The organism is Arachidicoccus terrestris (assembly GCF_020042345.1).
GTDB classification, from domain to species: Bacteria; Bacteroidota; Bacteroidia; order Chitinophagales; family Chitinophagaceae; genus Arachidicoccus; species Arachidicoccus terrestris.
Map to the genome: position 1 here is coordinate 1,268,774 of NZ_CP083387.1, position 57,671 is coordinate 1,326,444.

Sequence of the window (57,671 nt, forward strand, 5' to 3'; positions counted from 1 at the left end):
GGATTAGTCGACCTTCTTGGGTTTACATTACTACGTGAGGGCCTTGAAGAGCGCTGCGTCGAATTCGACCGGTTCACATTGGACCTTGATCTAGTCGGCGTATTTGAGTTTCTCCTCACATTACCGCTACGTGTATTTGAACTACTTCCTCTAACAGAAGGGCGATACATGTGGAGTTCGTTATTTCTTAGACCAGTGCTCCTTGAATTCCTGGCACTCACAACCCTTGTTGTTCTCACTGCCCGTCCAGTGCTTCTGGACACTTCTCTTGGTGAAGGTCCCAGCGCATATCGTTCATTACGGGAATGACGGTAATTTCTGACGATATTAGAATGTCTGATGATCGTGCTGTAACGGCTACGAGGCACATAATAATTATGAATATTATGATATCCTAAATACCTTCTAGGCATGAACGTCCAGTAACTCACAGGGATTGATCCAAAACTGAAACTCACACCGATATTCATACCAGGTCCTAAGGGAGCCCACCCATACATGTCGGAAGAAGAACTCCAGCCGACCCATGCCGGTCCCCACTCATAACCAGGCACCCAGAACCAGCCATGTAAGCTGCTGTGTCCCCAACGGCCATAGTGAAACGGAGCCCATCCCCAGTTATAGTTTGACACCCAGGTCCAGCCATAATCAGTATAGGTCCAGTAACCATTGCTTGAATAGGGTTGAAAATTAGGTACATTAGCGATCCACACCCTACCATAGGAAGGATCTATGACCCAGCGTCCGTAAGGGGCTAACTGGTTATAAAAATCGTTAAAAGTGATTTGAACACCGCCGCCTCCATTACCATACTGGTCATAATTGTCGTCGTTATAATCATAGCTATTATCATAACCATTGTCATAGTTATTATCGTAGTTATTATCATAGCCATTATCATAATTACCATAATCCCCTTGAGCATAAGCGACTGAATTGCAACCTAATGCAATAACTCCCGCCGAAAAAAGGATTAATAGTGATGGAAGATACTTTTTCATGATATTATTTTAGGTAATTATTAAGTATTGTTTATGCAAGTTCAATACCAACTTGCCTAAATAAGACAGTCAATTATGGCCAATGTTTAATAAAGCCATAAATTTAACTACCAGGCATTAGTTTTCTGGCCCGTTCCAAATCGTCCGGCGTATCGATTTCCACCCCCATTTTAGACACCTGCACCATTCTAAGCGGCACGCCGTTTTCTAAATACCGGAGACATTCTATTTTTTCCGCCAGTTCAAGCGGCGTCATCTCCCATTTGGTAAACTGTAATAATGCCGCCTTTCTAAAAGCGTACACGCCTTTGTGTTCATAACAGGGGATATGAATATCCGTATTGCGGGGATAAGGAATTCTGGACCGGCTAAACAGCAGGGAATTATTTTTCTTGTCTACGACAACCTTAACACAATTCGGGTTAATCATTTGGCTTTCTTCTTCAAAGGGCTGCATCAGGCTGGCTACCTGCACTTCCTCATCCTCGAATGCAGCAATCAATCTGGTTAACACTTCCCGGTTGATAAAAGGGGTATCTCCCTGTACATTCAAAATAATGTCCACATCCATATCGGCAGCCACTTCAGCAATCCGGTCGCTACCGCTTTCATAATGACTCATGGTCATCCTGGCCTCTCCACCGTGGCTGGTTATTTCTTCAAATATGATATCGCTGTCGGTAGCCACCATTACCATATCAAATAAGCCGGTTGCCAGTGTTCTTTCATAAGTATGTCGAATGACAGTCTTCCCGGCTAAATCCTTCATGAGCTTCCCGGGAAAGCGCGATGCTTTATAACGGGCCGGTATCAGAGCAACAACTTTCATCATAGTGAAATTATTTGTGATTTCTATTTTGTTTCAACTAAAGGTCTTATCTCAGGGTTTCCCTGAATATTATGCATTTGTCTGAGTATCCAGGCCGATTTCCAGTTTACATACCGGCTTCGAGGCTTTACAGTAAACTTTTTAGGGTTAGGTAAACAGGCAATAATGGAAGCTGCCTCATTTCGGGTTAAGTCAGCCGCATCTTTTTGATAATAATTTTTCGCCGCGGCCTGGATTCCATAAATTCCTTTCCCCATTTCTATCACATTCAGATAGACTTCCAGTATCCTCTTTTTGCCCCAGATCCATTCAATAAGTTTAGTGTAGACAAACTCCGGCCCTTTCCTTAGGTATTTAGTAAATCCTGAACCCTGCCACAAAAATACGTTCTTTGCAGTTTGCTGGCTAATCGTACTGGCAGCGGAGCCCCTGGATCTTTTTCCCTTTTCATTGCTGAGACTTTCTTTAAGTGCAATCCAGTCAAAGCCTCCGTGCGTCGGAAATAACTGATCTTCACCCGCGATGGCTGCCAGCTTCACATTTGCGCTAATATCTTCCATAGACACATAATCTCTTTTCAACCCGTTGCCACCAATCAAACTGCCAATCTGTGTAAGGGTAACGGGCGGCATCACCCATTTACAGATGACCAAATACACAATGGACAGCGCAAATAGCTTTAAACATGTCTTTAATAACCAGATTACTGCTTTTTTCACGGGAGCAAAGATAACGGCAAATCGATAAGCAAAACAGATAGGTGCCGGAGATCTTCGTCGTGCTAGGCAAAAATAACCTTCTCTAACGAAGTTTGCCTGAACCCGCAATAGATTGAGGCGGCCACTTCAGCCATGGCTTGCATCTTTTTTTTCTCTGCAACTTTTATAGATTCAAAAGGCATTAATGTAATCTTGCATCCATGCTTCCCTTTGTCAACCTGCCATCCACCTATCACCCTTCCCTGCTTAATTATGGCTGGGCGAAACAATCCGTTTACGGTAATTATTTGGCTGTTATATTTTGTGGGGAGCATTCTAGACCGGTCCTTATAACTGATCAGATATTCATCAAAGGCAGGCAATAGCTGCAGTCCTGAATCGTTTTCTTCTTTGACAGCCCCGGTTTTGATGGCCGGGACCTGATAAAAAACGGAATCGCCCTGTTGCAGCCGCTCAATGGATTTACCTAACGCCGTAACTGCTTTTTTAATAACCGTCATCCCTAAACCGGACCACCAGGCAAAATCCTGTAAAGTAGCCGGCCCCCTTGTTGTAAAATATCTTTTTGCCAGCTCAATAACAGCTGCGTCCCCTTGTAACTTATCTTTCAGGAGAATGGCCTTTGCATAATGCTTACCTAAAACATTTTCTGCCAGCGCGTAAGTATGTTTATCATCCTTAACAGGCCCGCTGCATATAATGCCGTTCAATTCAGCATGCATGATATAATGATTACTCCGGTATTCATCCATGGCAAATCCATATTCAGAGAGCGCTGTGATAAGATCCCGCCTGTTCAGCGCTGGCTGATCTTCTAAGATCCTTTGAATAGCTTCATCCGACTTGACATATTCCTTTTCAACGATGCCCAGCTTTTTGTCCCTGGAGAACAAAGCCCCTTTGATAGCCGGTGCCGTTAACTGTAATGTCCAAAGTAAATCTTGTCCGGCTACGATATGCCAGGTAGGCCTCAAGACGTGCGTCCGTACAATCTCTCCTTTTTCCATCGCCTTATATATATCATTGATCGTCGGTGGGATCAGCTTCTGATTAGTGTTTGCAGGAGCATGGTCTGTACCGGAGCATCCGCACAGACGGGCCCCAATCGCCCATTTAGCCATGTCAAAATGCTGTGCCTGGATAGCCCCCATCTTCTGGACAATTGATAAAGGGGTTTGCATATTATGATCGGCCAGTAACTGACCATCCAGTCTCGCTGCCAGTAAATTACGATCGATTGAGACCTGATCTATTGATTTGGATGTAGCCATAAAACTGTAAGTGCTTGTTCAAGATCATTTTCTTTAATTCTGGCCTGTGCAAATAAATGTAGTTGCTCCACACATTTTTGGGTGCTTAACCCAGTGTTAAAGATAGCCATAATCTCCGGCAATTGAGCCATCGCTGCTATCTGTTTTTCTGATGGCAGCCGTTCCATATTACCTAACCTGCCCAGGTCGTTGCCGGTGAGAATACTGGATTGACGCGCATGGGACGGCAGCGCGTCCACTCCGATTCCCATGCTGCGAAGCGGCTTCTCCACTTCAAACAGATTATCGTTGGTAACCCTGCAATACCAGTTCGCACCGAGTCTTGCGACCAGATCCATTTTCGCCTGATCGATATGGCCGTTTTGATCCAGCACCTCCTCCCTGATATGAATCCTGACCACTTCCGCAAATACCAGATTACCGGCGCCGGGGCCTTCTCCCAAAGGCTTTATCTCCGTCACTTTACACTCCAGTTGCATGGGAGATTCCAGTACCCTGGGTGGCCTTACCAGTTCCGAAGCTTCCATCGTAAAGCCTGCTTTCTCAAACTCATTTATACCCCTTGGATATTCCGTACTGGACAGGCTGACCTGTTGAACCATATTGTAGTTAACAACATTGATCACCGCTTCAGGCACCTCCAGTACATTTTCGAGCGAATGCTTAATCGTATTATCCCTCACTCTTCTGGACGGGGAGAATATGCAGACGGGCGGCATAGTCGAAAACATATTAAAGAAACTAAAAGGGCTAAGATTAACGGCGCCCGTTTTACTGATCGTAGATACAAAACAAATCGGTCTCGGGGCAATGCCATGCTGCAAACAAGACTGCAGATCCGGTATTGACATCAATTGGGGGTCCAGACTTCGTATCAGTGCCATAGAATACTTTTAGAGCAGTAATGCTATAAAAAATTAGAGGTTCTTTTTGAGGGCCAATAAGGAGAAGCTGCTCATTTCCGGCTGCATCACATTTTGCAGGCTGCCCAGTCCGGTAATCTCTAGTTCCACCTGATCCTTCGGTTGTAACCACTGCACCGGGTAGTCGGGGTTGTTTAGTAAGCCTGTACCATTTAGTTCCAAAAAACAACCAGTTCCAACGGTACCGGAGCCTATTACATCGCCCGGCAGAATATCCGCGCCATAGGCACATCTTTCAATAATCTCTGCAAAAGTCCAGTCCATATCTTTCATGTTACCTTCCGATACCTGCCTACCATTGACCCGGCAGGTCATTTTAAGATCGTAGGTCTTTCCGGTATGCCCTTCTTTCGATTCAGTAAGATAAGGCGCCAGTTCATCGGGTGTTACCAGCCAGGGGCCGATCGCCGTGGCAAAGTCTTTTCCTTTGGCGGGTCCCAGATTGAGTTTCATCTCTTCCATCTGCAGGGTACGCGCACTCAGGTCATTCATAATGGTATAGCCCGCAATATAATCATCCGCCTCTGCTGCTGTGATATTGCGGCCTTTTCTGCCAATCACGACTGCTACCTCCAGCTCAAAGTCCAGTTTCTGAAAATGATCCGGCATAAGCCTAACGTCTCCGGGTCCCACAATCGCGTTATGATTGGTAAAATAAAAAATGGGATATTGATCAAACTCCGGGATCATCTCTACATGCCGGTTTCTTCGGGCAGTAGCTACATGTTGCCTGAATGCATAACCATCCCTGCAGGAGGTAGGATGCGGGACAGGCGCAATCAATTCATAGAACACCTCTTCTTTAAAAGTTTTACCCTCCTCCAACTGCTGCTGCACGGCGCCTGCCCTTTTCATCAGCGGGGCCTCGCCTGCCAAAAAGGCTTGCATATTATCCGGTATCCGCTTATCGCAGCTATTCAGATTGTAGATATGCCCCTTATAATAAATGCCGAGATGCTCATTATTTTCCGTTTTGTAAGAGACCAGTTTCATAGTATAAGTCTTTTTTGTTTTGTGGATAAGGCTGCTATGCTCAACATCAGCCATAACCGGTCCACTGGGATCGATTCTGACTGAATTTATGGGCGAAGCTATTAAAAATTAACTTAAAAACTAACAATTGTTATAAAAGTTGTATAAATTCGCAGCCGTTACGTTTTTATCCGTAAGAAGCTGTAACTTAGTTATCCTATAATTGTAGTACACAAATAATTATGCAAGGGGCAGGATATTATATCATAAAAACATACAGCTCCCTCGAATTCAGAGCGCGCTTCCAGCACCAACTGGTAGCAAAACTGGTATTTGCCCAATATTGATCACGGCTCGTCTGCGCATTAAAGAGAGTCATTCTAATCCGTCGATTTTCGTTATCTCTGCATGTGTATTAAGTTCTTCTAATTACCGGTTAATAATTGATTAGAATTAGCTAGTTCCCTTCCTTTCAATTTTTCTTCCATGACATAAAAGTGCAGAAAAATAGAAAGTGCGAGGCGTACACGCAGAAAAACCGGATAAGTACAATCATTCCAGATCAAACGTTTCCTCACCTCAAAATTTTTCAATTATGCCTTTTTATCACAAATCGGGTAAAGTGCCGCCTAAAAGACATACGCAGTTCCGCAAACCGGATGGAAGCCTTTATGCCGAAGAGCTGGTGTCTACAGAAGGCTTTTCCAGTGTTTATTCACTGGTTTATCACACCCATCCCCCAACTTTGGTAAAAAAACTGGGAACACCATATGAAGTAGCTCCTATTATCGCCAGGGAGAAACACCTGAAGCATACCAGCTTAAAAGGATTCCAGATCAAGCCGGAGGATGATTATCTGGATAGTAGAAAACCGGTATTGGTCAATGATGACCTGCATATTATCCTGGCAGCGCCGAGAAAGTCTATGGAAGATTATTTTTTTAAAAATAGCCAGGCAGATGAGATGATCTTTATCCATAAGGGAAAAGGCCTGTTGAAAACCGGCTACGGTGAGATCTCTTTTGATTATGGAGACTATCTGATGATCCCCAGAGGCACTATCTACCAGATGCATTTTCAAGATAGCGACAACAGGCTTTTTATCGTTGAAAGCTTCAGCCCGCTCAGAGTTCCGGGCAAATACCTGAACAAAGCGGGCCAGCTCATGGAACATGCGCCCTATTGCGAAAGAGACATCAGAATTCCGGAAAATCTGAAAACCTATGACCAGGCCGGAGACTTCAAGATTCTAATCAAGAAGCAGGGGCTGATCTATCCCTACGTATATGGCACACATCCATTTGACTATATCGGTTGGGACGGATGTCATTACCCTTGGGCGTTTTCAATCCATGATTTCGAACCGATTACAGGCCGCTTGCATCAGCCGCCACCTGTGCATCAGACATTTGAAGGCCATAACTTTGTCGTATGTTCTTTTGTTCCCCGTAAGTATGATTACCATCCCCTTTCCATTCCTGCTCCTTATAACCATTCCAATGTAGATAGTGACGAGGTGCTCTATTATGTAGATGGCGATTTTATGAGTCGCAAAAGCGTGGAAAAAGGACAGATTACCCTTCATCCGGGAGGCATCCCACATGGCCCACACCCAGGCACTGTAGAAAAATCCATTGGAAAAGAAAGTACGGAAGAATTAGCGGTCATGATAGATCCTTTCCGGCCACTTAAATTGACCAAATACGCTTTGGATATCGAAGACGGCGACTATTATAAAAGCTGGCAGTCGGAATAGAACGTTTTTTATTATTAAAGATTTAATAATGACATTTAAAATTTATCCATGCAAGAGAATACGGATGTAAATGCAGTATGCAATCACCAAAGATTGCTGCGGGCAGTGGATATGGCCATGTGGTCATTGCTATGTAATAGAGTGTACAGCAAAGATGGATAGCAGTTTAGTACCGCTTAGATTCAGTCATAACCGCTTAAACGAGCATTTCAATTTAGAAGATAATTATGAATACAAATTCAAATACAACCTCAAATTCATTGACCTTTGCACAAAAGATAGCACAGGCAGAGAATTTCCTGCCCATTAATGGAACAGACTATATTGAGTTCTATGTGGGCAATGCGAAACAGGCAGCCCACTATTACCAAAGTGCTTTTGGTTTCCAGCCACTGGCTTATGCCGGTCCCGAGACCGGCATAAGAGAGTATGCTTCCTATGTTTTACAACAGGGTAAGATCAGATTGGTATTAACAACAGCCCTCCATTCCGATTCTCCTATAGCAGACCATGTCAAAAAACATGGCGACGGCGTTAAAATCCTGGCGCTCTGGGTAGATGATGCCCGTTCTGCCTTTGAAGAAACTTGTAAAAGGGGCGCAAAGCCTTACCTGGAACCTGAACGGTTGGAAGATAAAAATGGGGAGGTCTGGAAATCTGGCATATATACCTACGGGGAGACCGTTCATATGTTTGTCGAGCGCAGAAATTATCAGGGCGATTTTTTGCCCGGATATGAAAAATGGACGCCGGAATATCATCCTGAACCGGTAGGTTTACTCTATGTGGATCATTGCGTAGGTAATGTCGGCTGGAACAGAATGCTGCCAACCGTCAAGTGGTATGAAGATGTCATGGGTTTTGTGAACATTCTTTCATTTGACGACAAACAGATCAATACAGAATATTCTGCTCTCATGAGTAAGGTGATGAGTAATGGTAACGGCTACGCCAAATTCCCCATTAACGAACCGGCTGAGGGTCAGAAAAAATCGCAGATCGAAGAATACCTGGAATTCTATGAAGGCGAAGGTGTACAGCATATTGCTGTTGCCACTCATGACATTGTCGCCACCGTACGGGCACTCAGGGCCAGAGGTGTTGAATTCCTCAGCGCTCCGCCAACTGCTTATTACGAAGATCTGACAGAAAGAGTGGGTGAAATACAGGAGGATATCGCACCGTTAAAAGAATTAGGTATTCTGGTAGATAGTGATGAAGAAGGTTACCTGTTGCAGATTTTCACCAAGCCGGTCGAAGATCGCCCGACACTCTTTTTTGAAATCATCCAACGCAGGGGTGCACAGAGTTTTGGAGCAGGCAATTTCAAAGCTTTGTTTGAAGCCATTGAAAAAGAACAGCAGCGCAGAGGCAATCTCTAAATCTCTCAAATTAAAAATCCCCAGTCAACATTCTTCTTCTCAGTTGAATGTAGCCGGGGATTTTATCTTCACCTAAAAAACCATGCTAGCCTTCTAAGTCACTACGCTGTCTGTTATTCGCGTAGCTCAACTTTTATCTTTTTACGTTTGGAAAGTTTGGTGATCAGTACAAACCAAACAGGAACAATAAATATTGCCAGTGAAGTCGCCGCGAGCATCCCTCCCATTACCGTCCAGCCGATTGTCTGCCTGGAAACCGAAGCGGCACCTGAGGCAAAGGCCAGTGGCATTACACCTAAAATAAAGGCCAGAGAAGTCATGATAATCGGCCTAAGACGTACCTGAACGGCATGCAGGGTCGCCTCAACAATATCGCGGCCTTGCTGTACACCTTCATTGGCGAACTCCACAATCAAAATGGCGTTCTTGGCCGCGAGCCCAATTAGGGTGATCATACCGATCTGTGCATAGATATTATTAGTCAGGCTCGGTATAAAATATAAGGTCAGCATAGAGCCAAATAAACCGACAGGTACCGCAAAGAGGACAGCGAACGGAACGCTCCAACTCTCATACAAGGCTGCCAGAAACAGGAATACAAAGATAATAGAAGCGGCAAATACCAGGGCAGTACTCTGACCAGCCTTAATTTCCTCTCTGGACATACCTGAAAATTCATAACCGTATCCAGCTGGCAGCACCTGATCTGCCACTTCTCTGAGCGCGTCGATAGCCTGGCCACTACTATATCCCGGTTTGGGTGCACCTGAAATCTCTATGGAACGGTAGATATTGTAGTGGGAAATCACTGCAGGATTCTCTATCGTCTGAACGGAATCAATTAGTGACCCGATTGGGATCATGTTCCCTTCTATATTTCTGACATAATAATCATTCAGGTCCGATGGTGTAGCCCTGAAAGTACTATCCGCCATGGCAACCACCCTAAAATTACGTCCATACAGGTTAAAGTCATTAATATAGGCGCTACCTAAAAGTGTCGACATGGTACTATACACATCAGAAACCTGTACACCCAGTTTACGTGCCTTATCCCTGTTGACATTGATCTGGTAAGCAGGTGTTTTTGTGTTGAAGAAAGTATAGGCCATAGCGATCTCCGGGCGTTGAAAAAGTGCGCCGATAAAACGTTGGCCAACCTTCTCAAATTCCTGAATGTTATCTGTACTTCCACGCTGCTGGAGCTCAAAAGTAAAACCTGCAGTCGCACCCAGGCCCGGAATGGCCGGTGGACCGATAGCCATCACATTCGCTTCTTTAAATCCGGCAGTTTTACGTTGAATCTCTGCAAGTACACCATTCAAACGGTCTCTTTCATCTGTTCTCTCATCCCAGGGCTTTAAGCTGACGAATAAGGTACCGGAATTGGATTTGAAGGAAAAATTGGCAATATTCAGACCTGCCAGACCTCCGACCACATCGACGGCAGGAATGCTGCGCACAGAATCCATAATCTGGTGAATCATCGCAATGCTGCGTGTTGTAGACGTTCCTTCAGGCATTTGGTAGGTCACATACAAACGGCCTTCATCCTCCTGAGGAATAAACCCGGTGGGCTTAGACTTAAATAAGAAGATCAGTGCGACGACCAGCACGACCAATAACCCGATTACCAGCGGCGTATGCTTGATCCATTTAGCCACCGCCCTGGTATAGGCATTGGTAAATTTCTCAAACCATCTGTTGAAAGCCGCAAAAAAACGGGCGGCACCACGGGGATGCGCTTCCTTTTCTTTATGTGGGCGTAACATAAGTGAGCAAAGAGCCGGCGTCAGTGACAGGGCAACAAAGGCGGAAATGATCACAGACACGGCGATTGTAATGGCGAACTGCTGATATAGCTGGCCAGAAATACCTGGAACAAAGCTCACCGGAACAAATACCGCGGCCAGGATCAGGGCAATAGCGACCACTGGTCCTGATATATCGCCCATCGCTTTTTTTGTCGCCTCTTTGGGGGAAATTTTTTCCGAATCGATATAATGTTGTACTGCTTCCACCACCACAATCGCATCATCCACAACAATACCGATGGCTAATACAAAGGCAAAGAGCGTCAGCGTATTGATCGTAAAACCAAGTGGTATAAAGAAGATAAATGTACCGATCAGCGAAACCGGAATGGCTAATAACGGTATGATCGTTGCCCGTATATTCTGAAGGAATAAAAATACAACGAGTACAACCAAAATCAACGCTTCTATAAAGGTATGCAATACTTCATTGATAGACACTTTTACAACAGTCGCTGTTTCAGACGGAACTGCATAATCAATATCCTTAGGAAAGGTTTTCTTCATCGTCTCCAGTGTCTTCATGATACCGTCATAGGTCTCCAGTACATTGGCCCCGGGTGCCTGGTAGATCAACATAAATGCTGCCTTATGTCCATTTACATAAGGGTTTTTACCATAATCGAAATGTCCTAACTCCACATTAGCCACATCCCCTAACCGCACCAATGTTCCTGTGCTGGGATCAGCTCGTACGATAATATCTTTAAAATCTTCTACTGTATTCAGGCGGCTGTTCGTCAGCACAGAGTACTCAAATGCCTGATCAGCTGGCTGTGGATTACCACCAATCGTACCGGCCGCTACCTGCAAGTTCTGACCTGCAATAGCGGTTGTCACATCACCGGGGGTCAGTTTTAACGCAGCGAGTTTCTCAGGATTCAGCCATATACGCATACTAAAATCATCCCCTACCGCAAATACGTCACCTACACCTGGTACACGCAAAATGGCGTCTTTCAGATAGATATTGGCATAGTTGCCCAAAAATTCTGAATTGTGGGTGCCCTTGGGAGAGTATAACCCCAATACCATCATCATATCAGGATTTCTTTTTCTGACCGTCACGCCAATACGCTTAACCGCGTCAGGTAAGATCGGCTCGGCGACGCTTACTCTGTTTTGCACGTCCAGGGTAGCAATGTCGATATCTGTTCCTATCTCGAAGTTGACGGTAATGCTGGCCTGACCACTACTCGTACTATTACTGGTCATATAGGTCATGCCCGGCGTACCGTTGACCTGCGTCTCAATAGGAGTAGTCGTTGTCTGCTCAATGGTCGCCGCATCCGCACCGGTAAATGTCCCGGAAATAGACACCGTAGGGGGCGTTATACTGGGATACTGAGATATAGGTAAGATAAATATGGAAATCAGCCCTACAAGCACGATCACAATGGAAACGACAATGGCTGTGACCGGCCTTTTTATAAAAGTATCTGCTATCATTACTGTTTTTTTTCTGCTCTAATTAAAATTGGCTGTTCTTTTTGAGACTGAATTACAAACTATTTCTTCGCGGCCGCAGCTCCAGGTGCACCGGTGGACGGAGCCCCGATTGTTACCTTAGCTCCTTCAGCTAATTTTTGCTGCCCTTCTGTTACAATCACCTGTCCGGCTTCTAAGCCGTCCGTGACGATAATATCCGAGCCGATCGGCTGACCCAGCTTGATTTTAGTCTGGGTGACAGTGCTGCTATCGGTCACACGGTAAACAAAGTACTCGCCGAGCTGCTCGATAATTGCCTTATGAGGAATCAGAATTGCTTTAGCCTGATTTTCACTTTTGACCTTGACAGAAGTCGTCATTCCGGCTTTCAGCATGTTTTTATCATTGTCAAATGATAATCTGATTTTCACCGTGCCTGTTTGCGGGTCAACTGCTCGGTCGATCAGATTAATACTGCCATAACCAGGATATTCACTTGCGCCGAAAGTAAGAGAGAATATCTTATTTTTTACAGAAGTCCCTTCATTTTTGAGCTGCTCAAACCGGTAGAGCTCTTCCTGTGGAACATTGAAGTCAACGGCCATTGGATTATCTGTAGAAATCTCATTTAAAAGAGTTTGACCAGCTACGACAGAAGTACCGACCCGCACCTTAGAAATCCCGATCGTACCACTAAAGGGTGCATAAATAGTAGTGAACTTAAGGTTTGCGGTAATGGCATTCAGATTTGCTTTAGCAGCCGCTACCTGTCTTTCAGCGGTCGCCAGGGCGGCATCTGCATAATCGACCTGTTGTTTGGCAATGGCGTCTTGTTCATCTAACTGATGGTAACGGGCCGCATCTTTTTGCGCCTTGACCAAACCGGCTTTCTGCACTTCGAGTTGTGCCTTTGCATTTTGGACATTGGCATTGTACACCTGCGCATCAATGGAATATAATTTCTGGCCTTGGGAGACATGCTGCCCATCTTTAAAATAGATGCCTGTCACATATCCGCTGACCTGGGAAAGCAATGTCACTTCTTTAAGGGCCGTTACCGTGCCTGGATACTGAATATAATAAACAGCATCTCCCGGCGCAACCGTATCAACGGCTACTGGAACAGCAGGTGGAGCGCCTGCGCCCGCCTGGGCAGCTTGTTTGTTGGAAGACTTACAGGAGACCGCCAGTGTCAGTATGGCTGTACCGGCAAGGATGGAGAATTTTCTAAAGGACATCTTATGAGCGATTTAATAGTTTTTTTAATGGAATTAATATTGGATCTGACCTAATGCCTGTTCAACGTCCAGCTTATCACTTAAGAGCTGATAGAGCGCATTAGAAAAATTAACCTGAGCGGTCCGCAGGTCTGTTTCTGCAGTAATTACATCCAGGTATATCTTAATACCTGCTTTATATTGTAATGAAATTGTTTTGTAGACGTCGCTGGCGAGTTGAAGATTTTCCTTCAGCGCCAGATAAGTATTCAGATCACTTTTATAAACGGCCATGGCAGATTCATATTGCGTATTGGCGGCATTCAGAAAGTTTTCCTTGCTCAGTCTGACCATGTCAATCTGCAAACTGGCCTGACGGATATTTTCCTTTCGCTTCCCCCCCTGGAAAATCGGCACGCCCAATTGTAACCCTACAAAAGAATTTGGATAATTATGATTAAAGAGCTTATCAAAATCGTCATTCATATAATTCAGGTTATAGTTGGCAAAGGCAGAAAGTGTCGGGATAAAACTCCACTTTTCATACTTAAGATTGGCCATCTGCAACTGCTCCTGTGTTTGCAGTTGCTGATATTCAATACGATCTTTGTAATCAGCTGTCTGCGTCGTATCTATCATTGCCAGATTTTCCAGACTGCTGCTATCGGTATGCAGACTGAGCGGCTGATCTTTCGGATACCCCATCAGTTCTTTCAGGCTCGCATATTTAGCTTTCAACAACTCTGCTGTACTGCGGCGTTGTGCCACAACATTATTCAATGAGATGGTTGCCCGCTTATAGTCAATATTATCTACGATCCCTCCTTTATACTGATTGGTAGCATCCTTTAAGCTGGTCTTAAGGCGAATGATATCTTCATCTAAAATCAAAAGCTGTTTCTCTGTCAACAAAACATCATAGAAAGATTTGCTGACGTTCACCGCCACATCAATTTTAGTTTGTTCAATATCCTGTTCAGTGCTTTTTTTAACCAACCCTTTTGTGGAAGAGGCTAACAGGGCGTCCCGGTTAAAAATATTCTGTGTCAGCCCGAACTGCAGACCCGACGTATTTTTGACACCGGATTTCATGGGTGATCCCTGAAATAGTGCCGTCGGTAATTGAAAATTATATTGATAAGATCCATCTAGCCTGATCTGAGGATACCAATCAGCCAGCTTCCCTTTGATCTGACTATTGGTAATCTCTTGTTGTACATAGCTTTGCTTCAACAAAGGATAATGTTCCATAGCATATTGAACGCAATTCTCTACAGTGGCGCTATCCAGAACGGCAGGCTGCTGTTGTGCTTTTAGCTGAGTGCTGAGCCCCGCCAGCAGGCTTAAAAAACAAATGTATTTTCTCATTATAAAATTTTCTATTGCGAATTTTAGTTATTGCTATTCATTCGGGAAAACCGCGCGTTCAATCTGAAAATTTAGGCCTTGATGACGTCATGTACCAATCGGTAATCAAATTTAAGCCTTTTGAGCCGGTTTTCTTCTCGCAGATGCCTATTGTTTAATGCTTTTCAACATGAACGTTTAAACAACGTTTTTAGAAAGAGCAAAAGTAAACTTATTGCCCAGAAAAATCAAACAACTGTTTAACTTTTGAATTCTAAAAACACATTTTAACATATAATAGGGAAGATTCAAGGCCCTAGGAAAAGCATTTTAGCTATTGTATATCAAATCATAAGAGCTATCCCTGCGCTACTGCCTTCGGTAAGATTTTCGGCGAGTAACGGTAAGCCCGGACAGCAATGTTCAGAAAATTAGCCTGATTTTGCCAAAAAACATGTGCATAAACAAAGCGCACAATCTTGTTCTCATGGACAACTCGATTGTGCGCTTGTTGATGTCATTAAAGTATGAGCTTACCGGTTAATTTCGCGGATCCCTCTTATACTCGATCTTAAATTCTTTAGGAGGTTGTTTACCTGCCAGATTGCGGACAAAGTAATCCCACCGGCGACGCATCATATAATTACTATAAACGCCATATCCGTGCCGGCTGTTCGGAAAGACAATCAGGTCGAAATCCTTACCAGCCTTTTCCAGGGCCTCTACCACGAGCATGGTATTGGAGGGTGGGACATTATCATCCATCAGGCCATGAACCAATAAAAGCTTTCCTTTTAGCTGGCTGGCATAGCGTTCGTTCGCCTGAGCCGCATAATCTGAATGGCTGACCAGTCCATTATACCTTTCTCCCCAGTCAGCCTCGTAATTTCTGTTATCATGATTACCGGACTCTGCAATACCGACTTTGAAGAAATCCGGATATTTAAACATGGCTGCCGCCGTGGCAAAGCCTCCGCCGGAGTGCCCCCAGATACCGACTTCATTCGTATCAATATATGGCCTTTCAGCAGCCAATTGACGGATAGCCGCGATTTGGTCCGGTAAGGTATTGGTTGCCATGTGGCCATAACTCATATCATGAAAACTTTTTGTGCGAAGCGGGTTACTGGACCCTTCCAGTTGCAAGACAATAAAACCTAATTCCGCCAGGGACTGATGATCGCCTCTGGAAGGTGTAAACGACCAGCTACCGACGCTGCCTCCCTGTGGGCCGGGATAAATATAATCGATGATCGGATATTTTTTATTGGGATCCAGATGAGTTGGCAAATATAACAGGCCATATAAATCCGTCTTACCATCAGCCGCCTTCACTGTAACAGGGGTAACAGGTTGCCAACCGGTCGCTTTTAATCTTTCTATGTTAGCTGCTTCCAGCGGGGTCGTTTTTTTGCCGTCCAGCGATCTCAGCAAAGTTACCGGGGCAATATCGGGCTGCGAGTAAGCGTCCACAAAATAATGTCCATCCGGGCTCAGTGTAATGGTATGATTGCCGGTCTCCGGGGTCAGCACTTTAAAGTCACTGCCGTCCATTTTTATGGAACACAGTTGTGCGAAATATGGATTTTTCTTCTCCAGACCGCAAGCCATGAAATAAAGTGTCCTGTTTTTGTTGTCAACTTTAAGCAATTCCGTCACCACATAGCTGCCCTTAGTGATCTGATTTTTTAATTTCCCGTCTGTGGCGTCATATAAATACAGATGCCCATAATTGTCTCTTTCCGAAAACCAGACAATTTCTTTCGTCTTGTCTAAATAGCGCCAGTTAACCGCATCCCATCCAGATTCAAACTGAGTAGGTACGGTCTCCTGAAAGACCTCTCTGACGGCTCCGGTGGCAGCGTCGGCCATTCTGACCTTTTCTATCTTATGATCCCTGGAAGTAGACACAAAAGCCAGGCGGCTGCCGTCTTCACTCCAGTATACGTCGTTCATCCTGCCACGATCGCTTATGTTATCGCTCAGTGTGGACCGTCTGGGATCAGCCGGCACCTGCAGCATAACGACCTTCGGCTGATCTACATATACAATGCAGCGATGAATCTTGAAAATAGCCGTATCACCCGGAAGCTCATATTTCCAGGACTGCAGTTTCGGCGCGCCTACATTGGTGGACACCAGATACATGTCATTGACGTTACGTTGGTCCTGTTTGTAGGTGGCGATCTTTTTGGAGTCCGGCGACCAGGCCAGTATCGCACGGTCACTGTGCACCCAGCCGGCATTGTCGGTACTATAGCCAAAATCTTTGATACCGTCGAAGGTGAGCTGGGTTTCCCTGCCGTCTACCCGGCTTCTGATCCACAGATTATAGTCTCTGATAAATGCCTCCTTGGTTTTATCCGGAGAAAGAACACCCGGTTCCTTTTGGCCAACCTTTCTGCTTGCATTTTGCCCTTTGAGCATGGGTATCGCCCTGCTGCCAAGCTGACTGTTTTTAATATCATACCTCCAATCCTGCCCATTATATATAAAAGAGAGCATCTTTTTATCCTCAGAAAAGTGAATCTGCCTGAAAGGCAGGTTATCCCCATCGATTGCCGCACCGGTCTGTTTAGACAGGGCCTGTGCCAGTTTTTCCTGATCGAATGCTGGCCGGCGCTTCCCTTCTTTCGCCTCAACAAGAACATACTCACTTCCTTTTTCCGTTAAGACGCGATACCAGAAATCAGAACCATCTATCCAGTTGGGGCGAACAAAGGACCTATCTATATATTTACTGAGGTTAGGGCCTAAAAAACTTGCTGCTTTTGAATAATCCTGATCTGTCAAGGACGATTGAGCCTGCTGCCCATTCGCTACTAAACTGCCCAAAAGCAGGATAGCCAATATTGGTTTTAGCATAATTAAAGTTATTACATGAAATTTTGTGCCGCTAAGATAACCAAAATTCAATGTCCTCCAAGACACCGCCACCTGCGTACGCACCTACCAGTGCTTATGGAAAATCTGCTGCATAACAGCACTGCTTTTATCCGAATCGTCACCTACCAGGTGCTTTTGCTCCAGCAACTCTTGCTTCAGATGCCTGATAATGCCTTGATATCTGGGATCATGATAAGCGTTGTGCAACTCCTGGGGGTCAATATCCAAGTTATAAAACTCCCAGCCAGGTATGGTAGTTTTTTTGGATGCACCGTTGATCCCCAGTGGTTGGCCATAATAAAAGACCAGTTTATATTTTTTGGTCCGTATACCGAAATGTCCCGGGTATTTAGGTGCATGTTCCCAATAACGGTAATACATACTGGTCCTCCAATCCGGCGGCGTATTACCTTTCAGATTATCTCTAAAGCTTTTACCCTGGATAAAAGCTGGTTTTTCAATACCTGCGTAATCAGCAAACAAAGCTGCAAAATCCGTATTCAGGACAAAATCTTCCAATCTGGACCCACCTTTAATTTCTTTGGGATATACAATGACAAAAGGCATATGAAGGGCCTCTTCCATCATCACGCGCTTATCGAAAAAGCCATGTTCACCCAGAAAATAACCCTGATCCGAAGTATAGATAATAATCGTATTCCTGGATAATCCTTTTTGATCTAGATAGTCCAACAGCCTGCCCAGGTTCTCATCATTGGCGGCTCCGCAACGCAGGTAGTCTTTGATAAACTTTTCATAGGTCTTGATTCTCGCCTCAACGCTATCCAGGCCATCCAGACTGAAGGGCATCCCGGGGTACGTTGTCCAATAATGAGCGGGATCTTTCTGGTAGGTCATCCATCTGCCTGCCAGGTCACTAAGCGGCTGACCGTCAAACACTCTGCCGGTGGTCTGTTTTCCATAGTCAAACAGCGATGGCGGATAAGGGATATCGACATCCTTATATAAATCTTTCAGGCGGTCCGGATACTCCCAGGGTTCATGCGTCCCTTTAAAATGCACCATCGCAAAAAAAGGTTTATCCGGATCAATATTGCTTAACCAGTCCAACGCAAAATCCGTCACCAGGTCGGTATTATATCCCTTGTATTTTTTCCCGGTAACGCCCTGACCATCATCTTTCCAATTGTCTTCGGATTTGAATACCGGATCAAAATAAATACCCTGGCCATTCATGACCATAAAATGGTCAAAGCCCGAAGGGCGCTTTTTGAGTCCCCATTTTCCGAAAATAGCTGTTTGATAGCCCGCTTTATGTAATTCTTTTGCAATATTGTCACGGGCCGGGTTCAGAGCGTCATCCAGCGCATATACGCCATTTTTATGACTGTATTGCCCTGTAAGGATGGTCGCACGACTAGGCGTACACAGAGAGTTGACGTCAAAACAATTGTCCAGGACAGCACCCCGGCTGGCCATTCTTTTAATATTGGTATTCTGTACATATTTCCCGAGAATGCCCCCATAGATGCCCCAGGCCTGACTGGTATGGTCATCAGCCATGACAAAGAGAATATTGGGTCTTGAATCTGCTGACTGGGCATGGCTGAGTAAAGGCCAGCATAGATTCAGCATGGTGACCAATAGTAACTTTACGTTCAATCGTATTCGTGGGGTCATTGTTTACCTTTTGCAGTCAAATTTATGTTATTTCGATGGAACTACTTCCACTCAAACTGTTCAATATATCAACAGCAGGCGGTTTATAATTTCACAATTTTCCCCTATATTTACGGATGCCAGAGACGCAGGTTCATACGGACTTTGCGACTAAACCTATAATATTAAAATGATTATGCCATTCATGGAAACAGGGAACTCCAATTGTGTCAATATCCAATTTTCAACCGGCAAGCAGTCGTTCAAGTTCAGTTTTGTATTCAATAATGGCCGGGGTAGCTACGCAACTGAAGCAGAACTTGCACTGGGATTACTGCCCTCCATGCTGCATAGGCAATCCATAGACATGTCAGGCAAATTGGTGGACGGCTTATTTTTAAATGCCCTGACAGACATACAGCATATCTTTCACCATTGGGATAAAGACTATAAGATCATAAAAATCAACAATGCCAAAACCATCGACCCGGGCCATGACCCGCACGCAGTGCCTAAAAAACGGGTGGGTATGTTTTTCAGCGGCGGCGTTGACTCCTTTTATACTTTACTAAAACATAAAGCAGAAATTACTGACATAATATTTGTTCACGGTATGGATATTCCGTTGAACAAAACAAGACTGAGATCCAAGACAGTTGAAGCCCTTAAGTCTGTTGCGAGCGCCTTTCACATTAATTTAATAGAAGTAGAGTCGAATATAAGGGAACAGCTGGACCCATATGCGGACTGGGGCCTTATGCTCCATGGAGTAGCCATGACAAGTGTCGGCCTTTTGCTACAGGACGATTTCTCAAAGATCTACATTTCCTCCTCCCGGGAATATTCGAATCTGTTCCCCTTAGCCAGCCATCCGATGCTGGACCATTTATGGAGCACCAACAGGATTCGATTTATTCATGATGGTGCAGAGGCTACCCGAATAGAAAAAGTACGACTTGTTTCCACATCAACAATTGCCCTGCAACACCTGAGAGTTTGCTGGAAAAACACGGATGGGGCCTATAACTGTTCCAAATGTGAGAAATGCCTCAGAACAATGATCAGCCTCTATAGCTTTGACAAGCTTGAACAATGCCCGACATTTACAGAGCCTTTAAACGCCAAAAGGGTCGCCGGCATGAAATTAAAGGGTGCAAAGAAAAGGAGCTTTGCCAGAGAGAACCTTGCCAGCTTACAGCAGATGAAAAACAGCAGCAAACTCCAACATGCACTTCAAAGCGCATTAAGGCGGGCCATAACAATAAGCCTGTTCAAAAAATTCATTAAAAAATCTTATCACTAGTATTTTGCCTGGCGCCATTTTGGCTTAGCTTATGACAGGCTCAGGGATCGCCGGCAGCCGGCTGACATCTACATAAATTTATGATTATCAGAAGCGTACAATCAAACATATCCTGCAATTCAAAGTGGCATATAATCTGCAATAACAAATCCGGCAATTAAGTTGCGAAGATAAAAACCTTCCAATATATTTGCTTTATTATTTATATTACATTTTATGTCCGCCTGCAGTTTGGTTATTTCAACATATAATTGGCCTTCAGCTTTAAACTTATGCTTGCAAAGCCTTTTACAATTATCTCCGTTACCGGATGAGGTCATTATCGCTGATGATGGTTCCGGCCAGGGGACCCGGGAATTAATTGCAAAATATACGGCAATGTGCCCTGTACCAATAATACATGTATGGCACGAAGATGACGGGTTTAGACTATCAAAAATCAGAAACCGCGCTATCGCCCTGGCCAAAGGTGACTATATCGTACAAATCGATGGAGATGTGATTATGGAGCCTCATTTTATCCAGGATCATCTGAGACTCAGCAAAAAAAATCATTTTGTCATTGGCAGCCGTGGTTCTTTAAACCGGAAATTCTCAGAGTCTATCTTAGTTTCTCAGAAAATCCCCCCGATCAACTTGCTCAGAAAAAACTCGACAGGCGTCATGAACACTTATAGGAATGAGTTTTTATCTAACTTCCTGTCCCATAGGTACAAGGTCAAAGGCAAATACAAATTCTATTCAAAAGGCTGCAATATGGCATTTTGGAGAAAAGATTTCCTTGAAGTGAATGGTTATAACGAAACAATGGTTGGTTGGGGTCGAGAGGACGAAGAACTTGTCAGCCGTCTGTTCATTTTGGGCAGACACAAGCAGTTTCTGAAAATGGGCGGTGTCGTCTTTCATATTTGGCATAAAAAAGCCGCCCACCAAAATGAGCCGGCCAATCTGGAAATCCTTTATGCAACGAGATCATCTTCCAATTATAGATGCGCGCTCGGAGTGGATCAGTATATCTGACGATCTCAAAAATGAAGATTGTCCAATGCCTCTATCCTATTAAATAACAATCTTCAAAATCCTTCAGCCAGCAATTAAAGAATTCGCTGTTTTTCCCATACGAATTGTCTATAACATAAATGGTTTTGCCCAGTAAGATTGACAAAATAGCCCCGTGCAATCTCGTTGAATAAATAGCATCATACTGATTAATAAATTGGCAGCCCTTTTCCAGTTGCCGGCGGCTCTCGAATAAGTGCAGGACGCCAAAATCAAGATCTATTCCCTTTGGTGGAAGCACAAGAAGACTGAGCCGGGTCAGATATCGGTTGGCCCTGTCGCGACGTTCCCATTTCTTTTTTTCCCGCGGGGTATACTCGATGCCGGGCCAATCCGCAATCTCAACTTGCTTTAACTGATCCGCTGAAGTCAGGTTTTGCCTCAGATCAAACTGATTTTCGGGCACCTCTTTATCGACCCTTTTCAGCAATAACACCTTACCGGTCGTTTCAATTTTAACGAACCTGTTCAGGTCCAGATAAAATGCCATGTCCGGTACCAGCAGGATGTTATTTTTATAAAAATGCTTTTTTAAAAGATCATAGGATCTATGATCCCTTGCGCAGATCGTTAAATCCGGATGGCTGTTAAAGACTTCAGCGTCCCTCAACAAATTCTCCTGATTGGCATAATATACCGTTTGGGGAAAAACGACAATGCGTTGTTGCGGCCGCTCTCGAATAATTTTAAGCCTGAAATTTTGATATACCCTCCAAAGATCGCCAAAATTGCCTCCTCCATGCATAAGTATAATACCCTTCTTAGGAATTCTCTTCAAACTGGCAAACTTCCGGTTGGCGGAAAACAGTCTTTTCGCCGGCAGGCCGCTAAGAAAACTAAGCTCACCTTCGTAGATCAGACTATCCCCGATATTATTATGATAGGGGGTATCCAATAATGAATAATCATCATCAATCAAAGGAGAAAGCGCTGCTGAAATTTTATGTTTAAGCGCCGCGATGTGCTTATTATTTGACAATTGAATCAGAGGTTTAAGTAAATAGTAAGGATGATCAAAACGTTCAGACCGGCACAAAACTACTCTTTAAACCTAAATATATAAAATCCTGCTCATGAATAAATTCATAGTGTTCCCATCGGCCTCCCAGGCCCCGTAAACCCCTATATTTGAATATTTAACTATTTATATCCAAAAAAATTGTAATTTTACCGTCCTGCTCAAAAAAAGAGGGGGAACTGGAGTTTGTATTGGCAAGCTTCGAAACCAACTGGCCAGAGCATATCCGGCCTTTATTCTTTAACAGATAAGTACTTGCGGATGGATTATAAATTTTTAATTTATACGTCTTACAGTTACGCCATTCCCATTGGCCGGCCGCTGGAACAGGAAATTCTGAAAAGAGGGTTTCAGGTGCGTTGGTTTACCTATATCCCCGAAACAAAGGCCTATATACCTGAAGGCAGCCAGCTGCTGGAAACCATTCAGGAAGTGGTTGATTATGACCCGGATATCATCCTTTCTGTCACAGACTATGTTCCGGATTTTCTCTCCGGCCTCAAAGTGCAGGTTTTTCATGGGTTTAACCCCGCAAAAAGGAGTGAAGACGACCATTTTAATATCCGTGGTTTTTATGACCTGTATTGCACGCAAGGGCCTTCTACCACCGGGAGATTCCTGGAAAAACAAAAGGAAGACCCCCATTTTGAAGTCATAGAAACCGGTTGGTCTAAAATGGATCCCTTATTTACACAAGAAAATAAAAAAACCTGCTCCTTACCGGTTATCCTGATCACTTCCACCTTTAGCCACCGGCTCAGTCTGGCCCTCCGGGAGGATGTTCTTCAGGAGATTAAAAGACTGTCTGCCAAGGGTAAGTATCGGTTTATTACTGTATTGCACCCCAAACTACCACAAGACATTGTTGAAAAATGGAAAACGCTTAATGGCCCTCATTTCACCTATCTGGACACAACAGATTTAGTTCCCTTGTACAAGCAGGCCGATATTATGTTGTCAGATACGACTTCTGCCATTCAGGAGTTTATGCTGGCCGAAAAGCCAATTGTAACCTTTCGCCACCGCAAGCCAAACGCCTGTGTCATTAATGTTGAGCAGGCAAATGAACTGGAAGCAGCGCTGGATCAGGCCTTATTACGTCCGGAGGCCCAGATTGACGCTATCAGAAAAGAGGCCAATTTCAATCATCCCTACAAAGACGGCAAGAGCAGTGCAAGAGTAATAGATGCCTGTATTGAATCTTTGCATAAGGACAAATCCCATTTAAAAAATAAATCGTTTAATATCATCCGTAAATATAAGATTCGCAAATTATTACAATATTACCCATTAAAAACATATCGTAAACCAGCCTATAGGCCAAAATATTAAGACATGGCTCACCTGCTGGAACGATAATTTCATCATTCAAAAAACCGCCAGGTATGGAACTGTCCGTTATTATTAGCAGTAGCAACCACGACTCCAACTGTCTAAATAAGGTATTAACAGGATTTGCCATGCAGCGTTTTAGAGATTTTGAGATCATTATAACCGGCACGGAACCTGCTGATGAACGCTTGAGGCTCATGCAGCCGTTTCAAAAAGAGTTTAAGTCGCTCACTTATCTGGAAAATAGTACCGAACCAAATAAGGCCACGCTTTTGAATAAAGCGATTCAGGCAAGCAAATCTGAATACCTGGTTTTTACTGAATCAAATTGTATTCCCAGAAAGGATTTTTTAGAGATCCATCACCAACGTAGAGAAGAGACCTTTTTTCTTTCCGGGGGACAATTTAAACTGGCTCCGCATATTCATCAGGGCATGCAGGAAAAACATATACAGGAACAGATTTGTTTTGAGTGCAGTTGGCTCCGGCGACAGGGGCTTAAGTTTTCCCTTAAAAACCAACAGCTTTCCCGAAACAGGATAAAAGCAAATATTATGAATGCCCTTTTGCCGGGTAAAGCATCATGGAATCGCCATAATGTGTCCTGTTGGAAAAAAGATCTGTTAGATATCAACGGGTTTGATGAACATATCGCGCAGATAGACCAGGCACGTGATCTCTGTCAGCGGCTTCACAATAACGATATACGGGGAATTAAAGTGCATTTTAATGCCATTTGCCTTCACCTCAACCGGCAAGCAGCAGAGAAACAAATGCACTCATCACTCCGGCCTACAGCGCTGAAGCCTATCCGGTCCGGGAATCCCGTCTGGACACAATACGGCATATATAAAGGCCGTACGGTCCCGGTACCTTACACTGAAGTAGACAAGGGATGATTAAAACCTTTTTTACAAGGCATTCTTTCTTTTGGCCATTTTAAGCACAGACCGCATGGAAGGCATTAGCATTTGCTTTAGGTGAATTTTGAGAATCTTACCCATTGTTTTAGCTTTGATAAAGCGAAAATTATGATAATGATTGCCCAGCTCAAATTTGAGTTGTTCGATTTTCTCAGGCGAAGAAAGTTCCTCCGGCAACATTGTATCCATTAATTCCCTGACCCGGTACCTTTCCGTCGCGATTCTATAGGCCATACGAGAGCGCTCTTCTGCCTGATATTGTTTAATAGATTCACTGTCCAGATGTTTGACCACTTCTTTCACCACGGGATAGTTTTCTTTTGCAAACTGCGGCATATAAAGGCGCATCCTTCCCTCATAGCACTGCTGGTCGAAGTCTATCGCCCGGATATTATACTGAGTGCCTTCTATATCTGGAGTGATATCCACCACAAAGTTATAGGAACGCATATCCCCTAACAGCCGGATAAAACAAGATTCATTAAACTTGACAAACGTCTTCAACAAGCGCACCTTATTGGTCTCTGGGCTATTGAGATAGTCCCGTATAAAAATATCACCCGGAATACCCGCAATATGCTCTTCGATCAGGGTCTGACGATAGGTAAAAAAAGTCACCCTCGATGTGGACAACAGATGCTCCCACTCTAAACCATAAACCCGGTTCGCATCCGCCTTTTTGATATAAAAATGATCATAATTGCCGTTATTGACATTCACTATCCGGATCCTAAAGGGCTGGCTATTGCCAAAACTGCAAAAATCAATCCTTTCCACATTTAAGTTGGCAGCAAAACTATAATCTCCTTCGGTTTTTAGGATTGCATACACTTTTAACAGCCCCTCTTTCAGAAATTCCCATTCCCGCATATCATAGCTCACCTGTTCCCAGGCGGTCTCCTCTCCTGCCTCATTGATCAGCGGACGGGCATAGGTAAAATGCAGCAGATCCTGATACTGGACCGGCAGATTGATCTCGCGTCCGTAATTTCTCAGATAGACGCGTAACGGTTCACTTACAGGATAAATAGGTTTTTTCCTGGAAGGAGGTGCGGCTTTCTGGGGTTCATATTTCATGATAAACAGGTCAACAGTCTTAACAAAATCCTTGCTCGCATAAAAGTACAATATAATTCCCAGAGCGTTCTTTCTGATCAATATGCTAGGAAGTCGGGATTACGGCCAGCCTGCACCATTTATCCTACTACTGACAGCCAGGCAATGAAGCAATAAATACTCGCTGAACCGGTTAAAACTAATATCCAGCCAGGCTGTCGTCTCCTCTGATATCCGCTGCTGCCTGCATACCGTTCTTGTTTCCCTGATCGAAAAGGATGATCTCTGTTCTGCCAATACCACTCGTTTTCTTAATAGAATATCCCATATGGTTCAGGCTATCGGTTACGCTGCGCGCAAAACCCGCTTCCATCAGGATTTGATCCGGCAGCCACTGGTGATGAAACTTAGGGGCTTCAGTCGCTTCCCTGGGCGTCTTACCATAATCAATAATATCAACAATTGTCTGGAAAACGGAGGTAGGAATGGTTGTTCCACCCGGTGTTCCGACCACCATATAGGGTTTATTTTCTTTGAGCACCAGGGTCGGACACATTGAACTCAGCATTCTTTTACCAGGTTCAATAGCATTGGCTACGCCCCCTACGGCACCAAACATATTGGGAACACCCGGTTTGGCGCTAAAATCGTCCATCTCATCATTCAATAAAAAACCGGCTCCCTTTACAACTACCCTGCTTCCAAAATTTCCATTTAAAGTAGTCGTAATCGATACCAGATTCCCTTCCCTGTCAGCAACACAGATATGGGTCGTCTCATTGCTCTCGTAAAGATTGCCGGCACCTACTGTACTTGATGGCGTCGCTCTTTGAGGATCGAAATCGGCCATTCTTGTACGCAGATAGGCTCCGTCCATCAGTAAGCTATCCGGCACCTGAAAGTAATCCGGATCGCCCATATACTTCGCTCTGTCTGCATAAGCCCGTCTTTCGGCTTCTGTCATAATATGAATCGCCTTGGCAGATAAGAATCCCATCGTATCGATATTAAACGGTGCGATCATACCCATCATCTGAGCCAGCAATAAGCCGCCGCTGCTGGGCGGGGGGAAGCTGATAATCTGATAACCATGATACTTAAATTCAATAGGTTTTCTGACCTTCGCTTCGTAGCGGGCAAGATCCTCCGTACTGATAATTCCGCTGCCACGCTGCATTTCAGCTACAATAAGCGCTGCTGTCTTACCTTTATAAAATCCCGCGGCTCCCTTGTCACGAATCCGCTTTAGTGTCCCAGCCAATTCTTTTTGCACTAACAGATCACCTGCTTTCCAGGGGCTGTCTTTGACAAAAGCAACAGGCCCCCTGTTATATTTTTGAAAGTCCGCTTTGAATCTGTTCAGTAACCTGGCTTCACTTTCTGTCAGTTTACAGCCTTTTTCTGCAAGCCTAATAGCAGGATCAATTAATTGCTTAAATGGCAACCGGGCAAACTTATACATAGAAAATATGCCGGCAACGGAGCCGGGTACACCCACCGAAAGATGCCCGTCCTGGGATTTATGAAGATTGGCATTTCCATCGGCATCCAGATACATGTCCGTTGTTGCAAGTAGCGGCGCCATCTCCCTAAAATCCAGCGCATGTAACGCCCCCTGACTGTTTCTTGCGACCATAAAACCGCCACCTCCGATATTGCCTGCTTGTGGATAGACGACTGCCAGTGCCAACTGTGTCGCGATAGCTGCATCGTAGGCGTTACCGCCCTGCTTTAATATAGATGCACCGATCTCAGCTGCGTAAGCAGAAGCACATACGACGACCCCGTTTTGAAAATGGCCGTTTTTAACAGCAGCAGGTTGAGCATCAAGGATCGTCGAGACGATAAAAGCCATGGCAATAAGGAAGAGGAAACGCCTGATCATATTGATAATTTAAGAAGGGTCAGAATAAAGCTAAATGGTTAATCTATCATAAAATTACACAATCACGCCGGAAAATTTATCACTACTTTTGTACCATTTTCTAAAATAGAGCAAAACGCTGTAAGGCGGTAATATTTTAGAAAAATTTTCAATGTATTTACGAAGGAATAGTTTAACTTTCGGCAAGGATTTGGAAAGAGTTTATCATTATAGCAAAAATTTGAATCTATGATAGTCGATGAAAAAGAAGCAAAAGAAGGATTTGTAAAATCAGAGGTGCATAATCATATATCTACCATTTTATTTTATCATCCCAAAGGCAATGCGTTGCCAACGAAACTTTTAAAAAAATTAAAAGAAGAGATAGACCATGCGTCCCATGATGACAATATCAAAGTCATTTTATTAAGGTCCGTCCAACATGACGTTTTCTGTTCGGGCGCTTACTTTAATGAGCTCCTGGAAATCAAGGACCCTCAAGAGGCGCAAAAATTCTTCATGGGTTTTGCCCAGGTCGTCAATTCCATGCGTAAATGTGCTAAGTTGATCGTTGCACGTGTTCATGGTAAGGTGGTTGGCGGCGGCCTTGGTCTGGTGGCGGCGGCCGATTACGCTATCGCGCTTGAGGGGGCCGATGTCAGGCTCAGCGAGCTTAGTATTGGTATTGGACCGTATGTAATCGCACCGGCCATGATCCGTAAAATGGGTGTTTCCTCCTTTAGCCAACTGGCTATTGATGCACATCTATGGCGAAACAGTGACTGGGCGCGCAGAAAAGGACTCTATGCAGAACTCCATCCCAATAAAGCTTCCATGGAAGAGTCCATTGAACGGCTGACCAGTTCCCTGGCCAAAAATTCACTGGCAGCAAACACCAATCTGAAACGAATGCTCTGGGAAGGTACAGATGACTGGGACGCCTTATTACCGGAACGTGCTGCCAAAACCGCAGAATTACTCCTTCAGGACCAAGCCCAGCAGTTTTTAGCGCAATTCAATAAAAGTGTAATATTTTAAAGAACATTTACAGAGTCATGAAAAGAGCCCCGGCCTTACGGTACGGGGCTCTTTTTCTTATGCTAAGAGTGAACTACCCACCACGCTAAAGCGATGAATGGGCTTCGTGCTTCACAGCGACTTGCTTACTGCCCAAATGGGTTAGAAGTCTTATTATCGCTCCACACGTGTACTCGCAAGTCCCTTACGAGGTTTTTAAGTCTTTTACTGACAAAACGAAGGTAAATGTACTTTGTAAAACAGCCAAATACTTTTGTGCCTTACATCCCACCTACACTACGTGATGAATGGGTCTTACGGCACGTTCTATAAAATGGCGCCTTAAGCCGCCAGTACTGTAATCAGGCTTTTGATAATTGCGCCTAATTTAACGGCTTCGAACACCTTTATTTCCGGCGTTCCTTCTGCGATCAGTTTGGACTCATGGGCGTTTACACAGAGTTCACACCCATTCACTGCGGATACCACAAGGCTGATCAGTTCAAAAGCCTCTTTACCTATTACCGGGTTCATCATGATAGACATCTTAATGCCGGCAGGCTGTGTGTTGTAAAACTCTTTATTGGCAAAATGGCGGAAACGGTAAAATATGTTATTGACATTCATTAAAGAGGTCAGTGAAACGATTTCTGCCAGCTCTTCTTTAGTGGCACCGGCCTGTTCAGCCGCTGCCTTAAAGGCTTTTTTCAGGGGAATAAACTTTTCGTTGACAGCCACGCTATAGGCAATCAGATAGGCTTCTTTCTGGGAAAGGTTCTGAGCATTTTTAAGCGCATTACTGACATTGATCTTCAGATCCTTGATATAACGGGCATTCGTCTCTAATAATAATTCTGCTTCAGCAGAGGGCGTATAGTCTTCCACCTGTAAGAAATTCAACAGGTTATTATACGTTTCATTTTCTATTGTTGGAATCATTTGATTACTTTTTAATTAACGGTTAAGGAAGGATGTTAAAAAAGGCAGGCACTGCACGCGCCCGCCCTTCTTTTTTCCTAGTTGTTACTATTTTCAGCAGCAGGAACTAGTTCAATTCTGCATTTAACTGAGCGGTCAGGGTCTCTTCCCCTTTATTCCAGTTACAAGGGCAAAGTTCATCTGTCTGTAACCCATCCAATACACGTAATACTTCTTGTACATTACGTCCTACATTCAAGTCGTTGATGCTTACCCAGCGAATAACACCTTCCTGATCGATGATAAAAGTAGCACGATAAGCGACTTTCTCATTTTCTTCCAAAATACCTAATTCTTCAGCCAGGGATTTAGACGTATCGGCTAACATAGGGAATTTAAGGTCCTTTAAATCTTTATGATCTCTTCTCCAGGCCACATGTACAAACTCGGAATCGGTAGAAGCACCGATCAAGGTCGCATCACGGTCTGTAAATTCCTCATAATTTCTGTTAAACTCGGCTATTTCAGTGGGGCACACAAAAGTAAAATCTTTTGGCCACCAGAACAGTACGGTCCATTTACCCTTCAGATCTTCACTGCTCAAATCAATAAACTCTTTTCCTTTTTCAGTTGATACGGCTGCTTTCTTGGTAAATGCTGGGAACTGACTTCCGATGGATAAAATTCTGTTGCTCATTTTGAATCCTTTTTATTTATGTGATTGATAATTAATTATTACGCCGCAAAATTAAGTCAATACATGATAGCTAAAAATTGTTATTAGCTATCATGATATAGATAAAATCTATTAGCAAAAAGGATTTTGCAACCAAGTCCCAATATAGCGAGAGATTCAGCGATTTTATCTATAAACTTTCCTACTTTTAAAGCCAAAAATTTACCTAAATGAAGCGAATCAAATATCTGATTATTTGGTGTTTTGCCTGTGTATGGACCGTTGTCCAGGCACAGCCTTATGTTACCAAATATAAGTGGTCCAAGGACGGCAACCAGTACTATACTATTCAGTCTGGAGAAATCGTCCGGGTAAATATGCCGGACCAGACCACGACTACCCTGCTGACTAAAGCGGACCTTACGACTCAGAGTATGCACAGGCAAGTGCAGCCGGAAGACTTTTCTATCAGTGAGGATGGCAATAAGGTACTTATCTACACGAATACGAAAAAGGTATGGCGTTATCATACCCGTGGAGATTACTGGGTGTACGATATCAGCTCCAAAGCATTGACACAGCTGGGCAAAGGGCTCCCAGAATCTTCGCTGATGTTTGCCAAGTTCTCGCCGGATGGCAAAAAAGCAGCTTATAGCAGCGGCCATAATCTTTATGTAGAGGATCTAACTTCTCATAAGATCACTCCATTAACCAAAGACGGAACGGATAGAATTATCAACGGCACTTTTGACTGGGTATACGAAGAAGAATTTGGCGCAAGAGACGGCTTCAGATGGTCAGCTGATAGCAAGAAGATCGCTTTCTGGCAGGTAGATGCCAGAAATATCCGCAATTTTTTGATGATCAATAACACCGATTCTATTTACCCCTTTACCGTTCCGGTTGAATATCCGGTTGTAGGGCAGACACCCTCTGCCGTCAAGATCGGTGTTGTAGATATTGATAATGGTAAAATAAACTGGATGCAAATTCCCGGAGATAGCAAGGAGCATTACCTGCCCCGCATGGAATGGGCCAGCAACGACCAGATCGTCGTGCAACAGCTGGACCGTAAACAACAGGTCAGCACGCTGTATCTGGCAAATGCCTCCAACGGAGTTGCTCACTCCTTCTATAAAGAACAGAGCGACACTTGGATCGATATTAAATCCCGCTGGCACGGAGACAATCCTATCGGATGGGATTTTATAGAGCAGGGAAAAGCGTTTTTATGGGTAACTGAAAAAGATGGCTGGAGGCATATCTATAGAGTAGACATGGAAGGTCATGAAAAACTGGTAACCAAAGGTGATTACGACATACTGGATCTGTTGACTGTTAATGAACAGGAAGGGTATGTTTATTTTATGGCTTCTCCTGATAATGCCACTCAAAAATACTTATACAGAACCAAACTCGATGGCTCAGGCAGGGCCGAAAGAATCTCTCCTATGAATGAGCAGGGAACACACGCTTACAATATATCACCCAACGGTAAATACGCTGAACATAGCTTTTCGAATGCCAACACCTTTCCGATCAAAGATTGGGTTGCTTTGCCCTCTAATAAGGTGATCGGCAATAAAGCGATCGCCCGGACGTTGCCCCCTGACTTTCCAAAAGTAAAATACATCAAGATCACAACAGACGAGGGCGTAACGATGGATGCTTCACTTACGCTTCCTACGGGGTTTGACTCAACTAAAAAATATCCGGTTGTCTTTTATGTCTACACAGAGCCAGGCAGCTGTACCGTAAAAGACAGCTGGGGCAATGGGCGCAACTTTCTGTATCAGGGCGATATGCAAAAAGATGGTTATATCTATATCAGTATTGACGGCAGGGGCACACCGGCTCCAAAAGGCGCCAGGTGGAGACATAGCATTTATAAAAAAGTCGGCATTCTGAATATCCATGACCAGTATGAAGCTGCTAAAAAAGTCGTACAGTGGCCCTTTGTTGACAAAGACCGTGTTGCTGTATGGGGCTGGAGCGGTGGCGGTTCTACCACGCTGAATCTCATGTTCCAGCATCCGGATGTCTATAAGACGGGCATCGCCGTGGCGGCCGTGGCCAACTTCCTGACCTATGACAATGTATATCAGGAGCGCTATATGGGTTTACCCAGTGATCCGGATAACACCTACAAATCTGCCTCGCCGCTGAGTCATGCAGACGGCCTGCAGGGTAACCTGCTGTTGATCCACGGTTCGGGAGACGATAATGTGCATTACCAGAATGCAGAAATGCTGATTAACGAACTGATCAAGCACGACAAAATTTTCAGTTTTATGGAATTTCCCAACAGGACCCATAGCATCTCTGAAGGAGAAGGAACTTCCAAGTTCCTGTCGCACTTATATACCCATTACCTGCAGGAACATTGCCCTCCCGGTGCTAAATAAGCCTGGGTGTGTAAGAACGACCACTGCAGAAAACAAAAATGGCGATCGGAATGCTGATCGCCATTTTTGCTTCTATAAAGTCATCTACGGAACATTGATATATTTATGGACCTGTATACAGAGCCCCCACTTCGGATTTGCTTTTACATAATCGATCATCAAAGGAAGCATCTGTTTTTCTTTCGACCATTCGGGTTGCAGGTAAAGGCGGCAATGACTGCTAACCTGGGAGGCATGATCTTCGCCCCATTTAAAATCAGATTTATGATATACCACGACCTTCAGCTCCTGTGCCTTTTCGAGGACGGCGGGTAGGGGCGCTTTGAACTTTTTAGGCGAGACACAGATCCAGTCGAGGTCCCCGGAAAGCGGATAGGCTCCGGAAGTTTCGATATGCACCCTGAACCCGGCCTGGTGTAAGGCTTCGGTTAATGGCTCAAGATTATACATCAGCGGTTCTCCGCCGGTAATAACAGCGATAATATTAGAAAGATCAGGGCCCTGCCCGATTTCTGCAATCGCTTCTTTTATAATTTCCTGTACTGACTTTAGGGGATGTGCGTCCCCGTCCCAACTGTCCTTTACATCACACCAGACACATCCTACATCACAGCCACCCAGGCGTATAAAATAGGCGGCTTTCCCCTGATAGTTTCCTTCGCCCTGCAATGTATAGAACGCCTCCATCACCGGCAACAATTCGCCGGTTACTACTTGCGGGTTTTCTGTAATTGTTTGTGTTTGTGCTTCCATCTTCACAGCTCCTGTCTTCGTCACTCTACGATTTTTACCTTCTTAAGTCTTCCTGTCGATTTTCATAGGCCACCAGGGTATTTTTCAACAACCCGGCAATTGTCATAAGTCCAACACCGCCCGGCACAGGAGTAATATAAGAGGACTTGGGAGCGACAGCTTCAAAGTCAACATCCCCTTTAATACGGTATCCTTTCTTGGCAGTTGCATCTTCCACTCTGGTGATCCCCACATCAATGATGATGGCTCCGTCTTTAACCATTTCCGGCTGAACAAAGCCCGGACGCCCCAGCGCCGCCACAATGATGTCTGCCTGAAGGCAGATATCCTGAAGGTTAGGCGTGTGAGAATGACAAAGGGTAACCGTACAGTTTCCGTAAGGGTTATTGCCGCTTAACAGGATGCTCATGGGGCGCCCTACAATATTACTTCTGCCGATCACCACCGCATGTTTTCCCTTCGTTGGTATCTGATAGTGCTCCAACATCAGCATGATGCCATAAGGTGTGGCCGGAATAAAGGTGGGCATACCCAGGGTCAGGTTACCGGCGCTTACCGGGTGAAAGCCATCCACATCCTTTGTCGGATCAATCGCGGCGATTACTTTTTGTTCACTGATATGTTTGGGCAAAGGTAACTGTACTAAAATACCGTCTACTGATTGGTCCTTGTTTAATTTTTGGATTTCCGCCAGCAAATCTGCTTCAGTGATATCCAGATCGCGCCTGACCATAGTGGACTGATAACCGATTTCTGCGCAGGTTTTAACTTTACTGGCTACATAGGTCTCGGAGGCACCGTTATTGCCCACCAGAATGACCGCCAGGTGGGGTGCACGGGCACCAGTAGCGACAATTTTCTCAACTTCTGCCTTCAGTTGTTCTTTGACCGCCTTGGAGGCGACTCTACCATCTAATAATTGCATGCCGCAAAGATAATTTTTAAGATTGAATTTTCTAGGTTTAAAGCTATATTACCTTTTTATTCCTTTCGAAAGCACTGGTTGCAGCATAAGGTCTGACCATATAGTATAATCCATAACATGGGGCATTAAAGCTATTTTCAGTATCAAACCCTAAGCACCTTGAAAATCTGAGGTAGCTTTTTCAGATATAACATATACGCACGCCGTTAATCTTCGCAAAATATACGTACGTTAACGGCATTATTCGCTGCAGAACAATTTTACGTATGCCGCTATCAAACTCCAATATCGCCAAAATACAATCATATATTATTATCAATCAACAATTTAAACAAATACCGAAGTCGATTTTTTCCAGCAGTGACACGCTATTTTTCCTTATTTTTGAAAAAAAATTTGCCAGTTTAAAAAACAGTATTAATTTTGCTAACGGTGTTAACTTAATTTGATCATGGGAATAACAGAAAGAAAAGCACGACAAAAAGAAAATGTCCGCAGTCAGATCCTGGACATGGCCTGGCAAATTGTCAAGGATGAAGGCTGGCAAGCATTGTCCATTCGCAAAATTGCAGATGGGATCGAATACAGCGTGCCTGTTATTTATGATCACTTCGCCAACAAGGAAGCGATCTTATATGAGCTGTCTTTACATGGTTTTGGCTTACTCAAACAAGAGCTGGATAAAAATCTGCAAAACGCAGCAGGCCCAGAAGCATTATTAAGAGCCCATGTGGACAGTTACTGGAATTTTGCTTTCAGAAATAAGGAATATTATCAGCTGATGTATGGACTGGGTATGCCTTGCTGTGGTGCCGGCAAGATGAACTCCCAGGTGAACATCTTCCGCGATTATTCCCTGAACGCTATCGAGCAGATCATGAAAGAGCGTGGTTCCGATCCAAGTCAGCTTTGTTTTAAATCCTATGCTTTGTGGTCGATTATCCATGGATTGATCTCTATTATGCAGATGCGTGTCTCGGATATTGATGATACTCTTAATAAGCAAGTGCTCACAGAATCCCTTGAATCATTTATTCAAAATCTCTAAATCACGTAATTTTTTTTCTTATCTAAATAACACCGTTACATTTAATAACACTGTTACAAACTTGAAATCATGACCGCAAAATCACTTTTTAAACACAAAAGAGCGCATCTGCTCCTCATCGGAGCCCTGTCATTAATGGCTGCGACACTTTTATACAGATGCACCGAACCGACCGCTGCTGCCGCGGTTGGCGTGACGGCTCCCACACTGCCTGTGATTCAGGTACAAGAAGAACCCGTTAGTACATTCAGAGACTTCACCGCTACGGTAGAAGGCGCCAAAGACATAGAAATTCGTCCACAGGTAAAAGGTATTCTCAGCCGCATTTATGTTGACGAAGGTGCCTATGTTGAGAAAGGGCAGGTTTTATTTCAGATAGACAAGCGCCCCTATCAGCAATCCTATCATCAGGCGACCGCAAGACTGGCTTCTGCCGAGGCCTCTTTAAAGGTAGCCCGGATCAATGTAGACAGATTAGAACCGCTGGTCCAGAGAAAAGTCGTCTCTGATGTAGAACTACAGACCGCTCAGGCCACCTATGAACAGGCAAAAGCAGCCGTTGCTGAAGCTAAATCCCAACAGGCCATTGCCAATATCAATCTGGATTTTACCCGGATTACCGCACCAGAATCCGGATATATCAGTTCTATCCCTTATAAGACAGGTAGTCTTGTAAGTGATAGTGATCCAGAAGCGCTGACTGTTCTGTCTGAAACAAAACAGATGCATGTCTATTTCTCCATGAGTGAGAAAGATTTCATGGATTTCAAATCGGAGTATCCCGGGGCTACCATGGAAGAAAAGGTGGCTGGGGTTCCTCCGGTCGAGCTAATCCTGGCAGACGGTACAACATATGATCAAAAGGGAAAGGTAGAACTGGTAGAAGGTTCCTTTAATAAGGAAGCCGGCGCCATTAGTTTCAGGGCCTCATTTCCCAATGAACATGGTTTGTTGCGTTCAGGCAATACGGGAAAAATTCGCTTATCCGGTCAGGCGGTTCATGGCGTATTGATCCCCCAGGGAGCCACTTTCGAAATCCAGAATAAGACTTTTGCCTTCCAGCTGGCAGACAGCAACAAGGTAAAAAGCGTACCTATTCAGATCGCCGTTAAAAAAGGAAATTATTATGTACTGAAAGGAGGACTTAAGCCGGGAGACAAAATTGTCCTTCAGGGTCTGGACCGTTTAAAAAACGGCATGCAGATCGCACCGGAGGCTGTTTCAATGGATAGCCTTACCAAGGCAAATCCCTATTAATTTCCTTTAATTTCAAAATTCTCTATTCTTTCTATTAAAAAATTATAAGGACTTCTGGATTAATATCACTTAACTGCAGCAGATTAAAGCTTGTTCAGGTTCAGGGCTAAGGCCATGAAGCCTGTAAAACCTGAACAAGCCCCCGCTGCAAATCAATGCACCTGGATTCAATTTAACCACCGGAAAAATTATAAACGTCGGTGGATCAGGGAAATTATTGCCTGACATTAATTGACTTTCGGGAAACTTGAATCATGAAGTCTGTAATCCTGCATTACCATGTTAAAAAAATTCATTGAAAGACCTGTATTATCTACGGTAATATCCATATTACTGGTCTTAGTGGGCCTGATTGCCCTCTTTACACTACCGATTACGCAGTTTCCGGATATCGCACCACCTACTGTTCAGGTGACTGCCAGTTATCCTGGCGCTAATGCGGAAGTCGTCGCACGGTCTGTTGCTACACCTATAGAAGAAGCCGTCAACGGAGTGGAAAATATGACCTATATGACTTCCAACTCCTCTAATGACGGTACCATGACCCTGAATGTCTACTTTAAACAGGGAACTGATCCTGATATCGCCGCTGTCAACGTCCAGAACAGGGTATCAAAAGCGACCAGCCAGGTTCCACAGGAAGTCATTCAGGCCGGCATCTCTACGCAAAAACAACAAAACAGTATCATTATGTTCCTTGCCCTCAGCAGTAAGGATAGCAGTTATGACGAGGCGTTTTTGCAGAACTACATTAAGATCAATTTAATTCCACAACTTCAGCGTATCCCCGGCGTCGCACAGGCACAGCCTTTTGGCAGCAGGGATTACTCCATGCGGATCTGGCTGAAACCTGACCGGTTAACGTCCTACGGGCTTTCTCCGGAGGATGTCACAAAAGCCATTCAAAACCAGAGTCAGGAAGCAGCTCCGGGAAGACTGGGTCAAAGCTCTGATGAAGTATTTGAATATGTTTTAAAATATCGGGGAAAACTCAACCAGGCTGCCGACTACGAAAACATTATCGTAAAAGCGGGGGCAGACGGTGCACTCATCCGGTTAAAAGATGTAGCCCGGGTTGAATTAGGATCATTTACTTATTCTTCCAATAGCCAGCTAAACGGCCACCCCACTTCCGGTATCGCAATCTATCAGACAGCGGGCTCTAACGCCAATGATATCCTGACGGAGATAGAAAGGCAATCTAAGGAATTTTCGAAAGACCTGCCGGAAGGCATTTCTATCACCACGATGTATAATTCTAAGGAATTTCTGGATAGCTCTATTCATCAGGTGGTAGAAACTTTGGTGGAAGCGTTCATCCTGGTTTTTATCGTGGTATTTGTCTTTCTGCAAGACCTGCGCTCGACGCTGATTCCGGCTATTGCGGTGCCAGTGGCTATTATCGGCACCTTCTTCTTCATGAAGCTCTTCGGTTTCAGTATAAACTTATTAACCTTATTTGCACTGGTGCTGGCCATCGGTATTGTAGTGGATGATGCCATTGTGGTGGTAGAAGCTGTCCATGCCAAAATGGAAACGACCAGTCTTACAGCCAGAAATGCCACCCTTCAGTCCATGCGGGAGATTTCGGGAGCGATCATTTCTATCACACTGGTTATGGCAGCGGTATTTATTCCGGTTGGTTTTATGGAAGGTCCGGCTGGCGTATTCTACCGGCAATTTGCCTTTACACTCGCCATTGCTATCCTGATTTCTGCCCTGAATGCATTGACGCTAAGCCCGGCCCTGAGTGCTTTGATCCTGAAAGGGCACGCTGACAAAGCGCCGGGAGAAGTTCAGAAAAAGCAAAAGAAAGGAACTGTTGGCAAACGCTTTTTCGCGGCCTTTAATGCCGGTTTTCAGGCGCTTACAGAAAGATATCTTTCTGCCATCCGCTTGCTGATCAAAAGAAAGTGGCTGGCTATCGGATTTCTGATTGCCATAACAGGGGCTACCTGGTGGATGGCACAACGAACACCAAGCGGCTTTATTCCAACAGAAGATCAGGGCTTCTTACTTTATGCAGTCAATACACCTCCGGGCAGCTCGCTTTCCACAACGCATAAAGCGATGGAACAAATTGACAGCATTGTGATGCATCAACCCTTTACCGCCAACCATTATACGGTAGAAGGTCTGAACTTTATCTCTAATGCAAATGCCGCTCCTTATGGTGCAGGTTTTATAAGGATGAAGGATGCAAAAGATCGTGGTCCGCTTAAAAGCTATGACCAGATCGCAGCGGCGATGACTCAGAAAGTAGCCGCGGAAGTTAAAGGAGCCAGTGCCTTCTTCTTCACCTTTCCCACGATCCAGGGATTTGGTAACGTCAGCGGTTTTGAGTTCATGCTACAGGACAGAGGATACGGCACACTCGGCAACCTGGATACCGTTGCACATGCTTTTATCGGTGAATTAATGAAGCGAAAAGAAATCGCCTATGCCTTTACGACATACTCTGCGGGCAACCCGCAATATGAACTGGTCATTGATGACGAAAAAGCGTTACAGCTGGACGTTTCCGTAGGGAATTTGCTTAGAACACTACAAGTTTATTATGGCAGCAGCTTTGTGGATGACTTCAACCGTTTCGGCAAATATTACCGGGTCATCGCCCAGGCAGATGTTCCATACAGAATGGATGAAAACTCGCTGAATGGCATATATGTCAAAAGCAAAGATGGCAAGATGGTGCCGGCCAATCTGCTGGTACACTTTAAACGAACCTATGGTCCCGAAACTGTCACCCGTAATAACCTCTTTAATGCTGTCACCATCAACGGTGTACCCACGCCTGGATACAGTACCGGTGATGCAATTGAGGCAATTAAAGAAACGGCTGCAAGCTTCCTGCCCAATAACTTCCACTATGAATGGACAGGTATGACCAGAGAAGAAATTAATTCCGGGTCTCAGATTATACTGATATTTATCATGAGTCTGGTCTTTGTGTACTTTTTGTTGTCTGCCCAATATGAAAGTTATATTCTGCCGCTGGCCATCATATTAACCATCCCTCTTGGTGTGTTTGGTGTCATGGGCTTTATTAATCTCTTTGGTATTGATAATAATATTTATGTGCAAGTCTGTCTCATCATGCTGATCGGCCTGTTGGCTAAAAATGCGATCCTGATCGTCGAATATGCCGTGCAGCGCAGAAAAGCAGGTATGCCGCTGGTGCAATCAGCACTTGAAGCGTCTAAGCTTCGTTTACGTCCTATTCTGATGACTTCGTTTGCCTTTATCGCAGGCTTGTTACCACTGATGCGGGCCACAGGTGCGTCAGCACTGGGCAACCGGTCTATCGGTACGGGCGCTGTAGGAGGAATGCTTACAGGGGTCTTATTGGGTATTTTCATTATCCCCGTGCTTTATGTAATCTTCCAATATCTGCAGGAAAAGATAAGTGGGCCGGCCAGGCAAAAAAGGCTGGCTGCCGCTGCCGCAAATCAGGAAATATCAGACCAGTCAGCGTAAACCATTATCAGCACAATAATTAAATAGATTTTCAATGAATACATACATTCAATATAAAAAAGCTTCTCCTTTAATGATTAGTATCAGGCTGCTTTTTATCCTGGCGCTCATGGCTTTCTGGGTTGCCTGTAAAACACCTGCAGCATTGCAAGGGAAGGATGAACCGCAGGCAATCCCCAGTGTTTACAGTCCGGCGGTCACAACCGGTGAATTAAAAGCATTTGACAGTACAGCTAATCTGGCCAGCCTTCCCTGGGAAGAGTTCTTTAAGGATTCCAGTCTTAGACGACTCATTCAACAAGGCCTGGCTTATAACTATGATCTTAAAAGAGCCATCAACCGGCTGGATATTGCCCGCGTGAATCTGAAACAGGCAAAGCTGTTACAGCTACCTAGCTTGGGCATATCAGCGGATGGAAATTATAACCGGTTTTCTGATAATGGCTTAACAGGAAGCAGTATGTCAGGTGCAGGTATTCATCATTATGAAGACTATAACCTGCAACTGCAGCTTTCATGGGAAGCTGATATCTGGGGCAAGATCCGTAACCAGCAAAAATATGCGTTGGAAGACTATCTGAGAACCGGTGAAGCCGGGCAAGCCATCCGCACGCAGCTCATTGCTGACATCGCTAAAGGTTATTACAACCTTCTTATTCTGGAAAGACAATATCAGATCGCGACCTCCAGTCTGATCCTGGCAGATAGCACGCTCGAATTGACCCGATTGCTTAAAGCCGCCGGTAAGACCAACCAGCTCTCCGTTCAGCAGACCGCTGCACAAAGAGAAACAGTCGCTTTATTACTGCCCGATCTGGAAGACCAGATCGCAGCCCAGCAAAATGCGCTACGGGAACTAACGGGCGCCATGCCCGGCAGTATCGGAGATCATGGCCAGTTAGATGATGTACAATTGCCCGGCGTTATTCAAACGGGTGCACCGGCAGACTTGCTGAGCAACCGCCCTGATGTCAGAACGGTCGAGCTATCGCTAAAAATGGCCATCAGTAAAATAGGGGTGGCAAAAGCCAACCTTTATCCATCGCTGCGTATTACAGCAGCCGGAGGGGTTGAGTCGCTCAAAACAAGCAATTGGTTCAACCTGCCAGCGTCTTTATTCGGCATGGTCGCTGGCAGTATTCTGCAACCCGTATTCCAGCAAGGTGCGTTAAAAAGAGATTACAAAGTGGCACAATTGGAAAAGGAAGATGCGGTTCTGGCCTTCAGGGCATCCGTATTACATGCTGTGACAGAAGTCACCGATGCCTTAACCCACTACCAGAAATTAAATAGCCAATCCATTATGGCGGAGCGGCAGGTAGATACCCTGCAACAGGGTGCAGAAAATGCTTCTCTTCTCTATAAAAGCGGCCTGGCAAATTATCTGGAAGTCATCAGCGCGCAGAACAACTCTCTGCAGGCAGAATTGAACCTGGCGTCTATCCACGGCAGAGAGCTGATCGCTGCAGTTGACATTTATCGCAGCCTGGGTGGTGGAAGAAAGCATTAATCATCTCCTAAAATTTAAAACGATAAACAGACCGTCTAAGATGTTTTGCAGGTTTTAGTTAAACAAAGGTGCCGTACATGGCAACATTTGAATATAATATGCGGCACCTTTCCTTTTTGAAAATAACAATCTTTTTAAAGCGCTGTCCGTTATAGCGGACTTGGCTTTCTTCAGTTAATATTAAAAACTAAATAAAAATCAATGGAAAAAATATTTACACCATTTGATAAAAATGGTTGGCAGTTAAAAAATCATATTGTTATGGCACCTATGACCCGCTCCAGAGCCATCGGGAATATTCCCAATGAGCTTATGGCCACCTATTACGGTCAGCGTACTGAGGCGGGTCTTATTATTTCTGAGGCCACAGCCGTCAGTCCGGATTCATTAGGGTATACAAGGATCCCGGGGATATTCAATCAGGCACAAATAGAAGGCTGGAAAAAAATCACTAGCACAGTGCATCAGAACGGTTCAAAAATATTTTTACAGATCGTCCATGCCGGCAGAATCGGGCACATCGATAATTTGCCGGAAGGTGCGAGACTGGTCGGCGTTTCTGATATTGCAGCCAACGGCCAAATCTTTACGGATACCCGGCAAATGCAAGATTTTTCCCAGCCTTATCCATTGAATACTTCTGAAGTAGAATCAATTATTGATACGTTTGTAACCGCCGCCAGAAATGCCATTCAGGCTGGATTTGACGGTGTCGAACTACACAGTGCCAATGGCTACCTGATGGAACAGTTTTTAAACCCTCATATCAATAACAGAACAGATCGCTTTGGAGGAAGTATTGAAAACAGGAGCCGCTTTGTACTCGCCATCGCCAGTAAAGTTGCCGCAGCCATCGGAAAGTCAAATGTAGGCATCCGGCTCTCCCCGTATTCAACGATCAATGATCTTCCCTCCTATGACAGTACTCAAGTACATGAAACCTATACCTATCTGGCGGAAAAGTTAAATGATATTGGTCTAAGGTACATACATATTGCATCTAACCCTGACGCAGACCGCGCCACCTATAAAGCGTTCCGGGACCTGTTCTCCGGTATTCTGATATACTGTAATGGCTTAGATCAAGGACGTGCCGAAGCGTTGTTGCAGGAAGGTGCCGCTGACCTGGTCGGCTTTGGCAGGCACTTTATTTCGAATCCGGATCTCATTTCAAAAATGCAGCAAAATGTTCAGCTTGTGGAACCGGATTATGCCACCTTTTACGCTGCGGGTGAGCAAGGCTATACAGACTATTCCTTCCTGAACTGAGTTGATGAGGGTTTTTTCTCATTTCCCTAATCCATTATTTGTGTTCAGGATGTCTACCATAAATAGAATGAGGTGCTCCCTTTAAAAAGGCCGCACCTCATTTTTTTTATAACAGAAAGCTATGCCGCTTACTGACGCGTGAACTCATAATATACATAGGCGGTCTGACCGTCCACGTTCACAGGAGACACTAAGGTAAATCCCTGCGGTGTTACATCTGTAATATCCAGCATATACCCTGCGGTCACCCTTTTTGCCTTTTGTCCGTCTATGATTTTCAGCTGAAATTTCTTTTGCCCGCTTTGGTCTGTTCTGACCGACCAAACAATATTACGGACACCAGCGTAACAATCCCCATTGTCTTGTATAGTATAGGTGCCATATCCGTTATGGGGCAAATTCCAGAGGCTGCCTATAAAGCAATTGGGAGTAACATCATCAAAAACAGTTGTTTCCAGTTTGACTTTAGTGAGTATAGTAGCGGAGGTATTGCCTGCATCATCGAAAGTCTCTTTATGAGTGGTGGAGGCTGTGTTCACACCTTCTACCCGGACATCCGTTACGGAATAGTTACCATTCAGATTAATTTTATTAATGGTATGGGATGTTGTAGAACAAGAAACAAAAAACAATACAGTAAAGGCCATCAGTAAGATTCCGAAATGTTTTTTCATGCTTTTAGTTTTAATATGAAACGTATTATAATCAATAGATTGTATAACTAATGGTGGGTTTAATCCCAAAATAAGCATTTTTCATAATGCAATTGAAGTGCCAAAAATGCTTTTCCGGCTTACCAGCTGGCTCTGGCCGTTGGGCTTACGTCCATAGAAGCAAAGTCTCCGGCCTGATATTTATAGTAGCCTGTCATGGCAATCATTCCCGCATTATCTACACAGTATTGAAAATCAGGACGATAAGTAGAAACATTCAACTCTTGCCCCAGATTTTCAAGGGCGGTCCTCAGACCGCTGTTAGCACTGACTCCTCCGGCAATGCAAACATGACTTATGCCTGTCTCTTTAATGGCTTTCTTCAGTTTTTTTATAAGGACTTCAATAATGGTATATTGAATGGAAGCGGCAAGGTCCGGAAGATGATCACGTACAAAATTTGGATCTTCCTGCTGTTGCTTCTGCAAAAAGTAAAGTACGGATGTCTTGACGCCGCTGAAACTAAAATTTAAACCCGGCACCTGAGGTTTAGCAAACGAAAAGGCTAAGGGATCCCCTTGCGCTGCATACTTGTCAATCAAGGGGCCTCCTGGATAAGGCAATCCAAGGATCTTAGCCGTTTTATCAAATGCCTCTCCGGCCGCATCGTCAATGGTTTCGCCCAATACCTCCATTTTGAGGGGACTGCTGGCTTTTACTATTTGGGTATGACCGCCGCTAACCGTCAGACATAAAAAAGGAAATTCAGGTGTATGCTCCCCTATCAAATTAGCCAATACATGTGCCTGCATATGATGTACAGCTATCAGTGGTTTGCCTAATGCCAAAGCCGTAGATTTAGCAAATTGTGCTCCGACCAGCAAGCTGCCAATTAACCCGGGCGCCTGGGTAAAAGCGACCGCATCAATTTCATTTAAGGACCTGCCTGATTCCTTCAACGCGGTATCGACAACAGGGACGATATTCTGAATATGTGCCCTGCTGGCCAGCTCCGGCACCACTCCGCCATATTTTTCATGTATTTTTTGTGTGGCAATAACATTTGATAATATTTTACCATCCACGCAAATGGAGGCACTGGTTTCATCACAGGAGCTTTCAATTCCAAGTATGGTAACGGAAGTGGGCATAATTTGAATAATAATACTATAGCAGCAAAATTAGCCTAATATCCGCCCATTTTCCAAAATATTTCCAGGGAAGTTAATTGCTTCGAATGGCGACAACCGGATTCAATCTTGCGGCAATGGTGGCCGGAATAATGCCGGAAAGTACGCCCAGGCAAATACAAATCGAGAAAGCCAAAACAATGATGCTTCCGGCAATGCCAATCGGGAAAGGCAATATCGGGCCAAGGACCAGGGTAAGTATCCAGACAAGAAAGAGCCCAATAAGCCCTCCGATAATGCAAAGGAAGGCGCTTTCTATCAAAAATTCCGTCATTATCGTTCGACTTTTCGCTCCAATGGCCTTTTTAAGACCGATTTGACTCCGTCTTTCCCGTACCGTTACAAACATAATATTCGCGATACCGAAGCCCCCAACCAGCAGTGACAAACCTGCAATAGCCCATCCGCCCAAATTCAGGGAAGCAAAGACGGTATCAATCTGTTCTCTGAATAAGTTAATATCGTTTAAGGCAAAATTGTCGTCTTCTCTGGGGCTTAGCCTTCTGACTTGCCGCATTAGCCCTCTCAGTTCATCAATTAGTGCAGAATTAGGCACGCCTTCTTTGCCTTTAACAAAGATCTGCGGGCTTAATTTTTCTGCGTCATAAATGCTGGCAAAATAATTATAGGGGACGACAATACTCTCATCAAACTGAAAGATATTAATCATTTGTCCCTGCTTCTTAATCACGCCTATCACATTCACTTTTTTCCCGTCAATGCTGATTTTCTTCCCCACTGCCAGTTCCGGGCGTTTGAATAACTGCGTGGCCACCTCCTGCCCTATCACAGCTACCGCCATTCCTCTTTTAAACTCACTGGGATTCAGATACCTGCCAAATTCAATATCTACGGTCTGGACCATATTAAATTCCTCGGAAGTTCCATAGATATTGCCGCCGTAGGTATTGTCTTTATAAGTCAGATTACCATTAGTATTATTGAGATAATACATATGTTCAGCGTATCCGGTATGTTTCTTCAGAAATTCGAATTCATCATATTTGACTTCCGGCCGGTTAATGAATTTCCACCAGGGATAGTCGCTCGTGTTCAGAAACTCCCATTTACCGACCTGGACCGTGTTAGAACCCAGTTCATTCATATCCGATTGTACCTTCTGCTTGAGGCTGTTGACCAGCGCCAGCACCCCGATTATGCAAAAAATCCCAATGGTAATACCAAACAAAGAAAGGAAGGTCCTCAGTTTGTTCACCTTCAGTTCCTGAAGGGCCATCAGGAAACTATTCCATAAAATTCTTAATAATTTTTGCATAATCTTCACCCCAAACCTACTGCAAAATTCCTTGTACCAGTCAAATTTAGCCAAATTTTGGATGGATGGATGATAACAAGGTTATTTGGTCTGCAACCAGATTTTTTTTCAATATTTTTTTGGTTGTAATTATTATTAGATTACTTTTGCATCCCGCTAACGAAAGAAAGCGGAATCGGGGCGTAGCGTAGCCCGGTCATCGCGCCTGGTTTGGGACCAGGAGGTCGCAAGTTCGAATCTTGCCGCCCCGACTTAACGGGATAAAGTAAAATATACTTTGTCCCGTTTTTGTTTTCTGCCATTTTTAGCATGTGTAGTGGATCACTGCATAACTAAGACCTCTAAAGTAAATTCCAAAAATTTAAACACCCTGGGTTGCTATTGAGATTCCGTTAGTCTAGCTGTTTTGTATTTTCTTAATAGCTCTCACAGGACAATGCCTTATCAATATAAATTATTCCGTCAAAAATTTTATGCCAATAAGATGTCAGATAATAACCTAATAACTTACTTCGGTATTTTGCTTTACCTAATGGGTTTATCGCTTTTATAGGTTGCAAGTTGACGAAACTATATTTAATACCTTGTTTATGAATCCAGTCTTCTAAACTATTCCGTTTCTTGAGTATGATACCTTCAGAACCTAATCCATAGTATGAAGTTAAACCAATAACATATGTTTTATTTCTAAAAACAGAGTCACGATCTAACAATAACCCCATGGAAAAAAGGCTTTCTCATATCTTTATTGAGGCCTTCATCCGAATTTTTAGAAACATGCATATTGTGTGCCCAAACGATAATTTTTTTTCCGCGTATTTATGTAATAAAAGCCATTTCAAGTTATCTGCCATCATTTGGTCTCTTATCTTATCTGCATGATAAGTCCACCTTTTATTATCTAACTGATAATATGCCAGTTGTTGAAGAGCGAAGCGATTGATGCATTTTACGACCCTTCCGTAGAAGCTACTTCCTTTACCAGCTAGCTGATCTAAAATAGTATTCGAATAGTCAACTACTTTCTTAAAATCACTAGTATCCTTTTTTTTAAGATTAATGATAGTATCACATAATGATATAAATTCAGCATATTGACCGGTCTTTGCAAATTGTATATTCTGGCTGTCCAAATATCGCTTCAGTGTCTTACGTAAGTACTTCTGAGAGTAGACAGATGCCAATTGGCTGTCGAATCCCGTTACAAATAGTGGATTAGATGTTGTCTCTTTAGCTTTTATATACTTAAACAAAGGAGCACAAGCTTCACACATTATCCACATTGGAAATATCGATAATCTACGGACTGAATCGCCTGGTATAGCAGAAAAACCAAGGTCTTCTGGTTCATTATTAAGCCCAAAAAAATCACTTTCGAATGCTATAACGGTGAAACCCTTCTTTTCATATAAGTATCTAATAATTCTGGCTTTGGCTTCAAAATCGGATCCATTTCTATGTGACGATTCGCCTAGCATGACAATTCTTTTATCTCCTATTGCACTTCCAAGGCTATCTAAATCTTGAAAATTCTCGTTATCAAAATCAAAATTGGTAATTACGTTCTCGTGACTTGTTATATAACTTTTAATGTCATCTTGACTGAACACATTGCTTAAAAAACATGTAATTAATATTGTCGCAATTGTAATGGTTCTAAACATCAATTAAATTTTGTGCTCTCCCCCTGTAAGTATTTTTAAATCAAAAAAAATTAGTTTTTTTATTGTTTAAATAAAAGTAGAACATTTGACTAATAGTAAAGTAACAAGCCCCCTAAACCTTATTAAAACGTTAACAGCCAATCTTGTGCCTAAAAGCGCGAACACTATAAACAAACACTAATTATACAGCAGCAAATTGTAATGCTCGTTATACGTATAACTGGACAAACATTCATATTCCTTCACTCAAGACAAATAGCACGCATACGGGAATTAAGGCATTAAAATCATTGACGGCCACAACTGAATCAATCATACAAAGAGTACACTCGGGAAAACTGAAAAAATGGCATCTTAGGCAACATATAAACTGGCTTTCTATAGGGAAGGGAAAGTGGGGATGCTGATAGCAACAGGTCCCGATTTTTTTCAAGAATCTCCAATCATCGTAATCCGTAAAGACGGTCTGGCAATTTATCCTTACGTTTTCTACCACCCCCAGCCCGGCGCGCCACTTGAAGTGAAGAGGTAAAGCCTTACTATATAGAAAATATAGCTCCGAATTGTATCAGCAATCGGTTCAATTCAATTGATAATTTCGCCTTTGCTTCCGGACAGCTTTTTATTCCATTGCTGAAGCTCTTGTGCTGTCACTCTTTTCCAGTCTGCCACTTCTCCGATAATTCTTAACGGCTCGAGGCTTCGATAGGAACGCGTTGGATTGCCCGGGAATTTCTTATCCGTAACATTCGGATCATTTTCAAAACTGCCAGTAGGTTCAACAATATAGACATGCTGCACACCCTCTCCTGTCGCTAACGCTGCCGCCAGTCCGGCACCGTTGACCAAGGCCGTAAAATAAATATGATTCATTATAAGATCGCTCTTATAATTAGACCTGCCTCCCGGCGTCAGCAAATCCCCTATTTGCAAAGCTGCTTTTGTCCCATGGTAAAAAGGGCCCTGATCATATATCTTACCTTTAAAGTCACTGGCCATCGCACGGCTTTTATCTTCATTTTCAGTGTCTCCCAACTCCGCGTAACATTCGGCGACCTGAGAATACAAGGTTGACAAACTCGCCTTTACCCAATCCCCATCTACGGAAAATGCAAACTGCAAGGCCGTCTGCAGCCATTTCAACCGATCAGTCACGGCTTTCTGATAACGAGCAACAAAATAGGCAGCAGTAAATTTTTCAAAGCCATCTATCGCTTCACTCCAGGCCTGCAAAGACAAAGCTTTTGCCTCTTCCATCTGACCTTTTTCTTCCATAGCCATGGCTTGAAGGCAGCGTTGAATAATCTTATTATTGGGACTGAATTCCATGAGTTGGGTATTTTTCAGTGATTAGTTTGAACTATTGTGCTGTCCACCGGCATAACTACTTCTTCCGACAAATTATCTGCCTCAAATATAAAACTTTTTCGTTCATCTACTGAATGTCTACACATTTCTATTGTAGATGCAGCGCACGCGCTCCCTGAGGGAAGCGACAGTAGATAGGCCATTCCCCTTAAAAACAAACTTCACGTCTGCAAAAGTTGTTCATCAGTTCATCAACAATCCTTATTTTTGAATTCAAATGATCTTATCCCGTACGTACAACTTATAACCAAAGCGCTCAACTATTATGCTTAGAATACTGTGGTACATATTCTGCATTGTGTTATTGCTGTTTGACAATATACAAAATAGGAGTATGAATTGTAACCAATCTCTTTTAGTTCAGCCATATAGCAAAACCGACACGACGCAGCTCTATAGAAATGAAAAATCATATACAAAAGTGGACTTCAACCGCGCTGTTCTTAAAGGGGCCGACGAAGTTGAAGTATCCAACAGTTATGATGCCATCACCAAAGACAATGTACTTGGAGGCATTTATTTTAATAGCATGCAATACCGGAATGAAATACGCCATTTTCTTGGCTCAACACAGTACACAACAGATCAGAAGTTGATCGTCGTCTGCCTGATGCAAAATTTACCATTGAAAGAATATTTAAAAATATGTAAATATTGCGCGGAACTGTTACGGAACAACAAGATCGAAGAAGAAGTACTGATGTGGACAATTGCCCCCAATTTTGGCAAAAGGCAAATCATTACCAGGAGTTATCAAGACCCGGAAGTAATGGCTACTTTAAAAGATATTCGTTCCATTCAAGGTCTTTCAAGAACCACAAAACGGGTCATTAATCAAATTCTGACCGGAGAGGAAACAAAATTTCTGTAACCACACTGAAGGCTATTTTTTTTTCAGCTGTCCTATCAAGACGCAAGCTTTTAATCTCGACACGGTTTTTTCAATCGTAAAAATCCTCATGTCTAGTACATGTCGTATTGCAGTTCCTAAATTTGGCTGATTATAAGTCTTTACCCAGCCAAATTTGGTGTTTTATATGCATTTTTGGCTGACTATAGGTCTATACCTAGCCAAATTTGGTGTTTTATATGCTCTTTTGGCCAACTATAAGTCTTTAGCCAGCCAAATTAATATTTTCATGCTTCTATCAGGTATCGCCATATTGCCAACCCGATTTAACCTCTCTTCAATTTAAAATAATTGCTTATTTTTGTCCTAAATTGAGTTTATAATCTTTTTTAAGACAAAAAAGCAATCCGTTAACCGCATTCCATTTATGAAACATATTGTCATACTGGTACCACCCCAAACCTCCATCTTAGATGTAACAGGGCCGCTGGAAGTATTGTCAAAAGCCAATAGCTGCCTGGCATCTGAAGGACAGTCCCAGCCTTACTATAATATTCATCTTATATCTACCGATGGGACAACGATTGTTCCGACAACCAGCGGTATGCCGGTCATTTGCGAGGGAGGACACGCTGCCGTATTCTATGCAATAGATACGCTTATCATCGCCGGGCGGGGTGTATACAACAACATTGCCCCGGGAGAGATTTTGGAGTGGATCAGGGCGGTAGCTAAAAAAAGACCGAAAACAAGAATAGCTTCCGTTTGCGCCGGCGCTTTTATTCTTGCCCAAACCGGGCTCCTGAACGGACGTCGGGCCACAACACACTGGATGTTATGCGAGCAAATGGCCGCCACTTTTCCGAAGATACAGGTTGAAAATGATCCTATTTATATTAAAGATGACAATTTCTACACCTCTGCGGGCATTTCCACCGGCATTGATTTGACGCTGAGCTTGGTGGAAGAAGACCTGGGAAGGGATATCGCGATGGAGGTGGCCCGTATGTTAGTATTATATCTGAAAAGACCTGGTAATCAGTCACAGTTTAGTAATATGCTGAAAATCCAGGCAAGCGATCATGTGCCTATCCGGCAAATCACCCAGTTTATCCAGGAAAATACCGATAAAGATTTGTCGGTGGAAAGGCTTGCAGAAAGAATGTCCATGAGTGGCAGAAATTTCTCACGCATTTTTACCAGGGAAACAGGTATGTCTCCTGCCAAATACATTGAGAAAGTCAGGGTCGAAGCGGCGCGGCGCCGGTTAGAAGAAAGCAATTTAAGCCTGGATCAAATTGCCCAGGCATGTGGGCTGGCAGGAGCAAATGGACTACGCAGACTCTTTATACGCCATTTGAATACCAGCCCGGGGCTTTATCGAAAAAATTTTACAACACGGCTATAACGCTCCCCAGTATCGGATCAACCGGTCCAGCTGTGAGACAAAGGACATCTCATTATCATACCAGGCAGCCGTTTTTACAAGTTGACGATGACCGCTGCCTATCACCTTTGTCTGGGTCGCATCGAAAAGGGATCCAAAAGACGACCCCAGTATGTCCTGAGAGACAATAGGGTCATCATTATAGCCAAAGGATTCGTTTGCCCTGCTCTTTATAACCGCATTGATCTCAGCTTCGGAAGTTTCCCGTCCCAGGATCGTATATAGTTCGACCAGCGAGCCGGCATGGACCGGCACTCTCTGTGATGCACCGTCCAGTTTGCCGTCTAACTCGGGGATAACCAAACCGATCGCTTTTGCGGCACCTGTAGATAAGGAATAATACTGTCTGCCGCCGCCCTGGATTTACGAAATACGCCCTTTCTATCTGCGGTATCCATCAAAGGCTGTGCGTTTGTATAGGCGTGAATGGTGGTCATCTGCCCGGATAGTATCCCGAAATGATCCTGCAGGCTTTTGGCCAGCGGTGCCAGACAATTGGTCGTACAGGACGCGGCACTGACCAGTCGATCCTCGCTGTTGAGAATACTGTGGTTGACATTATAAACAACAGTTTTCACATCTTTGCCTGCAGGAGCAGATACAAGCACTTTTCCCGCACCGGCCGCTAAATGTGCGGAGGCGCCTTCACGGGTCGCAAAAAACCCTGTGCATTCAATAACCATATCGATATGGAGTGCCTTCCAGGCAAGGGTAGCAGGATCGCTTTCAGAAAACACGGCAATACGCTGACTGTCAACTAACAACGCCTCTTTTTCAGCATCAACCGGATACTGGAAAATTCCCTGGATGGAATCATACTTCAGCAAATAAGCCAGCATTGAAGGCGTGCCCAAATCATTGACGGCTACAATTTGTATATCCTGCTGACCAAACAACTTACGGAAGGTCAGGCGTCCGATCCGCCCGAATCCATTAATGGCTATTCTTAACATCTTTGATAAATTTTATTTATACAAAGATATTCACCAGTCATCATGTCCTAAATGACAATAATCACTCAATTTAGGACATTGCAATAGCGTGCGCAGTTAAAACAATAGGTAGGCTTATTTCAGGCAGGATCTTTTAACCCCTTGCCCGCCAGAATATGTTTTTGATATTTTTCAATTCTGCTGATAACCGTCTTCTCTTGTTTAGGTTGTGCAAAGTAAAGAAGATAGCCACGCTGTCGTCCGGGTGTTAATGCCTTAAATGCTTTCTTAAAAGCCGGCTCTCTCTTAAACATTTCCTGTAAAGCCGCCGGCACCGTATAATCTTCCGTTTTTTTTCTGGGGACACTTAGCCCTGCCTCCTCAACAGCAATGGCCTCATAAATATAAGTCTTGATAGCTGAGCGCTGCGCCTTAATGGTTTTAAGGTCTGTAAAGCGCATTTGCCTGGCTGACTGCACCTGTGCCGACTGGTGAATAAGTAATCCCTGCGCATTTTGCAGCAGCGCCCCTTTGAAAAACAATACAGCACAGTATTCTTTAAAAGTATGGATCAATACAATATTGCGCCCATGATGTGTATAGCAAGGAGTGCCCCATTTCAGGTGTTCCTCCAACCCTGTTGAAAGTATAATCTCCCTTAATAAACGAATATGTTTTTGCCAGGATGTATCATTTTCAAAATAAAAATCGACCTTTGGATTCATGTGCTTTTGTTTTCTAAAATACAGAAACTTTTCTGTTCTCCGGCAGATACCGCCAGGAAATAACCATCAACAGACCCATAAGCAATGCTGGTAATATTTTTACAAAACCTCCTCCTGCCGCAAAATGAGAATATATTGCACCCACTACTAAAAAGAAAATACCGGCATAGGCCCATTGCTTGGCCAGGCTAAGGCGCGGTAATAGTAAAACAACAGTGGCCAGTATTTTTAATACCCCCAGCAGTGTCATTAAATAAATCGGATAGCCCAGCTGGGTCATCATATCACCTCCGCCCACTCCGTCAGCTGTATGCATGATCTGCACAATTCCAGTTGCCACCAGGCCCAGCGATAGCCATAGGGTGGCCACCCAATAAGTAATTTTTTTAAACTTTTGCATATGGTTATAATTTAAATAATTGAGAAGTCCTATAAAGTAGTGGTTTCTGACATTAACGCTTCCAATCTGTCATGGGCCTTGCTGATACCGCTGGCAAAAGGCAATTTGAGCATCTGATTCCTGATTTCATTTGAGCGGTATACGACTTGCATCTGCAATTCACTTTCATTATCGTCCAGGGCTTTGAAATCCAGAAATTCCAGTTGCACGTCAAATGGCGCCCCCATCATTTCAAAAGTGCGGATAATTTGTTGATTCTCCTTCACACTGTGAATAGTACCCATCGCCTGAAACACGACATTCCCGGAAGGATCTTTTGTTTCAAACTGGTACTTACCCAGTGATTGGCTTTCCAATTCCACTACTTGGGTTCCCATCCACTGACCTAACAGTTCAGGCGTAGAAAATGCCTTGAATAAAAGCTCCACCGGCAAGTTAAAAGTGCGGGTGATCAGGAGTTGCTGTTCTCCTTCTGCTGACTGAATTTTTGTCTTTAGTTCCATTTTTATGGCTTTTTATTTTTTGATTGGTAATTTTTCATGACCGCTTCAAGTTTATCAAAACGCGTATCCCACATTTTGCGAAATGGCGTTAAAAAGTCGTCTACTTCTTTCATTTTAGTTGCATTTACATAATAATAGATTTCCCGCCCCTCTTTATTACTGGATAATAGATCACATTCTGAGAGAATCAGCAAGTGCTTAGAAATTGTTGGCCTGGCAGTATTAAACCCGGCTGCGATCGCACCAGCTGTCATGGACTGACTGGCTACCATCAACAATATGGCTCTTCTGGTCGGATCGGCTAAAGCCTGAAAAACATCTCTTCTTAATTTCATTGTGTAGCTATTTGACTACAAATGTAAGCGTAGTTATTTGACTACACAAATTTATTTTCAAAAATTTTTAAAATCAGAGAAATAATCACTGATATACAGTAACTTACACACAGATTATTTTAGGATGGGCGCTCCTAGTAATATTTTAAGGCAGCTTTTGTATCAATCGCGTCTTGTGCGAGCGCGTCTATTAAAGGTGCCAGACCATCAAATTTCAATTCATCCCGAAGCCTTGCAATAAATTCGACGGTCAAATGCTGACCATAGATATCCTGATTAAAATCAAAAATATTCACCTCAATTGTAAGAGGGCTTTCACCAATTGTCGGCCTGATCCCAATATTGAGCATTCCCTTAAAGGTCTTATCGTCTTCCGTTCTGACCAGCACCGCATACACACCATTTGCAGGTAATAATTTATCTGCCTCAGGCACATGAATATTAGCAGTCGGATAACCTATTTTGCGGCCCAACTGATTGCCCTTTACGACCTGACCGGAGAGTGTATAAGGATGGCCCAGTAAGTCCAGTGCCTTTCCAACATCACCTCCTTTAATGGCACCTCTGACAGCAGTGGAGCTGATGGTCACTTCATCCAGTACCTTTCCGGGTATTTCCAGGACGGCAAACTGATGCACCTTACCGTAGTGCTCCAGGGTCGTATAATCTCCCTTGCGGTCTTTCCCGAACTTATGATCATATCCGATAATGACCACTTTAGGATGAAGTTTTGCAATCAGAAAATCCTCCACGTAGGACGCTGCAGTCTGACTGGCAAAATCTTTATTAAAAGGTACCACCACAACATGATCAATTCCATATGACTCCAATAAATGTAACTTCTCTGATAAGGTTGTCAGTAACAGTAAAGGAGATTGTTCTTTATGTACTATTTTTCTCGGGTGCGGATAGAAGGTGACGATTACTGTTTCTCCGTCTATCTTAGCCGCTTCCATTTTTAATTGATCGATTATTTTCTGATGGCCCAGATGCACGCCATCAAAGGTGCCAATCGTAATGACGGCATTTTTTATAGGCGGTAAATTTTGTATATCACGATATACATGCATAATGTCAGATTAATCAGATTCAGCCTGTTCACGGCAGTCTTACTTCGTGCGAAAATACAAAAAAACCGGTGCTTTCAGAATAATTGCTGAAGAACACCGGTTCTTATTTTTAAGCCTGCATTGTCTGTAACGACAACCTTGCTATTTAATTTTAAACGCTTTCTTTACTTTGCTGACATAGTCAAGCTTCTCCCAGGTAAATAATTCTACTTTCTTTTTAACCTTTTTACCATCGGGGGAAGTAAATTCTTTGGTAACAGTTTCTGTTTGCCTGCCCATATGTCCGTAGGCAGCCGTCTCACTGTATATCGGGTTTCTGAGTTTTAGGCGGGTCTCAATAAAATAAGGGCGCATATCAAAGATCCCTTCCACTATTTTAGATATCTCTCCATCTGTTAATTCAACATTAGCCGTCCCATTTGTATTGACGTATACTCCCATCGGTGCCGCGACCCCAATTGCATAAGATACCTGCACCAGCACTTCATCTGCTATACCAGCAGCAACGAGATTTTTTGCTATATGGCGGGTTGCATAGGCTGCAGAACGGTCTACCTTGCTTGGGTCCTTCCCACTGAAGGCTCCACCGCCATGTGCACCTTTGCCACCATAGGTATCCACGATGATCTTACGGCCTGTAAGACCGGTATCTCCATGTGGACCTCCGATCACAAACTTTCCGGTTGGATTGATATGATATTTGATATTCCCGTTAAAAAAATGCTTATAGGCCGGATATTTTTTGATCATCCTTGGGATCAAAATGGTTTTGATATCTTTTTCTATTTTAACCAGCATCTTGGCTTCAGTATCAAAATCATCATGCTGGGTAGAGATCACAATGGAGTCTATCCGAACAGGTTTGTTATTATCGTCATACTCCAGTGTAACCTGGCTTTTAGCGTCAGGACGAAGGTATTTAATAGCTTTGTTTTCTCTGCGCAGAGCGGCCAGTTCAATAAGTAGCGAATGGGCAAGATCCAATGCGAGCGGCATGTAGTTTTCAGTTTCATTGGTCGCATACCCGAACATCATTCCCTGATCACCTGCTCCCTGGTCTTCTTTTTTCTTTCGGTCAACCCCCTGATTGATATCTGCTGATTGTTCGTGGATAGCAGAGAGCACACCACAGCTGTTTGCTTCAAACATGTAATCACTCTTGGTATACCCGATTTTACGAATAACACCTCTTGCAATTTCCTGTACGTCCAGATAAGCGCGGGACTTTACCTCACCTGCCAGAACTACCTGTCCGGTAGTCACCAAAGTTTCGCAAGCCACTTTACTATTAGGATCAAAAGCCAGAAAATTATCAATTAGGGCATCAGAAATCTGATCGGCCACTTTATCCGGATGTCCTTCTGATACACTCTCAGAAGTGAATAAATAAGGCATCTTCAATATTGTTTTTAGGTCAATTAAAAATAATAACTACTCTTTGATTGGCGAATATACAATATGCAATTGTAATTTACGCGTAGAATTTGCGGGACCTTTCACCCGGATATGACCTATTGAAGGATAGTTGAGAGGCAACAGCGAACCACTGGAGGTGGAAGTCCCAATACTGATATACTGGCCCAGTGAAGGTGCATAAAGTGTGTCCCCACTACCAGGGCTGTATATATCCAGCGGTTTGTTGGTGGTTTTACCCAATATTACATTTTGTACATAATGAGTAATACGAAGCTGGTATCTGTAGATAGAATCTACTACCTGATCCGGATCCGGCACTTTGACAGGGTAACTGCCTAAGCTGCTAATAGAGGAAGCATCCGTCGCATAGTAATAGCTCAGGCCTGTGCTTAACGTCGTCGGAGAAACATCGCCTGTCAAATTCTCTCTGCGATGATTCGCAGAATCAAAAGCAGCCACAAAAAGGTTTGGTGGTTCAAGAAGATTGCCCGCAGCATCATTTTGATCATTATCTCCATGCAGGATCAGTTCTGCCTTATACACTAAAGATGCGGGGAATTTTTCAAGGTCAGGCAGTTTCACGCGGGAATAAACACCCGGGGTAGCCTCAAAATAAAGATACGGGTCGCTGACAGTGGTATCCCCCATCGGCAAAGTTCCCTCAAGTGGTGTACCCGTTCTGTCTTTTTGAATATAATTAGAACTGGCGGAGCTGGCCGAAGGCCTGAAATAAGCGACCGTGGTGTCTTTTCCTGAACCGTCTCTATTAATATACGTATAATAAATGGCCAATTTGGTATTGGTACCACTTAGAATAATCGGCAATAATGCATTCCCTTTATTTTCCGGAACGATCTGAAAACCTTT

Annotated in this window: 45 protein-coding genes, 1 tRNA gene and 1 pseudogene (2 of these 47 running past the window's edge); 16 read left to right on the forward strand and 31 right to left on the reverse strand. The window is 43.9% G+C overall.

Annotated features, from left to right (window positions below):
• The 6 genes from K9M52_RS05080 to K9M52_RS05105 form a co-directional block, all read right to left on the reverse strand.
• A protein-coding gene (locus tag K9M52_RS05080) for a DUF6600 domain-containing protein (RefSeq protein ID WP_224070976.1) crosses the window boundary here: on the reverse strand, positions 1-1,001 show its 5' portion. 406 nt of this gene lie to the left of the window's left edge; 1,001 of the gene's 1,407 nt are visible here — the first part of the coding sequence; the start codon lies at positions 999-1,001; its stop codon lies beyond the left edge, outside the window.
• Positions 1,002-1,104: 103 nt separating this feature from the next.
• Positions 1,105-1,833, reverse strand: coding sequence for a 3-deoxy-manno-octulosonate cytidylyltransferase (gene kdsB / locus K9M52_RS05085; RefSeq protein ID WP_224070977.1), 729 nt, complete (start codon positions 1,831-1,833; stop codon positions 1,105-1,107).
• A gap of 20 nt (positions 1,834-1,853) precedes the next feature.
• Positions 1,854-2,549, reverse strand: coding sequence for a monofunctional biosynthetic peptidoglycan transglycosylase (gene mtgA, locus K9M52_RS05090; RefSeq protein ID WP_224070978.1), 696 nt, complete (start codon positions 2,547-2,549; stop codon positions 1,854-1,856).
• Between the two features lie 62 nt (positions 2,550-2,611).
• Positions 2,612-3,820 (reverse strand): winged helix DNA-binding domain-containing protein, encoded by a 1,209-nt coding sequence (locus K9M52_RS05095; protein ID WP_224070979.1) that lies wholly within the window; start codon positions 3,818-3,820, stop codon positions 2,612-2,614.
• The gene (locus K9M52_RS05100; protein WP_224070980.1) at positions 3,799-4,704 is read right to left on the reverse strand and encodes a flavin reductase family protein; all 906 of its coding nucleotides are present in this window, start codon (positions 4,702-4,704) and stop codon (positions 3,799-3,801) included. The genes K9M52_RS05095 and K9M52_RS05100 overlap by 22 nt, the downstream gene beginning before the upstream one ends.
• A 33-nt stretch (positions 4,705-4,737) precedes the next feature.
• Entirely contained in the window at positions 4,738-5,736 is a 999-nt protein-coding gene (locus K9M52_RS05105; protein WP_224070981.1) for a fumarylacetoacetate hydrolase family protein, read from the reverse strand.
• Between the two features lie 574 nt (positions 5,737-6,310).
• On the opposite strand from K9M52_RS05105, the gene K9M52_RS05110 reads away from it, so the two are divergent.
• Both K9M52_RS05110 and hppD read left to right on the forward strand, forming a co-directional pair.
• Complete coding sequence (locus tag K9M52_RS05110) at positions 6,311-7,471, forward strand: homogentisate 1,2-dioxygenase (RefSeq protein WP_224070982.1); 1,161 nt, start codon at positions 6,311-6,313, stop codon at positions 7,469-7,471.
• Positions 7,472-7,698: 227 nt separating this feature from the next.
• Positions 7,699-8,853 carry a 4-hydroxyphenylpyruvate dioxygenase gene (gene hppD / locus K9M52_RS05115; protein ID WP_224070983.1) on the forward strand — a complete coding sequence of 385 codons (1,155 nt, stop codon included), beginning with the start codon at positions 7,699-7,701 and terminating at the stop codon, positions 8,851-8,853.
• A gap of 113 nt (positions 8,854-8,966) precedes the next feature.
• Here the strand turns inward: hppD and K9M52_RS05120 are convergent, their stop codons facing one another.
• From K9M52_RS05120 to K9M52_RS05140, 5 genes are all read right to left on the reverse strand, one after another.
• Positions 8,967-12,116, reverse strand: a complete 3,150-nt coding sequence (locus K9M52_RS05120; protein ID WP_224070984.1) for an efflux RND transporter permease subunit — start codon at positions 12,114-12,116, stop codon at positions 8,967-8,969.
• 59 nt (positions 12,117-12,175) lie between these two features.
• On the reverse strand, positions 12,176-13,333 hold the full coding sequence (locus K9M52_RS05125) for an efflux RND transporter periplasmic adaptor subunit (protein WP_224070985.1): 1,158 nt from the start codon (positions 13,331-13,333) through the stop codon (positions 12,176-12,178).
• Between the two features lie 33 nt (positions 13,334-13,366).
• Positions 13,367-14,680: a TolC family protein gene (locus tag K9M52_RS05130; protein WP_224070986.1), complete on the reverse strand. Its 1,314-nt coding sequence runs from the start codon at positions 14,678-14,680 to the stop codon at positions 13,367-13,369.
• Between the two features lie 519 nt (positions 14,681-15,199).
• Positions 15,200-17,524: a S9 family peptidase gene (locus tag K9M52_RS05135; protein ID WP_224070987.1), complete on the reverse strand. Its 2,325-nt coding sequence runs from the start codon at positions 17,522-17,524 to the stop codon at positions 15,200-15,202.
• An 84-nt stretch (positions 17,525-17,608) separates the two neighbouring features.
• Positions 17,609-19,186 carry a sulfatase family protein gene (locus K9M52_RS05140; RefSeq protein WP_224070988.1) on the reverse strand — a complete coding sequence of 526 codons (1,578 nt, stop codon included), beginning with the start codon at positions 19,184-19,186 and terminating at the stop codon, positions 17,609-17,611.
• 184 nt (positions 19,187-19,370) lie between these two features.
• On the opposite strand from K9M52_RS05140, the gene K9M52_RS05145 reads away from it, so the two are divergent.
• The gene (locus K9M52_RS05145) at positions 19,371-20,468 is read left to right on the forward strand and encodes a hypothetical protein (RefSeq protein ID WP_224070989.1); all 1,098 of its coding nucleotides are present in this window, start codon (positions 19,371-19,373) and stop codon (positions 20,466-20,468) included.
• Between the two features lie 216 nt (positions 20,469-20,684).
• Positions 20,685-21,488, forward strand: a complete 804-nt coding sequence (locus K9M52_RS05150; protein WP_224070990.1) for a glycosyltransferase family 2 protein — start codon at positions 20,685-20,687, stop codon at positions 21,486-21,488.
• A gap of 31 nt (positions 21,489-21,519) precedes the next feature.
• On the opposite strand, the gene K9M52_RS05155 is transcribed toward K9M52_RS05150, so the two are convergent.
• A complete protein-coding gene (locus K9M52_RS05155) occupies positions 21,520-22,506 on the reverse strand; it encodes a polysaccharide pyruvyl transferase family protein (RefSeq protein WP_224070991.1) in 987 nt (328 codons plus the stop codon).
• 300 nt (positions 22,507-22,806) lie between these two features.
• On the opposite strand from K9M52_RS05155, the gene K9M52_RS05160 reads away from it, so the two are divergent.
• Positions 22,807-23,877, forward strand: a complete 1,071-nt coding sequence (locus K9M52_RS05160; RefSeq protein ID WP_224070992.1) for a UDP-N-acetylglucosamine 2-epimerase — start codon at positions 22,807-22,809, stop codon at positions 23,875-23,877.
• Positions 23,878-23,930: 53 nt separating this feature from the next.
• Positions 23,931-24,776, forward strand: a complete 846-nt coding sequence (locus K9M52_RS05165; RefSeq protein WP_224070993.1) for a glycosyltransferase — start codon at positions 23,931-23,933, stop codon at positions 24,774-24,776.
• 12 nt (positions 24,777-24,788) lie between these two features.
• On the opposite strand, the gene K9M52_RS05170 is transcribed toward K9M52_RS05165, so the two are convergent.
• Together K9M52_RS05170 and ggt are read right to left on the reverse strand one after the other, a co-directional pair.
• Entirely contained in the window at positions 24,789-25,877 is a 1,089-nt protein-coding gene (locus K9M52_RS05170; RefSeq protein ID WP_224070994.1) for a hypothetical protein, read from the reverse strand.
• Between the two features lie 178 nt (positions 25,878-26,055).
• On the reverse strand, positions 26,056-27,741 hold the full coding sequence (gene ggt, locus K9M52_RS05175) for a gamma-glutamyltransferase (RefSeq protein ID WP_224070995.1): 1,686 nt from the start codon (positions 27,739-27,741) through the stop codon (positions 26,056-26,058).
• A gap of 228 nt (positions 27,742-27,969) precedes the next feature.
• Between ggt and K9M52_RS05180 the strand changes: the two genes are divergently transcribed.
• Positions 27,970-28,758: an enoyl-CoA hydratase/isomerase family protein gene (locus K9M52_RS05180; protein WP_224070996.1), complete on the forward strand. Its 789-nt coding sequence runs from the start codon at positions 27,970-27,972 to the stop codon at positions 28,756-28,758.
• A gap of 321 nt (positions 28,759-29,079) precedes the next feature.
• Here K9M52_RS05180 and K9M52_RS05185 read toward each other — a convergent pair whose 3' ends face one another.
• The gene (locus tag K9M52_RS05185; RefSeq protein WP_224070997.1) at positions 29,080-29,676 is read right to left on the reverse strand and encodes a carboxymuconolactone decarboxylase family protein; all 597 of its coding nucleotides are present in this window, start codon (positions 29,674-29,676) and stop codon (positions 29,080-29,082) included.
• A 106-nt stretch (positions 29,677-29,782) separates the two neighbouring features.
• Entirely contained in the window at positions 29,783-30,352 is a 570-nt protein-coding gene (locus K9M52_RS05190; RefSeq protein ID WP_224070998.1) for a peroxiredoxin, read from the reverse strand.
• Positions 30,353-30,561: 209 nt separating this feature from the next.
• Between K9M52_RS05190 and K9M52_RS05195 the strand changes: the two genes are divergently transcribed.
• The gene (locus K9M52_RS05195; RefSeq protein ID WP_224070999.1) at positions 30,562-32,736 is read left to right on the forward strand and encodes a S9 family peptidase; all 2,175 of its coding nucleotides are present in this window, start codon (positions 30,562-30,564) and stop codon (positions 32,734-32,736) included.
• Between the two features lie 84 nt (positions 32,737-32,820).
• Here the strand turns inward: K9M52_RS05195 and K9M52_RS05200 are convergent, their stop codons facing one another.
• Complete coding sequence (locus K9M52_RS05200; protein ID WP_224071000.1) at positions 32,821-33,513, reverse strand: 7-carboxy-7-deazaguanine synthase QueE; 693 nt, start codon at positions 33,511-33,513, stop codon at positions 32,821-32,823.
• Between the two features lie 10 nt (positions 33,514-33,523).
• Complete coding sequence (locus K9M52_RS05205) at positions 33,524-34,414, reverse strand: bifunctional 5,10-methylenetetrahydrofolate dehydrogenase/5,10-methenyltetrahydrofolate cyclohydrolase (RefSeq protein WP_224071001.1); 891 nt, start codon at positions 34,412-34,414, stop codon at positions 33,524-33,526.
• A gap of 451 nt (positions 34,415-34,865) precedes the next feature.
• On the opposite strand from K9M52_RS05205, the gene K9M52_RS05210 reads away from it, so the two are divergent.
• The 5 genes from K9M52_RS05210 (at position 34,866) to K9M52_RS05230 (ending at position 42,975) form a co-directional block, all read left to right on the forward strand.
• A complete protein-coding gene (locus tag K9M52_RS05210) occupies positions 34,866-35,462 on the forward strand; it encodes a TetR/AcrR family transcriptional regulator (protein ID WP_224071002.1) in 597 nt (198 codons plus the stop codon).
• Positions 35,463-35,531: 69 nt separating this feature from the next.
• Positions 35,532-36,719: an efflux RND transporter periplasmic adaptor subunit gene (locus K9M52_RS05215; RefSeq protein ID WP_224071003.1), complete on the forward strand. Its 1,188-nt coding sequence runs from the start codon at positions 35,532-35,534 to the stop codon at positions 36,717-36,719.
• Positions 36,720-36,998: 279 nt separating this feature from the next.
• The gene (locus K9M52_RS05220) at positions 36,999-40,196 is read left to right on the forward strand and encodes an efflux RND transporter permease subunit (protein WP_224071004.1); all 3,198 of its coding nucleotides are present in this window, start codon (positions 36,999-37,001) and stop codon (positions 40,194-40,196) included.
• A gap of 34 nt (positions 40,197-40,230) precedes the next feature.
• Positions 40,231-41,706, forward strand: coding sequence for an efflux transporter outer membrane subunit (locus K9M52_RS05225; RefSeq protein ID WP_224071005.1), 1,476 nt, complete (start codon positions 40,231-40,233; stop codon positions 41,704-41,706).
• 201 nt (positions 41,707-41,907) lie between these two features.
• The gene (locus K9M52_RS05230; RefSeq protein WP_224071006.1) at positions 41,908-42,975 is read left to right on the forward strand and encodes an alkene reductase; all 1,068 of its coding nucleotides are present in this window, start codon (positions 41,908-41,910) and stop codon (positions 42,973-42,975) included.
• 128 nt (positions 42,976-43,103) lie between these two features.
• Here the strand turns inward: K9M52_RS05230 and K9M52_RS05235 are convergent, their stop codons facing one another.
• From K9M52_RS05235 to K9M52_RS05245, 3 genes are all read right to left on the reverse strand, one after another.
• Positions 43,104-43,649: a hypothetical protein gene (locus K9M52_RS05235; protein ID WP_224071007.1), complete on the reverse strand. Its 546-nt coding sequence runs from the start codon at positions 43,647-43,649 to the stop codon at positions 43,104-43,106.
• Between the two features lie 119 nt (positions 43,650-43,768).
• Positions 43,769-44,779: a tRNA (adenosine(37)-N6)-threonylcarbamoyltransferase complex transferase subunit TsaD gene (gene tsaD / locus K9M52_RS05240; RefSeq protein WP_224071008.1), complete on the reverse strand. Its 1,011-nt coding sequence runs from the start codon at positions 44,777-44,779 to the stop codon at positions 43,769-43,771.
• Between the two features lie 73 nt (positions 44,780-44,852).
• Positions 44,853-46,094 (reverse strand): ABC transporter permease, encoded by a 1,242-nt coding sequence (locus K9M52_RS05245; protein ID WP_224071009.1) that lies wholly within the window; start codon positions 46,092-46,094, stop codon positions 44,853-44,855.
• Positions 46,095-46,270: 176 nt separating this feature from the next.
• On the opposite strand from K9M52_RS05245, the gene K9M52_RS05250 reads away from it, so the two are divergent.
• Positions 46,271-46,345, forward strand: a tRNA-Pro gene (locus K9M52_RS05250).
• A 486-nt stretch (positions 46,346-46,831) separates the two neighbouring features.
• Here K9M52_RS05250 and K9M52_RS05255 read toward each other — a convergent pair.
• Together K9M52_RS05255 and arr are read right to left on the reverse strand one after the other, a co-directional pair.
• Positions 46,832-47,758, reverse strand: a complete 927-nt coding sequence (locus K9M52_RS05255; RefSeq protein ID WP_224071010.1) for an erythromycin esterase family protein — start codon at positions 47,756-47,758, stop codon at positions 46,832-46,834.
• 585 nt (positions 47,759-48,343) lie between these two features.
• Entirely contained in the window at positions 48,344-48,757 is a 414-nt protein-coding gene (gene arr / locus K9M52_RS19175; protein WP_394369859.1) for an NAD(+)--rifampin ADP-ribosyltransferase, read from the reverse strand.
• 703 nt (positions 48,758-49,460) lie between these two features.
• On the opposite strand from arr, the gene K9M52_RS05265 reads away from it, so the two are divergent.
• Together K9M52_RS05265 and K9M52_RS05270 are read left to right on the forward strand one after the other, a co-directional pair.
• Positions 49,461-49,997 carry a hypothetical protein gene (locus K9M52_RS05265; protein WP_224071012.1) on the forward strand — a complete coding sequence of 179 codons (537 nt, stop codon included), beginning with the start codon at positions 49,461-49,463 and terminating at the stop codon, positions 49,995-49,997.
• Positions 49,998-50,403: 406 nt separating this feature from the next.
• Complete coding sequence (locus tag K9M52_RS05270; protein ID WP_224071013.1) at positions 50,404-51,384, forward strand: GlxA family transcriptional regulator; 981 nt, start codon at positions 50,404-50,406, stop codon at positions 51,382-51,384.
• On the opposite strand, the pseudogene gap reads toward K9M52_RS05270, so the two are convergent.
• The 8 genes and pseudogenes from gap to K9M52_RS05310 form a co-directional block, all read right to left on the reverse strand.
• A pseudogene (gene gap, locus K9M52_RS05275) lies at positions 51,379-52,376 on the reverse strand (type I glyceraldehyde-3-phosphate dehydrogenase). The gene K9M52_RS05270 and the pseudogene gap sit on opposite strands and share 6 nt — an antisense overlap.
• A 119-nt stretch (positions 52,377-52,495) precedes the next feature.
• A complete protein-coding gene (locus K9M52_RS05280; protein ID WP_224071014.1) occupies positions 52,496-53,080 on the reverse strand; it encodes a YdeI/OmpD-associated family protein in 585 nt (194 codons plus the stop codon).
• A 13-nt stretch (positions 53,081-53,093) separates the two neighbouring features.
• Positions 53,094-53,480 carry a DoxX family protein gene (locus K9M52_RS05285; protein WP_224071015.1) on the reverse strand — a complete coding sequence of 129 codons (387 nt, stop codon included), beginning with the start codon at positions 53,478-53,480 and terminating at the stop codon, positions 53,094-53,096.
• A 29-nt stretch (positions 53,481-53,509) separates the two neighbouring features.
• On the reverse strand, positions 53,510-53,983 hold the full coding sequence (locus K9M52_RS05290) for an SRPBCC domain-containing protein (protein WP_224071016.1): 474 nt from the start codon (positions 53,981-53,983) through the stop codon (positions 53,510-53,512).
• 2 nt (positions 53,984-53,985) lie between these two features.
• A complete protein-coding gene (locus tag K9M52_RS05295) occupies positions 53,986-54,318 on the reverse strand; it encodes a metalloregulator ArsR/SmtB family transcription factor (protein WP_224071017.1) in 333 nt (110 codons plus the stop codon).
• Between the two features lie 134 nt (positions 54,319-54,452).
• The gene (locus K9M52_RS05300) at positions 54,453-55,388 is read right to left on the reverse strand and encodes a bifunctional riboflavin kinase/FAD synthetase (protein WP_224071018.1); all 936 of its coding nucleotides are present in this window, start codon (positions 55,386-55,388) and stop codon (positions 54,453-54,455) included.
• Between the two features lie 141 nt (positions 55,389-55,529).
• A complete protein-coding gene (metK, locus tag K9M52_RS05305; RefSeq protein WP_224071019.1) occupies positions 55,530-56,783 on the reverse strand; it encodes a methionine adenosyltransferase in 1,254 nt (417 codons plus the stop codon).
• 36 nt (positions 56,784-56,819) lie between these two features.
• Positions 56,820-57,671: the 3' portion of a DUF4270 family protein gene (locus tag K9M52_RS05310; RefSeq protein WP_224071020.1), read on the reverse strand. 660 nt of this gene lie beyond the right edge of the window; the window shows 852 of its 1,512 coding nt (coding positions 661-1,512); its start codon lies beyond the right edge, outside the window; the stop codon is at positions 56,820-56,822.

What these genes read in the sequence shown, in the direction of transcription:
- K9M52_RS05220 (WP_224071004.1), top strand. Translation starts at nt 36,999, where the DNA reads ATGTTAAAAAAATTCATTGAAAGACCTGTATTATCTACGGTAATATCC.
- K9M52_RS05110 (WP_224070982.1), top strand. Translation starts at nt 6,311, where the DNA reads ATGCCTTTTTATCACAAATCGGGTAAAGTGCCGCCTAAAAGACATACG.
- K9M52_RS05130 (WP_224070986.1), bottom strand. Translation starts at nt 14,680, where the DNA reads ATGAGAAAATACATTTGTTTTTTAAGCCTGCTGGCGGGGCTCAGCACT.
- ggt (WP_224070995.1), bottom strand. Translation starts at nt 27,741, where the DNA reads ATGATCAGGCGTTTCCTCTTCCTTATTGCCATGGCTTTTATCGTCTCG.
- K9M52_RS05290 (WP_224071016.1), bottom strand. Translation starts at nt 53,983, where the DNA reads ATGGAACTAAAGACAAAAATTCAGTCAGCAGAAGGAGAACAGCAACTC.
- arr (WP_394369859.1), bottom strand. Translation starts at nt 48,757, where the DNA reads ATGGCCAGTGACTTTAAAGGTAAGATATATGATCAGGGCCCTTTTTAC.
- tsaD (WP_224071008.1), bottom strand. Translation starts at nt 44,779, where the DNA reads ATGCCCACTTCCGTTACCATACTTGGAATTGAAAGCTCCTGTGATGAA.
- K9M52_RS05265 (WP_224071012.1), top strand. Translation starts at nt 49,461, where the DNA reads ATGAATTGTAACCAATCTCTTTTAGTTCAGCCATATAGCAAAACCGAC.
- K9M52_RS05195 (WP_224070999.1), top strand. Translation starts at nt 30,562, where the DNA reads ATGAAGCGAATCAAATATCTGATTATTTGGTGTTTTGCCTGTGTATGG.
- K9M52_RS05170 (WP_224070994.1), bottom strand. Translation starts at nt 25,877, where the DNA reads ATGAAATATGAACCCCAGAAAGCCGCACCTCCTTCCAGGAAAAAACCT.
- K9M52_RS05160 (WP_224070992.1), top strand. Translation starts at nt 22,807, where the DNA reads ATGGATTATAAATTTTTAATTTATACGTCTTACAGTTACGCCATTCCC.
- K9M52_RS05165 (WP_224070993.1), top strand. Translation starts at nt 23,931, where the DNA reads ATGGAACTGTCCGTTATTATTAGCAGTAGCAACCACGACTCCAACTGT.
- K9M52_RS05255 (WP_224071010.1), bottom strand. Translation starts at nt 47,758, where the DNA reads ATGTTTAGAACCATTACAATTGCGACAATATTAATTACATGTTTTTTA.
- K9M52_RS05270 (WP_224071013.1), top strand. Translation starts at nt 50,404, where the DNA reads ATGAAACATATTGTCATACTGGTACCACCCCAAACCTCCATCTTAGAT.
- K9M52_RS05245 (WP_224071009.1), bottom strand. Translation starts at nt 46,094, where the DNA reads ATGCAAAAATTATTAAGAATTTTATGGAATAGTTTCCTGATGGCCCTT.
- K9M52_RS05150 (WP_224070990.1), top strand. Translation starts at nt 20,685, where the DNA reads ATGTCCGCCTGCAGTTTGGTTATTTCAACATATAATTGGCCTTCAGCT.
- K9M52_RS05295 (WP_224071017.1), bottom strand. Translation starts at nt 54,318, where the DNA reads ATGAAATTAAGAAGAGATGTTTTTCAGGCTTTAGCCGATCCGACCAGA.
- K9M52_RS05140 (WP_224070988.1), bottom strand. Translation starts at nt 19,186, where the DNA reads ATGACCCCACGAATACGATTGAACGTAAAGTTACTATTGGTCACCATG.
- K9M52_RS05100 (WP_224070980.1), bottom strand. Translation starts at nt 4,704, where the DNA reads ATGGCACTGATACGAAGTCTGGACCCCCAATTGATGTCAATACCGGAT.
- K9M52_RS05095 (WP_224070979.1), bottom strand. Translation starts at nt 3,820, where the DNA reads ATGGCTACATCCAAATCAATAGATCAGGTCTCAATCGATCGTAATTTA.
- K9M52_RS05210 (WP_224071002.1), top strand. Translation starts at nt 34,866, where the DNA reads ATGGGAATAACAGAAAGAAAAGCACGACAAAAAGAAAATGTCCGCAGT.
- K9M52_RS05120 (WP_224070984.1), bottom strand. Translation starts at nt 12,116, where the DNA reads ATGATAGCAGATACTTTTATAAAAAGGCCGGTCACAGCCATTGTCGTT.
- K9M52_RS05105 (WP_224070981.1), bottom strand. Translation starts at nt 5,736, where the DNA reads ATGAAACTGGTCTCTTACAAAACGGAAAATAATGAGCATCTCGGCATT.
- K9M52_RS05225 (WP_224071005.1), top strand. Translation starts at nt 40,231, where the DNA reads ATGAATACATACATTCAATATAAAAAAGCTTCTCCTTTAATGATTAGT.
- kdsB (WP_224070977.1), bottom strand. Translation starts at nt 1,833, where the DNA reads ATGATGAAAGTTGTTGCTCTGATACCGGCCCGTTATAAAGCATCGCGC.
- K9M52_RS05190 (WP_224070998.1), bottom strand. Translation starts at nt 30,352, where the DNA reads ATGAGCAACAGAATTTTATCCATCGGAAGTCAGTTCCCAGCATTTACC.
- K9M52_RS05215 (WP_224071003.1), top strand. Translation starts at nt 35,532, where the DNA reads ATGACCGCAAAATCACTTTTTAAACACAAAAGAGCGCATCTGCTCCTC.
- metK (WP_224071019.1), bottom strand. Translation starts at nt 56,783, where the DNA reads ATGCCTTATTTATTCACTTCTGAGAGTGTATCAGAAGGACATCCGGAT.
- K9M52_RS05135 (WP_224070987.1), bottom strand. Translation starts at nt 17,524, where the DNA reads ATGCTAAAACCAATATTGGCTATCCTGCTTTTGGGCAGTTTAGTAGCG.
- hppD (WP_224070983.1), top strand. Translation starts at nt 7,699, where the DNA reads ATGAATACAAATTCAAATACAACCTCAAATTCATTGACCTTTGCACAA.
- K9M52_RS05230 (WP_224071006.1), top strand. Translation starts at nt 41,908, where the DNA reads ATGGAAAAAATATTTACACCATTTGATAAAAATGGTTGGCAGTTAAAA.
- K9M52_RS05145 (WP_224070989.1), top strand. Translation starts at nt 19,371, where the DNA reads ATGGAAACAGGGAACTCCAATTGTGTCAATATCCAATTTTCAACCGGC.
- K9M52_RS05235 (WP_224071007.1), bottom strand. Translation starts at nt 43,649, where the DNA reads ATGAAAAAACATTTCGGAATCTTACTGATGGCCTTTACTGTATTGTTT.
- K9M52_RS05185 (WP_224070997.1), bottom strand. Translation starts at nt 29,676, where the DNA reads ATGATTCCAACAATAGAAAATGAAACGTATAATAACCTGTTGAATTTC.
- K9M52_RS05180 (WP_224070996.1), top strand. Translation starts at nt 27,970, where the DNA reads ATGATAGTCGATGAAAAAGAAGCAAAAGAAGGATTTGTAAAATCAGAG.
- K9M52_RS05300 (WP_224071018.1), bottom strand. Translation starts at nt 55,388, where the DNA reads ATGCATGTATATCGTGATATACAAAATTTACCGCCTATAAAAAATGCC.
- K9M52_RS05285 (WP_224071015.1), bottom strand. Translation starts at nt 53,480, where the DNA reads ATGCAAAAGTTTAAAAAAATTACTTATTGGGTGGCCACCCTATGGCTA.
- K9M52_RS05280 (WP_224071014.1), bottom strand. Translation starts at nt 53,080, where the DNA reads ATGAATCCAAAGGTCGATTTTTATTTTGAAAATGATACATCCTGGCAA.
- K9M52_RS05205 (WP_224071001.1), bottom strand. Translation starts at nt 34,414, where the DNA reads ATGCAATTATTAGATGGTAGAGTCGCCTCCAAGGCGGTCAAAGAACAA.
- K9M52_RS05125 (WP_224070985.1), bottom strand. Translation starts at nt 13,333, where the DNA reads ATGTCCTTTAGAAAATTCTCCATCCTTGCCGGTACAGCCATACTGACA.